The following is a 47,714-nucleotide window of genomic DNA, read 5'->3' as shown; positions in this document are numbered from 1 at the left end:
CGGGTCGCGCACCAGGAGCCGATCGCGGGGAACTCGGCACCGCCCCCCCCCCCGCGACGAAGCGTCGCGGGGCGGAGGCAGTTGCCGAGTTCCACTCCTCCCGCGGTCAGCGAGGCCACAGCGTGATGCGCTGGACGCTGTGATCCGAGAAGCCCTTCGAGTCGAGCAGGTCGTAGCGTGAAACGGCGACATTCGAGGTCGTGAAGAGCCAGTCGAGCCGCCAGACGCGCTTCCCGGACGGCCAGGATGCGGGGTAGAGCGACGGGAGTGCGTGCGACTGGTCGACCAGCCGGTCGGGGATCATCGACTTGATTCCCATCGCGGCGGATGTGTTCAGATCGCCGCCCAGAACAATGCGGTGGGGATTGTCCGCGACATCCTTACGAATGGCCTCATAACTGGCCCGACGCATTTCGAAGTTGAGCCGGTCGACCTCGAACATGCTTCCCTCGGGGCCGTTCTGAAGACGCATCAGCCGCTGAGGTGGCTGGAACAGATGGGAGTTGTAGAAGGACACGGTTTTTCCGTTCACTCGAATGTCCGTCACTTGTGTCTGCGACGAATAGAAGAGCGGACGGTCCCGCAGTGCGTCCGGAACGGGCTTGAGGTCGTCGGGCAGCCATGTGGTCGTGTCCAGCCAGCGGTGCCCGACGACCGGCAGTCGGGACAGGGTGACGTTGCGGCCCTCGATCACGACCTCGTAGCCGGGGAACTCCTTGCGCAGCCGGGCCGTCTGGTCGATGCCGCGAGCCTGGGCCCAGTGCGTCTTGGTCATGTCGACGTGCGCGTACTCCTGGAGCAGGTACACATCGGCATCGAGGCCGCGGAGGAACGCGTAGAAGCCGTCGGTGGTGTGCGGGCCTCCGGGCTGGAGGTCCTGGTCCCAGTACTGGGTGTTCCAGGTGACGAGCTTGATCGCGTCGGAGGGCGCCGACGGGGGCGTGTACCACAGGGTGCTGAAGTTCAGCCCGGAACAGCTCAGGCCGAGCACGAGCGCGAGCACCGGCGCGGCGGTGAGGCGCCACCGCACGGGCCGTGCCAGCTGCGCCACGGCGATCAGCGCCAGCGGGACGAGAGCGAAGGCCAGCGGCGGGATGACGTCGAAGGGGCCCCACCAGTAGAACCGGTTGCTGAGGATCCGGTGCAGCACGACGAAGGCCAGCCACGCGGTGCAGGCAAGGACGGCCAGGCGTACGCGCCAGGGCCGACGCCTGCGGCCCGCCTGCGCCGCCCCGTCCGACCGCGTCGCGTGCTCCGCCCGCTCTTCTTCGGTGATGGATGGTTCGACGCTCGCAGTCTCGCTCACGGACTCACACTTCTCCCCGGTCGCTGGTCGTATCAGCCTGCAGATCCTCGCACCGTGACCTTGCCCCGACCTTGGGGCGACCGCCAAGACCGGTGCAATCAACGGTCGGTAAGGTCCGACTCCTGGCCTGGCGAGAATGAGCCAGTGCGGTCCGGAACCTGTCGCGCCAGGTCAATGCCCCGGTAGATCGCACGTTGTTCCTCGACGGGCCCTGCGAGTGCGGTACGTGCTTGATGAAAGGGACGTGAAATGAACATTGTCGTCACTGGCGCGGCCGGAATGCTCGGCACTGCCCTCCTGGCCCGGCCCTGGCCCGGCATCGAATGGACGGGCGTCGATATCCGCCCCCTCGCACCCGGTGCCGGTGACCGTGCCGCATACGTCCGGGCCGATGTCCGCGACACGGCGGCGCTGATCAACGCCTTCCGCGGCGCCGACGTGGTCATCCACTCGGCCGCTGCCCTGCCGAGCCACCGCGCCGCCGACATCCGGTCGGTCGACGTGGACGGCACCGCTTCGGTCGTGGAGGCCGCCCGACACGTCGGCGTGCAGCGACTTGTGCACATCTCGTCGACCGCCGTCTACGGCCTGCCCCGCCACTGCCCGACCCCCGAGGACTACCCGTGTGAGCCGGTGGACGCGTATTCCTCCGCCAAACTCGCCGCCGAACTGGTCGTGCTGCGCGCGCGGGAGCAGGGCCTCTGCGCGCCGATCCTGCGGCCCAAGACGTTCCTCGGGCCGGAGCGGCTGGGACTCTTCGCGATGTTGTTCGAATGGGCCGATGAGGGGCGCAACTTCCCCCTGATGGGTGGTGGCCACGCCGCCGCCCAGATGCTGGACGTCGACGACCTCTGCGAGGCGATCCGGCGCGTATGCGAGGGACCGGACAGTGCTGTGAACGACACCTTCAACATCGGTGCCACCGAGTTCACTTCGCTCCGCGACGACTTCCAGGCGGTGCTCGACGCCGCAGGCCACGGGCGGCGGGTCGTCACGGTCCCGGTCGGGCCGGCAGTCGTGGTGCTGCGAGCCCTCGCGGCCCTGCGTCTCTCGCCGGTGTACGGGCGTCTGGTGCACAAGCTGACCCGTGACTCCTACGTGTCGACGGACAAGGCACGTGAGCAGCTGGGCTTCACCCCCCGCGTCAGCAACAGGCAGGCGCTGCTCAGGACGTACGAGTGGTGGCGGAGCGCGGGCCGCGCGCGGCGGAGCCCCAGCGGCAGGACGCACCGTGACCCGTGGCGGCAGGGGGCCCTGCAGCTCGCCAAAGCATTGTTCTGACCGACCGTCACACCAGGGGAGACGTTCATGGATCACTACGTAGGTCCGGACAGGCTTGCGCTCGACGTTGTGGAAGGACCCATCGCCGCCCGGCGGGTGAGGACCTCTGGGGCCTATGTGGCGCTCTTACGGCCCCGTCACTGGATCAAGTGCTCCCTGGTGCTGGTGGCACCGATAACAGCCCCGCCGGAGGTGATCCCGCACCTCGGCGGGATCGTCCTGACCCTGCTGGCCTTCCTTTCCGCCTCCTCCACCGTGTACGTCCTGAACGACCTCCGCGACTGTGCGGCCGACCGGCTGCATCCGGTCAAGAGGCTGAGGCCGCTCGCGAGTGGCGACGTGAGTTTCCGGGGTGCCGTGGCCGTGCTGGTCGCGCTGCTGCTCGTCACGGTCGGACTGCTCGTCGCGGTACCGCCCCTGGCGGCGCTGATACTCGGGGGCTATGTCCTCATGAACATCTGGTACACCCTGGCCCTCAAGCACCAGCCGCTCGTCGACGTCTCCGTGGTCGCCGCCGGTTTCGTCCTGAGGGTCCTCGCCGGAGCGGTTGCCGCCGGTCTGGACGTCCAGCCGCTTCTGCTCATCTGCGTCTACTGCGCGTCCGTGGCCCTGTCGTTGGGCAAACGCCGACACGAACTGGCCGGCCTGGCGTTGGCCGGGGAGAGGCACAGACCGGCGCTGTCGGCGTACTCGGTGCCGTTCCTGGACCACGTGGTCGTCCTGAACCTCGTCGCGGCCCTGATGTGTTACTTGGCCACGATGTGGCAGCTGAAGCCGCCGTACGGGAAGGTGGGAGCCGCGCTCACCTTCCCGTTCGCGGCGTTCCACGTCACCCGCTACCTGCAGATGCTCATCGTGGAGCGCTCCGGCGGGGACCCGGTCGACGACCTCATGCGCGACCGGCAGATGCGGCTCAACCTCGGCCTGTGGACCGCGGTCCTGGCCTCGACCTTCCTGGCGAGCTTCCTGTGACCTATGACGTCTGCATCGCGGTCAACTACTACGCGCCCTACGTGAGCGGTCTGACCGAGACCGCCCGGATCGTCGCCGAGGGGCTCGCAGCCCGCGGCTGGAAGGTCGCCGTCGTCGCCACCCGCCACGATCCGCAGCTGCCGCTGCGCGAGAGCCTGAACGGCGTGGACGTCCATCGGTGCCCGGTCATCGCCTCGATCGGCCGAGGCCTGGTCAGCCCCTCGTTCGCCCGTACGGTACGGCGGCTGAGCAGGCGGTCGCGCGTGCTGCACCTGCACCTGCCGATGCTCGAGGCCGGGCTCATCACGGGGCCGCGGCTGAAGATCCCCGTCGTCTCGACCTATCACATCGACCTCTGGCTCCCGCCCGGCGCGGTGGCCCGGGCCGCGACAGCGGCGGTCAGTGTCTCGTCGGCCGTCACGGTGCGCCGGTCGGCGGCGGTCGTGGTCAACAGCGACGACCAGGCCGAGCACTCCCGGATGTGGCCGAGGCTCCGCAACGCACGACGATTCGCGATTGCGGCCCCCTGCCTGGACCGGAGAGGCGGGTCGGCCGTGTACCGGCAGACGCCCGGGCCGCACATCGGCTTCCTCGGGCGCATCGTGCCCGACAAGGGACTGCCCTACCTCCTTTCCGCGTTCAGCGGGATCGATGACCCCGACGCCCGGCTGCTCGTGGGCGGCGACTACGTGAACGTGGCGGGAGGCAGCGTCATCGAAGAGATCCGGGAGGCCGCCCGGAAGGACCCGCGCATCAGCATCCTGGGCCTGCTGCGGGGACAGGAGATCGCTGACTTCTACGCGTCGATCGACGTCTTCGCGCTGCCTTCGATCGCGGAGTCGTTCGGGATCGCCCAGGCCGAGGCGATGATGTGCGGCGTGCCCTCGGTCACGACCGATCTGCCGGGCGGGCGCTACCCCGTGGTGGCCACCGGCATGGGGGCTGTCGTCCCGCCGCGGGATCCCGTGGCGCTGCGCGAGGCCCTCCTGGAGACACTCGGCTGGGATGCGGCCGTGCGCAAGGACGGGGCCGAACGCGCCAGGAACCTGTTCGGCCTCGAAAGCTGCCTCGACCGGTACGCCGCCGTTCTGAAGGAAGTGCAGGCATGAGCGCATCATCCGCACAGGGCTCCCGGATCACGAAGGCGGTCATCCCGGCGGCCGGTCTCGGCACCCGCTTCCTGCCCGCCACCAAGGCCACCCCCAAGGAGATGCTGCCGGTCGTCGACAAGCCGGCGATCCAGTACGTCATAGAGGAGGCCGTCACCGCCGGCCTCTCGGACATCCTCATGATCACCGGACGGAACAAGCGTCCACTCGAAGACCACTTCGACCGCAACTACGAGCTGGAGGAGACCCTGCGCCGCAAGGGCGACGACGCCAGGCTCGACCAGGTGCAGGCCTCGAGCGAGCTGGCCAACATCCACTACGTCCGGCAGGGCGACCCGAAGGGACTGGGCCACGCGGTGCTGTGCGCCGAGGAGCACGTGGGGGAGCAGCCCTTCGCGGTGCTCCTGGGCGACGACATGACGGACCCGCGCGACCCGTTGCTCACCCGCATGATCGAGGTGCAGCAGCGTCACGGCGGCAGTGTCGTCGCGCTGATGGAGGTCGCCCGTTCCCAGCTCCACCTCTACGGCTGCGTCGCTGCCGCCCCGAACGGGGACGCCGATGTCGTCGCCGTCAGCGGCCTGGTGGAGAAACCGAGGCCGGCGGACGCCCCCAGCAACCTCGCGATCATCGGCCGCTACGTGCTGGACCCGCGGATCTTCGAGGTGCTGCGCAAGACCGGTCCGGGCCGCGGCGGCGAGATCCAGCTCACCGACGCCCTGCAGGCACTGGCCGCCGACCCGTCCCTGGGCGGTCCCGTACACGGTGTCGTCTTCCGCGGCCGCCGCTACGACACCGGGGACCGCGCCGACTATCTGCGTGCCATCGTCCGCCTGGCGTGCGAGCGCGAAGATCTGGGACCGGACTTCAGGACCTGGCTGCGCAGCTACGTTCAGCAGGAGATGCCCCAAGGGGTGTGACGGCGCGAGCGGAAGGTGCCCGGCCGACCTGCCCGGGGGGCGCGGTGACGACGTCGTTGTCGTTCCGCTGTCCCGGGCCGCCGTCGTGACCATCCGGTCCCGGCGAGGCCCTGCTCCCGCTGTTCAGCACTCCTGGGCGAACAACCGCAGGAGATCGTTCATCTGGTAGCGCCCCGGTGAGACGGACTCCAGGAGCTGGGCGTCGACGAGCCGCTCCAGGCACAGTTCCGCGCGCGCATTGGACTGGGAGAGCAGCCGCGCGGCGTCCGAGAGGCTGACCACGGGCTGGCTGCACCCGCTGAGCAGCTTGAAGGCCTCCGCGGCCGCCCGCATGGCCGGATCGGCATTGCCGGAGAGCCGCCGGTAGGAGCCGGACAAGCTGGCTCGTACCCCGATGCCTTCGATCTCGAGGTTGTCGAGCCGCCGGGCCTCGTCGGCGAGGCGGGCGTGCAGCTCGGCCAGGGGCCAGCTCGGCCGGGACACGAGGCGGGCCGCCGCGGTGGTCACGGCGAGCGGCAGGCACTGGCACAGCTTCACGATCGCTTCGGCCGCTGCGGGTTCGGCGGCCACCCGGTCCGCACCCGTCAGCCGGCCGAGAAGAGCGACGGCCTCGTGCACCGGCAGCGGCCGGACAGGCAGCTGGCCGGCTCCGCCCAAGGCGGACAGCGGCTGCCTGCTCGTCACGATCACGCCGAAGCCGCCCCCGTTCAGCAGCAACGGCTTTATCTGGTCCGAGTCGGAGGCGTTGTCGAGCACGAGGAGCATCCTCCGGCCCGCCACCAGGGAACGCAGGAGAGCGGCGGCCTCATCGGCCTGCACGGCCGGCGGCGGCGGTTCCGTACCGAGCGTGCGGAACAGGCGGGCCAAGGCCTCCGACGGGCTGAGCGGTGGCGCCCCCGTGTCGCTCCCGCTGAGCTCCACGTACATCTGGCCCTCGGGATAGCGGTGGGCGAGCTGATGCGCGGCGTGGACGGCGAGGGCCGACTTGCCGACACCGGCGGCTCCGTGGATGCTCACCAGCGGTGTCGCAGCCTGCGGCCGTGGTGTGGCGAGCGCGTCCTGGATCCAGGTCAGTTCCTCGGTCCGGCCCACGAAGTGGGCGACGTCCATGGGGAGTTGGCGGGGGAGCGGCGCGGAGCCGATGGTGGTGCCCTGGTGGGGGGTCTGGAGCTCGCCGCGTAAGACGGCCATGTGCAGGTCACGCAGCTGCGGGCCGGGCTCGTGCCCCAGTTGCTCGGCGATCTGCTCACGCACGGCGGCGTAGTGCTGCAGAGCCTCCGAGGTACGGCCGAGCGCGCACAGCGCGCGCATGTACAGGTCCTCCAGCGGCTCGGCGAGCGGATACGAATCCAGGACCTTGGCCAGCCGGTCGGCGACCGCCTGGGCGTTACCCAACCGCAGCTCATCAGCGGCCCAGGCACTCGCGATGCCTATGAACTGCGATTCCGCGTTCCGGCGTATCGTGCTGGCCCAGTACCCCATCAGATTCACCAGCGGCCGACCGCGCCAGAGGCCCATCGCCTCGCGCAGCGCGAGTACGCGCTGTTCCCCGTGTGCGGCGCGAGCGTCCTCCGCGAGGGAGCCGATGTGGTGCAGGTCGACGTCCCGGTGGTCGATCTGCAGAACGTATCCCTGCGCCCCCTTGACGAGGGGCACCGGCTTCGCGGCGGACTCCTCGGCCCGTGCGGCCCTGGTCAGGAAATGCCGCAGCCGGGCTATATGGGCATACAGGGCGCTGCGTGGCGCGTCGGGTGTGTCCTGCCCCCAGACTCGTTCGATCAGGGCGTCGATGGGAACCGGGCTGCCGGCATCCACCGCCAACGCCGCCAGCACCAGGCGTCTTTGGCGCGGCCCCACATCCAGGGACCGACCGGCCACTTCCACATCCATCGGACCCAGCAGTTTGATTCTCATTGTCCCCCGTCTTTCGGCGAGATCGCGCTGGGAGCGCTCCCAAGGCGATGCGTACGCCATGCCAGAAATGGTACGAAAGGTCAGAGTCATGTGGCCGCTAGGCCATTACGGTATCGCCGCCGGAAACGCGGGTCGACGAGGTAGCGCAGCGCCCCGGTCAGGCCGCCCGCCGAAACAGCGAGTCCGTAGAGGTAGTTCAGTGCCGTCGTCACCAGGACCATGCGCCAGCCGGCGGCGCGCCGGACGTAGCCGAGCAGCGGGAGGTTCGCCCAGAGGAACCAGGCAAGACCTGCCGCAGGAAGCACCGCGAGCGCGGGTGCGAGGAGCGGCAGGGGCGCTGTCGCCGCGGTGAGGGTGATCGCGAAGATCTCCGGCGGCCGGTGCAGCGCCTCCCGCTCGGGCTTGAGGTCACGCTGCAGGAAGATCAGGGGCACCAGCGACACGGCCCGGCCGAAGCGCTTGCGCAGCACCGACGACATCCGGTCCTCGTCGTCGTGGTAGCCGACGACGTCGAGCGCACGGACCACCGGGAAGCGCCCGGAGATCCGCAGGCCGTACTCGTGGTCCTCGTTGGCCCACTGCCCGGTGAGCCGCTCGTCGAAGCCGCCGAGCTCGTCGACGACCCAGCGGCGGATCGCCCCGACCGCGAAGTGCCCGGTGAGCACGGGGCGGGGCTGGATCTGCCGGAAGTGGCCGTGCAGCACCTGGACCTGTTCCACGACGCTGTCGTCCACGAGCGGCCGGTCGCCGTAGATGCCCCAGGCCGCGGCGCACTCAGGGCTCTCCTCGAGGGTCCGGACGGCGTTCGCCACGGCGCTGGGAGCGAGCGCGACATCGGAGTCGAGGAAGAACAGGACATCGCCGTGGCCGGCGGCGATGCCGCGGTTCCGCGCGATTCCCGCCCCGGAGTTCTCCGTGAGTCGGACAACGGTGCACTCGTACGCGTCGGCGATCGACGCCGTCTCGTCGGAACTGGAGTCGTCCACGACGATCAGTTCAATGGGTGAGTACGTCTGTGCCAGCACTGACTCCAGGCACAGCGCGACGGTCTTCGTGCTGTTGTAGCAGGGCACGATCACTGACACGAGTACGTGTCCGGATCCAGTCACGTCAGCTCCACGGAAATGAGGTCAATGCCCCTGACTTCAGGGCAATGTGATGGAATGGGGATCAGTACAACACCGTCTGACGAGTAAGCCACAGTGCTGTCGTACCTGCGACTCGTTTTCATCGCCGGGCTCTCCTCCTTGTCGTTCATCCGTGAGCCGGACATTCATCAAGGTAGTCGGTCGCTCAGCCGCGCTGACGTGAGTTCTTGAAAACGTTCGAGGCGGCCGCCGGGCGTTGCCCCGCTATGTGGACACCTGCGAACTATGCAACCGAGTTCAGACTCACCGATTTTTGGCCGATCGTATACTCGACAGGGCTGCTGCGGCCGTGCGGAATGGCGGCCTCAATTGTTGTGCCGGGCAGGCCGGGAGAACGCCGCCGCACGCCCATCGGAATTCGCCGGACACCTTTGGGCGCAACTCGGCCACGAGCAAACACCGGGCGGTGACGCCGTATCCGTGCCGGTGCTCCGTCCGGTGGACACGTTCGTCCTCGCGCCGGATGCGGAAGGCCGCCGCTGTCGTCGCGGGGGCGTGTCGCACGCCCGAGGGGCGGCCTCTTGGAGACCGCCCCTGACGACACCGGTACCGGCTGCACCCGTCATCGAACCCGGAGCGGTACGCATGCCGCCGCGCCCGGAAACGCCAAGATCCCCGACAGGGCCGAGCTCAGGAAGGGCTCCCCCCGGCGGCGAAAGCGTCCACCCCGGTCAGCTCGGCCGACAAGGCCCAGAGCCGGGCGGCCTGTTCCCGGTCCGCGGGCTCGTCGAACCGGCGGTCCACCGCACCGTGGTGACAGTAGGAGCCGCCCGCGCCGGCGAGCTCGGGCGAGGTCGCCGCCCACACCTGGGTGGCGGCACCCTGTTCGGGCGACCGGAACTCGGGCAGCAGCGGAGTCCCGGCGTCGTCGATCCAGCCCGCGGCAATCATCTCCTCGGTGGTGAGGTGCCGTTGCAGCGGCGTGAGGATGTAGCCGGGGTTCACGGAGTACGCCTGCACGCCCGCCGAACGGCCCAGGAGGTCGAGCTGGGCCGCGAACAGCGCATTGGCGAGCTTCGACTGCGCGTAGGCCGCCCACTTGTCGTAGCCCTGCCCGAAGTGCACGTCGTCCCACTGGATGGTTCCCGTCGGGCTCACGCCCGACGAGACGGCAACCACGCGCCCACCCCGGACGATTGCCGGAAGGAGCCGGTTGACGAGCGCGTAGTGGCCCAGGTGGTTGACCGCGAAGTGCGCCTCCCAGCCCGGCCCGACACGGGTCTCCGGAAGAGCCATGACACCGGCACCGTTGATCACGATGTCAATGTTCCGGCCCGAAACGAGGAAGCGGTCCGCGAAGTCGGCCACGCTCTTCAGGTCGGCGAGATCCAGTTCGTCGACTTCGACGTCGAGGCCGTCGAGTGCTTTCTGCGCGACTTCCGGGCGGCGGGCCGGAACAATGACATGGGCGCCGGCATTCACCAGTGCCCGCGTCGTTGCCAGACCCAGACCGGAGTAACCTCCGGTAACTATGGCCAGCTTCCCGTGCAGGTCGATATCGACCAGTGCGTCCGCGGCGGAACTGTCGATGGTAAGTGTCATGCGTGCCTCAGCTTTGCGGGATGGTCAGGCAGGGGTATTCACGCCGTAGAGCCGACGTACCGAACGGGGAAACAGCAGACCTTGCAGGATTCCGATCCCTGCGGCGAGTGCGGACGTCAGCGTCACCAAGAGGTGGAGCACCGTGAATTGGAAGCCGAACAGGACTCCATGGTGCCGATACGCGTACGCGTATGTCCGCCAGTCGAGCAATATGCCCACGGAAAGAGTGGCTGCCGTCGCGAGCAGGGCCAGCGGGCCGAACAGCGGAACGCCGAGGAGGCTGAGGGCCGCAGTCAGGACGAAACCGCTGCCGAGCGCGCGGTAGCTCGTGCCGGCACCGCCGGGCAGGGACCGCAGGCGTACCCAGTTGGGGGCGCCGATCCGCGTGCGCTGGAACACCTTCGTCAGCATGACGCGCAGTGTGCCGTCGTGGTCGTGGCGGCCACGGACGGACGAGGTCGCCCACACGGAATAGCGCTCGTTGAGGCGGAAGCCGTAGTCCTGCTCCTCGGTCCAGCGCAACTGGTCGTTGAACGGGCCGATTTCACGGAAGACGGCAGTCCGGATCGCGAAGAGGGCCGAGTGCAGGCCCGGGATCAGACCGTCCACCTCGTTGAACCAGACGTACTGCTGGATCGCCCGGTACTTCTTGACAACGCTGTCCGGAAACAGGGACTCGGCCTGGTACATACCGCAGACCGCACCGAGGTTGTCATCCGCGAGGAGGACCTCCACCGCTTTGGCCACCGCGTCCGGTGCCAGGGCGACGTCGGAGTCGACGAAGAAGAGCACCTCGCCGCGGGCGGATTCCGCCCCGAGGTTGCGAACCGTGGAGACACCGCGGTTGACCGGACTCTCCAGCACCGTAACGCCCAGCCGGCGTGCGATGGCGACGGAGTCGTCGGTGCTGCAGTCGTCCGCCACGATGACCTCGATCGCGGGGTACGTCTGGCCCTGCGCCGCCTCGATGCACGCCGCGAGCGTCCGGGCGTAGTTGTAATTCGGGATTATCACCGAAACGAGCGGTGCCTCAGTCATTGCTCCTCCGAATTCGTCTTCTCAGTCGTCAACAACTGGCGATGCAACGGTGGCGACCCTAGCTGTCCGGAGCTTGGCCGGATCTTGGCCCGGCTTCGCGCTGCCCGAACCGGCGAAGCGGGGGAGCCCGCGCGCCGCCGGAGCACCTCGGTCACCGCCAACCCCAGTGCGCCCGTGATGAGTTCGCTCACGGCCACGACCAGTCGGCTGATGACCGCCACCACGCCCGCCGCCGGCAGCGGAAGGACCGCGCCGAGTGCGCTCAGCAGGATCACCTCGCGGACGCCCAGACCATCGGGCGTGAAGACCGCGAAGACACCGGCGGCCGCACCGAGGGCGAACGCACCGACGCACAAGGGCAGTGAGCGGGCGGGTGGGGCCCCCAGCGCGATCGCCAGGCACCACAGCTGAATTCCGCCGAACAGCCAGGAAAACATCTGGATCACCACGTTGCGGCGGATGACCCGTCCCGGCAGTGTGATCGCAGGTGGGGGGCGCCGGCGCAGCCTGGCCACCAAGGTGGCGGCCTCGTTGACGAGTTGAGGCCGTAGCAGGATCACCACCAGGGGCACTGCCGACGCGGCCGCCAGCCAGGCCTCCGATCCGCCGAGCACCTGGGGCCCTGCCACCAGCCCGGCCGAGGCCGCGGTCAGGAGTCCGATCACCAGCGTCAGCAGCCACGCCGTGGCCGTCCGGGCAGCCGGTATTCCCATCGCCCGGCCCATCTTCACGCTGAGCACGAACCCGAAGACCTTGCCGGGCATGTACTTGGCGAATTGGCCGACGAAGAAGATGCGGGCCGCACCCACCGCTGTGAGCCCACTGCCCTCGGCCGCGGGCGCGACATCCGCGTTGACGGCCGACAGCATCGACCACCAGGCAAGCAGGGCCGCCAGCACCGCGACAGCGTTCGCGAGCATCGCCAGCCCGACCAGAAGCGCGAAGGATCCCGGCGGCCGGCTGCGCATCTCCGTGGCGAGGACGGACCAGTCCTGGCCACGTACGAACATCGTCACCGCTACGGCCATGCCCACGAGCAGCACGGCCGTGAACGCTCGCTGGAGGAGTCTGGCCGGACGGGAGCTGCGAACCCCGAGTTCCTGGGTGTCCGCCATGTCTCACCGACCCGCATAGTTCGGCTGGATCATGGAACCGACCGTAAGGGAACGGTTCTTGGCAAGTCCTTGGCCCGTCCCTGACGAGTGCTTCCTGGTCCGCGCTGCCGCCGGGCATCCGACTTCCCCCGCTTCGGTCCCGCTTCGACGTCGGTCGGTTCGTCAGTGTGATGACTGTTCTGCCATGTGATTCAAGAAGTGAACGAGCCGGGATGTCAAGACCCTGGTATGGACCAGTAATGAACCAGCAGGTGAAGGGAGTTGACGCCGCGTCCGGCATCGAACGGCCTGAATTCACCTTTCGTACGCGCACTCTTGACGCGCTCAGGGAACAGGCCTAACTTCACGGCCTAAAGTAAGCCCCCCACCGCGCAGGAGACACGTATGAGAACTCGGTCCAGACCTCGAGCCACCCCGCTGCTGGCCCTGGGCGGCCTCCTCGCCACGCTGGTCACCACCGCCGTCTCGGCGCCCACCGCGCAGGCCGCCGCCCTGCCCGACGGATGGGCCACCGTCACCGCGAAGCACAGCGGGAAGTGCGCGGACGCCGCCGCGGCGGGCACCGCCGACGGCACCGCGGTGCAGCAGTACGCGTGCAACGGCAGCACCGCACAGCAGTGGCAGTTCCAGGCGACGAGCGACGGCTACGTCCGCGTGAACAACCGCAACGACGCGTCCAAGAGCTGGGACGTCACCGATGTGTCCACGGCGGACGCGGCGCCGGTGCAGCTGTGGTCGTACTCGGGTGGCGCCAACCAGCAGTGGCTGCCCGTCGAGGAGGCGGGCGGTACCTACCACTTCGTGAACCGCAACAGCGGCAAGTGCCTCGATGTCCCCTCGGCCTCGACCGCCGACAGCATCCGCCTGCAGCAGTACACCTGCAACGGTTCGGCCGCCCAGTCCTTCGGCGTCGACTCCACCGACGTACCGCCGCCCGCAGGCACCCCCGACCTCGGCCCGAACGTCACGGTCTTCGACCCGTCGATGACCAAGTCGGTCGTCCAGGCCAAGCTCAACCAGGTCTTCAGCCAGCAGGAGGAGAACCAGTTCGGCCCGCAGCGCCAGGCCCTGCTGTTCAAGCCGGGCAGCTACGACGTGGACGCCAACGTCGGCTTCTACACCCAGGTCGCGGGCCTGGGCCTGTCGCCCGACGACGTCACGATCAACGGCGCCGTGCACGCCGAGGCCGACTGGTTCCAGGGCAACGCCACCCAGAACTTCTGGCGGTCCGCCGAGAACCTCTCCGTCAACCCGACCGGCGGCACCGACCGGTGGGCCGTCTCCCAGGCCGCTCCGTACCGCCGCATGCATGTGCGCGGCAACCTGCAGCTCGACGACGGCGGCTGGTCCAGCGGCGGCTTCATGGCCGACTCGAAGGTCGACGGCCAGGTGCGGTCCGGCTCCCAGCAGCAGTGGCTCTCACGCAACAGCCAGTGGGGAAGCTGGACAGGATCCAACTGGAACATGGTCTTCGTCGGCGATGTCAACGCCCCGGCGAACTCCTTCCCCAACCCGCCGTACACCACGGTCGCGCAGAGCCCTGTGACCCGTGAGAAGCCCTTCCTGTACGTGGACGGGGCCGGCGCCTACAAGGTGTTCGTGCCCGCTCTCCGTACCAACTCCCAGGGCACGACCTGGGCATCGGGCACCCCCGCCGGGCAGTCGCTCCCGCTGGACCAGTTCTTCGTGGTCAAGCCCGGCGCCACCGCGTCCGCCATCAACGCCGCACTCGCGGCCGGGAAGGACCTGCTGTTCACCCCGGGTGTCTACCACCTCAACCAGACCCTCAACGTGAACCGCGCGAACACCGTCGTCCTCGGACTCGGCCTCGCCACGGTGATCCCCGACAACGGAATCACCGCGATGAACGTCGCCGACGTCGACGGCGTCAAGATCGCCGGACTGCTGATCGACGCGGGAACCACCAACTCCCAGACGCTGATGCAGGTCGGCCAGCCCGGCGCCACCGCCCGGCACACCGGCAACCCCATCTCGCTCCACGACGTCTTCTTCCGCATCGGGGGCGCGGCGGTGGGCAAGGCGACCCAGAGCCTCGTCGTCAACAGCTCGGACGTCATCGGCGACCACATGTGGCTGTGGCGGGGCGACCACGGCAGCGGCATCGGCTGGAACAGCAACACGGCCGACACCGGGCTCGTCGTCAACGGCACCGACGTGACGATGTACGGCCTGTTCGTCGAGCACTACCAGAAGCACCAGGTCATCTGGAACGGCAACGGCGGGCGCACCTACTTCTTCCAGAACGAGATGCCGTACGACCCGCCCAACCAGGCCGCCTGGATGAACGGTTCAACCCGGGGCTACGACGCCTACAAGGTGTCGCCGTCCGTCACGACCCACCAGGCCTGGGGGCTGGGGAGCTACTGCTACTTCAACGTGAACCCCTCGGTGGTGGCCGAACGGGCCTTCGAGGCGCCCAACAACTCGGGCGTCCGCTTCCGCAACATGGTGACGGTCTCCCTCGGCGGCACGGGGACCATCAACCACGTCATCAACACCACGGGAGGACCGTCCAACTCCGGGAGCAACGTGGCCAACCTGGTCGCCTACCCGTAGGAACGGTGTTCCTCAGACGGGTGCTGGTGTCCTGCCCAGCAGGGCGCTGACGTCCACCGTGTCGTCCGCCGGCGGCGTGGCCGTGGGCACCGGCTTGTCGAAGCCGGAGAAGTCCACGGCCGCGTCCGCCCCGTTGCCCCGCAGGGTGATCCGCACCGGGTAGGGCTTGCCCTCGGAAGCCACGTACAACGTCAGCTCCTGGTCGTCCCCGGTCCTGGTGACGGGGACGGCCCGTACCCCGTCGACCGTCGTGCCGGTGCCCTTGGTGAGCGTCCCCCCGGGGGCGTCGGCGTTGTCGGAGAGCAGCTCGCGGAACGTGTCGAGATCGCACACCTGCACCAGGGGCCGCAGCCTGGAGTCCGAGGCCTCGCCCTTCATGTACCGTCCGGCCAGAATCGCTTCGAAGGTCGTGCCTCCGACCGGGACCTGGTTCTTCCAGAAGTTCGAATCCGGCTTCAGCCAGACCACGTCGCCACGCTTGACGATCTCGACCGAGCCCTCGTCCTTGCCCAGGTCGATACCGCCCACGCAGTTGCCGTTCCGGTCCAGCGTGAGGTCGACCGTCATGGGGGAGCGCCCCTCGCCCAGGTCGCCCTCCGAGTGCAGGTGCAGCGACCGGGCGTCGAGCAGTGCGTCGCGGGAGCGGTCGGCGATCTCCCGGGCGGGGAGCGACTCGATGTCGTCGTCCGCGTGGGCCACCGTGCCACTCGTCACGGTGAGTACGACCACCGCCGCGCAGGCGGCCGCACGGGCGGTGATGCGCTGTCCGGTCACGGCGCCTCCTCGGAAACAGCCCTGTCCGGGCCTCTTTCGAGCGTGCGTTCCCCCGAAGCGAGCGTACGCCCGAGACCCTTCGCCCGCGCGGCGGAAGGATGTACGGAGTGTGAGGTTCGGCGCTGTTTTCGGTTACGGAACGTGGGGGAGAGCTGCCGTGAAGAGCAAGGGATCAAAGGGGAGACATGAAGAAGCCGTCCAAGGGGAACACCGTCCGCGCCCTGCTGCGCGGTGCGGCCGTGACGGGCCTGACCGTGGCGCTGGCCGTGCCGGTGACCGCAGCGGTCGCCGTCGCGCCGGCCGCGGCGCCGCCCGGTCTGTCTTGCGACACCGGGAAGCACGCGATCGACGACTACACGGGGTACGCGCTCTGCCGGAACAACGGATCGGCGCCGCAGACCTTCTGGGTCCATCTGGTCTGCGGCTGGTCCCCGGATGTGGACGGTGAGCACGTCACGCTGAACCCGGGCCAGTCCGGACAGTCGACCGCCCACTGCGCCGGTCTCGGTTCGGGGATCGGCGAGATCCATGTGAGGCCCTAGGCCTTCGTGCTGTCCGCGCCGCGCGCGGCGCGGACAGTCCTTCCGCCAGGCATGCTTGAGCGGGCCCCGCCCCCTCGTTACTCTCCAGTAGGACCGCTCGGGCGGCCCCGGGGCGGACCTCGGGGACCGTGCTCCGGCGGCAGCGAGGAGGCGGCAGCGATGTCTTCGGCAGACCCCGCGGAGCGGACCGGACCGAGCAGGCCCGACGAACCGGCCGAACCGTCCGGACTCGTCGGCAGCGCACAGGAACTCGCCGAGGGCCGGACGACCTCCCAGGAGCTCGTCGCCGCCGCGCTCGCGCGCATCGAGGCGAGCCGCGACACCCTCAACGCCTTCCGCAACCTGCGGACCGACGCCGCACTCGCCGAGGCCGCCGAGGCCGACCGGCGGCTCGCGGCCGGTGAACGGCTTCCCCTGCTCGGGGTGCCGGTCGCCGTCAAGGACGACACCGATGTCGCCGGTATGCCCACCCACTTCGGCTGCGCGGGCGACCTGCCGCCCGTCACCGCCGACAGCGAGGCGGTCCGCCGGCTGCGCGCGGCCGGAGCCGTCATCGTGGGCAAGACCAACTCCTGCGAGCTCGGCCAGTGGGCCTTCACCGAGGGGCCCGCCTTCGGCGTCACCCGCAACCCGTGGAACACCGCCCACACGCCCGGTGGTTCGTCCGGCGGCTCCGCGGCAGCCGTCGCCGCGGGGCTCGTCCCGGCGGCACTCGGTTCGGACGGCGCAGGCTCCATCCGCATCCCCGCCGCCTGGACCCACCTCGTCGGCATCAAGCCGCAGCGCGGCCGCATCTCCGTCCACCCCAACAGCGACGCCTTCCAGGGCCTCACCGTCAACGGCCCCCTCGCGCGCACGGTCGCCGACGCGGCCCTGCTCCTGGACGCCGCCGCGGGTCCGCACCCCAATGACCCGCACCGGCCGCCCGCCGTCAGCGCGTCCGCAGCCGCCCGCCGCGACCCCGGCACGCTGCGGATCGGCCTCGCCCTGCAGCCCCCGCTCACCCTCACCCGCAACGCACCCCACCCCGAGGTGGTGCGCGCCGTCACCGCACTCGCCGAGGTACTCGCCCGCCTGGGCCACCACGTCGAGGAGGCCCGCCCCCGCTACGGACTCATCGGCCTCTCCTTCGTCCCCCGCGCCACCGCCGGAATCGCCGAACTCGCGGCCCTGCACCCCGACCCCGCGCTCCTGGACCCGCGCACCCGCAGCGCCCTGCGCACCGGCACCCGCCTCGGCGGCCGGGTCGTCCGGGCGGCCCGGGCCCGCGAGGTGCGCCAGCACCGCAGGATCGGAGCCTTCTTCGACACGGGCACGAACAGCGGATACGACGTCCTGCTCACCCCGACCACCGCCGCCCCGCCGCCCCGTGTCGGCACCTTCGACCACCTGAGCGCGTGGCGCACCGACCTGGCGATGACCGCGGCATGCCCCTACGCCTGGCCCTGGAACGTCCTCGGCTGGCCCGGCGTCAACGTCCCGGCGGGCTTCACCCGCGACGGCCTGCCCCTCGGCGCCCAGCTGCTCGGCCCCTCCCGCAGCGAGGAACGGCTCGTCTCGCTCGCCGCCCAGCTGGAAGCCGATCAGCGCTGGTACGAGCACCGGCCGCCCAGGGACGAGCTCGTCAGGCCGCGTTCCTGATCACCGGCCCGGTGCCAGGATCACCGGGACCGTGCCTCGCTGCGGCGACGCTCATGCCCGCTCCCCGGCCGCCGTCCGCAGGGTGGCCCCCACCCGCTCGACGGCGCACATGGCGCCGAAGGCCACCAGATGGACCAGACAGTGATCGGTGAACGGAGGCACACGCCAGGCCGCCACGTCCTCGTCGGTGATCCGGTACGGGGCGCGCGCCGCGAGCAGGGCGAGCCGGGCGCCCGGCCGCGCCGCCCGGTCGGGCAGGGCTGCGGTCAGGGGCAGGGGCGTGACACCGTCCCAGCCGGCCACCGACTCCCGTACGAACGCGGCGTCCTCGTCGCTCAACAGGCCCGCACCCAGCTGCGCGGCCGTGCGCAGCGCGCCGTACGCCGTGCCCACCGGGGTGGCCCCGGCCCACTGCGGCGCTGCGCCGGCCGTGTCGAGCAGCGCGAGACTGTCCCCCGGCCGCAGCTCGCGGCGCACCGTGCGGGCCAGCGAACGGCCCGCCGTGCTCCGCACCAGCCGGTACTTCTCGGCGCCGCCCGGCAGCATCACCTCGGACAGCAACGAGGACACGACGCGGTTGATGAAGTGGAAGGCGAGCGCCGTCCCCACGTACTCGGGTGCCTCCCGCGCCGGGAAGGGCTGCGGCGCACTCATGTCCTTGCCCCAGGCCAGCAGTCGGCGATGTCCCGGCTCGTCCGGCTCATCACCCCGCAGGATCGTCTCGGCCAGCCGGTGATCACCGGTGGCGTGCAGCAGCACGGCGTGCGCGTGCACACAGAACGGGCAGCGGTTGGCGAGCGAGACCCCCGCCGCCACCACCTCCTTCCCGGTACGCGACGCCTGCCCGGCCAGCAGGGACTCCCGCATCAGGGCCCAGGTGGCGGTGAGCAGCGGAGGGGAGGCGGACAGGACGACGAAGGTCGTGGCGTCCTTGATGCCGAAGTCGGTGGCGAGCTGGGCGTAGACGTCGGCCACCACCCCGGTGGCCGACTTCGGAGGTACGGGCGAGGTGTATCGGAAAGGTCCGGTCATGGCGACGATGCTCGTCCCCGCCACCCGCTCCCGTCGTCGTACGGCGGAAGGCAGTCCGGGCTGCGCCGGCCCGACGGGCGGGCGGCCGCACTACTCCCCGGGGAGCAGCCCGGACCCCCTCCCGGAGGACGACGCGCCCCCAGCCGTACGGGAGTTAGGGTGCGGCTCATGCAGGTGCAGGGGGACATCGACCGGCGGGCACTCCTGCTGGACACGGCAGGTGCCGCGGCGATCGGCGCGGCCGTGACCGCCGCTGCCCGGGCGGCGTCCTCGCCGGACGTCCTCGACCTGCTGCTCGTCGCGGCCGGCTCCCTCGCCCTCGCCGCACACCGGCAGGCACCCCGCACGGTGCTCGCCGTGACCACCCTGAGCATGTTCGCGTACGTCGTCCACGCCCACCCGGGCAGCTGGGTGGCTCTGCCCGTCGTGGTCGCCGTCCACGCCGCGGCGCGCAGCGGACACCGGGCGCAGGCGGCCGGGGCCGGGGCCCTGTTCCTCCTCGGCTACTTCGTGGTGCTGCTCGTCGCCGTACCGGGGGTCCAGGACACCGTCGAGCGGACGCTGCTCCTGCTCGGCTGGTTCCTCTGCGCAGGGGTCACCGGCCTCATCGACAAGAACTGGCAGGCCTACCTGCGCCAGACCGAACAGCGCGCACTCGACGCCGAACGGACCCGCGAGGAGACCGCGTTGCGTCGCGCCGGGGAGGAAAGGCTGCGTATCGCCAGGGAGTTGCACGACTCCCTGACCCACTCCATCTCGATCGTCAAGCTCCAGGCGGGCGTCGCCGTCCACCTCGCCCGCAAACGCGGCACCGAGGTGGAGCCCGCCCTGCTCGCCATCCAGGAGGCGAGCGGCGAGGCGATGCGTGAGCTCCGCTCGACGCTGGAGGTGCTGCGCACGGACGTGCTGGACCCCGGCACGGGGCTGGACCGCATCGACGAGCTGGCCGAACGGGCACGGGCCGCGGGCATCGCGCTCGTGGTCACCGTCGACGGTGCCGAACGGCCTCTTCCGGCCGATGTCGGCGGAGCGGCGTACCGCATCGTGCAGGAGGCCCTGACCAATGTGGCCCGGCACGCGGACCGCGCCGAGACCACCGTCCGCCTCCTCTATACGGACTCGGCGCTCGAGCTCCGCGTCGACGACCGGGGACCGTGTCTGCCCGGCGACCGCATCACCCCGGGCACCGGGCTGACCGGCATGCGGGAGCGCGTCGCCGCGCTCGGCGGCACCCTCGAAGCCGCGCCCGGTGCGCACGGAGGCTTCTCGGTACGTGCCGAGCTGCCCCTGGAGCCAGGGATGCCGGCGAAGTCCGAGGTGTGCGGGGGGTCCAGGGGGTCCGCAGGATGATCCGCGTGCTGATCGTCGACGACCAGGCCCTCATGCGCGCGGGATTCCGGGCCCTGCTGGAGGCCGAGGAGGGCATCGAGGTCGTCGGGGAGGCCGCCGACGGACGCCGGGGCGTGGAGCTGGTCCGCCGGTACACCCCGGATGTGGCGCTCATCGACGTACAGATGCCCGTGATGACCGGCATCGAGGCGACCCGCGAGATCGCCGCAGACCCCCTGCTGGCCGATGTGCACGTCGTCATCCTGACGAACTACGGCCTCGACGAGTACGTCTTCGACGCCCTGCGCGCCGGCGCCGCCGGATTCCTGCTCAAGGACACCGAACCGGCCGAGCTCCTGCGGGCCATCGAGGTCGCGGCCCGCGGCGACGCCCTGCTGTCGCCCGCCATCACCCGCCGGCTCATCGGCGCGTTCGTCTCCCGGCCCCCGGACCGTGCCACCGCACCGGGCCTCGAGGCCCTCACCCGCCGCGAGCGCGAGGTCACCGCCCTGGCCGCCCGGGGGCTGACCAACGAGGAGATCGCCGCCCACATGGTGATCAGCCCGTTCACGGCCAAGACCCACATCAGCCGCGCCATGATCAAACTGGGCGCCCGCGACCGGGCGCAGCTGGTCGTCTTCGCGTACGAGTCCGGGCTGGTCGAGGCACGCAGGCTGCCGGGGGTGCAGGGGTCCGCCCCGTCCGGGGCCGGACGCGACTGACCGGTTCCGGCCGAAAACGGGGGCGGGCCCCTGTGGAGAGGGGGGCGGGCACGAGATATCTTGATGTCAAGCAATGTTGCAGACGTGGAGCGGAGCACCCGGTGACTGACTCGACCATCATCTATACGCACACCGACGAGGCCCCTGCCCTGGCGACCTACTCGTTCCTGCCCGTCGTCGAGGCCTACGCCTCGACCGCAGGGGTCACGGTGGAGAGCCGCGACATCTCCCTGGCGGGCCGGATCATCGCCAGCTTCCCGGAGCACCTCGAGGCCGGTCAGCGTATCGATGACGCACTCGCCGAGCTCGGCGAGCTGGCCAAGGCTCCCGGCGCCAACATCATCAAGCTGCCGAACGTCTCGGCGTCGATTCCGCAGCTGAAGGCCGCGATCGCGGAGCTGCAGGGGCAGGGCTACGCACTGCCGGACTACCCGGACGACGCGAAGACCGACGCGGACAAGGACGTCCGCGCGCGCTACGACAAGATCAAGGGCAGCGCGGTCAACCCCGTCCTGCGTGAGGGCAACTCCGACCGCCGGGCCCCCGCCTCGGTCAAGAACTACGCGAAGGCGCACCCGCACCGCATGGGCGCCTGGACGGCCGACTCGAAGACGAACGTCGCCACCATGGGCGTCGACGACTTCCGGTCCACCGAGAAGTCCGCCGTCATCGCCGAGCCCGGCACCCTGCGCATCGAGCTCGTGGGCGACGACGGCACCACCACCGTCCTGCGCGATTCGGTACCCGTCCTGGCGGGCGAGGTCGTCGACGCCGCCGTGATGCGGGTGGCCGCGCTGCGCGAGTTCTTCACCGCGCAGATCGCCAAGGCGAAGGCCGAGGGCGTGCTGTTCTCCGTGCACCTCAAGGCCACGATGATGAAGGTCTCCGACCCGATCATCTTCGGCCACGTGGTGCGCGCGTTCTTCCCGAAGACGTTCGCCGAGTTCGGTGAGTCGCTCGCCGCGGCCGGCCTGACCCCGAACGACGGTCTCGGCGGCATCCTCAAGGGCCTGGAGGCCCTGCCCGAGGGCGCGAAGATCAAGGCGTCCTTCGAGGCCGAGCTCGCCGAGGGCCCCGCCCTGGCGATGGTCGACTCCGACAAGGGCATCACCAACCTGCACGTCCCCAGCGACGTGATCGTCGACGCCTCCATGCCGGCCATGATCCGCACCTCCGGTCACATGTGGGGTCCGGACGGCCAGGAGGCCGACACCCTCGCCGTCCTGCCGGACAGCAGCTACGCGGGCGTCTACCAGGTCGTCATCGACGACTGCCGCGCGAACGGCGCCTACGACCCGGCCACGATGGGCTCGGTGTCCAACGTCGGCCTCATGGCGCAGAAGGCCGAGGAGTACGGCAGCCACGACAAGACCTTCGAGATCCCCACCACGGGTACGGTGCGGGTCCTGGACGCCGCCGGCAACGCGGTGCTCGAGCAGGCCGTCGGCGCCGGTGACATCTTCCGGATGTGCCAGGCCAAGGACCTGCCGATCCAGGACTGGGTCAAGCTCGCCGTCACCCGCGCCCGCGCGACCGGCAACCCGGCCGTGTTCTGGCTCGACGAGGACCGCGCGCACGACGCCAAGCTCATCGAGAAGGTCCGCACGTACCTCGCCGACCACGACACCGACGGTCTCCAGATCGAGATCATGTCGCCGGTGAAGGCCACCGCGTTCTCCCTGGAGCGCATCCGCCGCGGCGAGGACACCGTTTCGGTCACCGGCAACGTACTGCGTGACTACCTGACCGACCTCTTCCCGATCCTCGAGCTGGGCACCAGCGCGAAGATGCTCTCCGTCGTTCCGCTCATGAACGGCGGCGGACTGTTCGAGACGGGCGCCGGCGGCTCCGCGCCGAAGCACGTCCAGCAGCTCGTCAAGGAGAACTACCTGCGCTGGGACAGCCTGGGTGAGTTCCTCGCCCTCGCGGTCAGCTTCGAGCACCTCGCGCAGACCACGGACAACGCCCGCGCCCAGGTCCTCGCGGACACGCTGGACCGTGCGACGGCCACGTTCCTCAACGAGGACAAGTCGCCCAGCCGCAGGCTCGGCGGCATCGACAACCGCGGCAGCCACTTCTACCTGGCGCTCTACTGGGCGCAGGAGCTGGCGCAGCAGACCGCGGACGCCAAGCTCGCCGAGGCGTTCTCGACGCTGGCCAAGACCCTGGCCGAGCAGGAGCAGACGATCGTCGACGAGCTGATCGCCGTGCAGGGCTCGCCGGTCGACATCGGCGGCTACTACCAGCCCGACCCGGCGAAGGCGGCGGCCGTCATGCGTCCGTCGGCCACCTTCAACCAGGCCATCGCGACGCTGGGCTAGTTCCGGCACCGCTCCCCGGGAAGCCCCCTGGAAGCGCAAGCACCGCCCCGGCAGGCACCCGCCTGCCGGGGCGGTTTGCGTTGTGGCCGGGAGGTCTCGGGGCGCCCGGGCCGGCTCTCCACTCGGACGTGCCGGCCTTGAACCTCAACACCAAGGAAAGTGCAGGGTGTTGGGAATCGGACCCTCGTGAGGCGGGTCGCGGTCCGGAGGAGTCGGCCGGTGAGGGCGAAGTTCATGTCCTGGAACGATGACCACTCTTATGAACATCCGCGGTGTCTTTTCCGCGGCGATCGGTCCGTCCGGAGCGTGTCGGCCGGGAAGACCTGCGGCTGGAGTGCCGGGCGGCGGGAACAGCCGCTCCGGAGCGGCGGACGGGTGGGGCGGCGTGGCGGCCCGAAGCGTGGCGGCCCGCATTCCGTATGTGACAAGAACCTTGTCAGCCCGGCGGGAGCAGACCTATCCTCGCGGACAGAAAGCGCTTTCCTCGTTCGCGAGCCTCGTTCCGGTTGATGCGGTTTCCACGGCATCGACCGCGACTTTCGCATGGGCCGGTACCGGCGCGGCGGAACCGTCGGCCCGGCCGTGTCGAGGAGGGCACCCGCAAACGGACCGACGAGGGACTGCCCGGCGGCAGGACGCAGGCTCGAAAGTTCATGGATATGACTACCGTACGAGTACCAACACCCAGAGTTCGAAGACGAATCGGGAGATGGACATGAGACGACCAGTCGCACTGCGACTTTCTGCGGCGCTCGCCACGACGGCCCTGGCGGCCGCGGCAGGTGTGGTTGTGTCGATGCCCTCGGCATCGGCAGCAGTGACCGGCAGTGCCACCGGCTACGCGAGCCAGAACGGTGGGACCACCGGCGGTGCGGGCGGGCAGACCGTGCGTGCCACCACGGGCACCGCGATCCATCAGGCCCTGTGCGGCCGGGCCAGCGCCAGCACCCCGATCACCATCGAGGTCGAGGGCACGATCAACCACGGCAACACCGCCAAGGTGTCGGGCGACAGCTGCAACACCGCCGATGGCGTCATCGAGCTCAAGCAGATCAGCAACGTCTCGATCGTCGGCGTGGGCAGCGGGGCCGTCTTCGACCAGCTGGGCATCCACATTCGTGAGTCCAGCAACATCATCATCCAGAACGTGACCGTCAAGAACGTCAAGAAGTCGGGCTCGCCCACGTCCAACGGCGGCGACGCCATCGGCATGGAGAGCGACGTCCGCAACGTCTGGGTCGACCACACCACCCTGGAGGCGTCGGGCGGTGAGTCGGAGGGCTACGACGGCCTCTTCGACATGAAGGACAACACCCAGTACGTGACGCTGTCCTACAGCACCCTGCGCAACTCCGGCCGCGGAGGCCTCATCGGGTCCAGCGAGACCGAGCTCTCCAACGGCTTCGTGACCTACCACCACAACCTGTACGAGAACATCGACTCCCGTGCGCCCCTGCTGCGCGGCGGCATCGCCCACATGTACAACAACTACTACCTGAAGCTCAACGAGTCCGGGATCAACTCCCGGGCCGGGGCCCGCGCCAAGGTGGACAACAACTACTTCAAGGACTCCAAGGACGTCCTGGGCACCTTCTACACCGACGCGGCCGGCTACTGGCAGGTCGCGGGCAACATCTTCGACAACGTGACCTGGTCCGCCCCCGGTACCGACACCAACCCCGCCGGGCCCAACGTGCAGTCCACGACCACGGTCAGCATCCCCTACTCCTTCAGCCTCGACGCGGCCAACTGCGTGCCGGACATCGTGGGCCAGACGGCAGGTGCCAACAAGGGCCTGAAGGTGTCGAACGGGAGCTGCACGCCGACGAACCCGTCGCCGAACCCGACCACCCCCACGCCCGACCCGACGACCCCGACGCCGGACCCCACCACTCCCACGCCGGACCCGACCCAGCCCAGCGGGACCAACCTCAGCCTCGGCGCCGGTGCCGACGGCTCCAGCAAGGCCAGCGGGACGAGCTTCGGCAACGTGCGTGACGGCAACCTGAGCACCTTCTGGTCGCCGGCCGGCTCGACCGGTTCCGTCTCGGTCAAGTGGTCCTCCGCCACCACCGTGGCCCGCATCAACATCCGGGAGGCATCCGGTTCCGCGGGCAGCATCGGATCCTGGAGGGTCCTCAACGGCGACACCGGTGCCGTCCTGAAGTCCGGCACCGGCGCGGGCGCCATCACGGTTCCCAGCACCTCGCTCAGCAAGATCACCTTCGAGATCACCGGCTCGACCGGAACGCCGAAGGTGGCCGAGTTCGAGACCTACGCGAGCTAGTGGACGCGGTCCCGTCGTCCGGGACCGGCACCATCTGGATCCACCGGGCTCGAAGCGGCTCGGACGGCGGCGACACCATGGCCGCCGTCTGCCGCTGATCACCCGGAACGGGGGCCGTCGCATGCGACGGCTCCCGAATTCGTTGTGCGGGAACGGAGTATGACGCCAAGTCAGCTGCTGTCGGGCCGGTCATCGATCCGCCCCGCAGCTCGCGGCGGAACAGGCTGCCGCCTGCGGTGAGGTGATGGTTCGTTTCCGGCCACCCGGTCGCGCGGGGGCCGGTTTTCGCCCTGAGGTTAGGTTAGGCTAACCTCTGTCGGGTGATCGTGACTGCACCCGACAGAGAAGAATCGCCACCGCCTCGCGGCGTCGTGGCAGACCCCGGCGTTCCCGCCGCGGGTACCGCTGCCCCGTCCGGCCTCGCCGCCACGGGAGTCACGGTCGCCTATGACGGCGTCGACGTCGTACACGAGGCGGACCTCCGTCTTCCACGAGGGCAGGTCACCGCGCTGATCGGCCCGAACGGGAGTGGGAAGTCCACCCTGTTGCGTGCCGTCGCGCGCCTGCACCGGGCCCGCAGCGGGAGCGTGACCGTCGGTGCCGACGGTGACCCGATCGACGCCCTCGCCCTCTCGCGCACCGATTTCGCCCGGCGTGTCACGTTGCTCGCGCAGAGCCGAACGACCCCGGCCGGCCTCAGCGTCCGCGAAGTGGTGGGCTTCGGACGGCATCCGTACCGCAGCCGGATGCGGGGGAGCGACCCGGACGGGGCGCGGCTCGTCGAGCACGCCCTCGCCGTCACGAACGTCATCGATCTCGCCGACCGCGGCGTCGAGAGCCTCTCCGGCGGCCAGCTGCAACGCGTCTGGTTCGCCTGCTGTTTGGCGCAGGACACCGACGTGCTGCTGCTCGACGAACCGACGACCTATCTCGACCTGCGCTACCAGGTGGAGATCCTGGACCTCATCCGGAGCCTCGCCGACACGCACGGCGTGACCATCGGGGTCGTCCTGCACGACCTGGACCAGGCAGCCGCGGTGGCGGACCAGGTCGTCCTGCTGTCCTCCGGACGCGTCGCCGCCGCCGGAACCCCCGCCCAGGTCTACGAACCCGGGCTCCTGACCGACACCTACGGCATCCGTATCGAGGTCGAACCCGACCCTTCGACGGGCATCCCCCGCACCCGCGCGGTGGGAAGACACCACCTTCGGCTCGAAAGGCCCTGAACTCTCCATGACGACCAAGCACTGGGCATGGCCTGTGATCGCCGGCACCGCGGCGCTGACCCTTGTCGGCTGCGGCACCACCGAGGCGCCCAAGGAGGCGTCCGCCTCCGACTCCACGCTGACCGTCACCGACTCACGCGGCACGAAGGTGAAACTGGACGGGCCCGCCAAGCGTGTCGTCGGCACCGAGTGGAACGTCGTCGAATCGCTCATCACGCTGGGCATCGACCCGGTCGGCGTCGCCGATGTGAAGGGCTACCGGGCCTACGACACCGCGGCGCCGCTGACCGGCAGCGTCAAGGACATAGGCACCCGCGGCGAACCCAGCGTCGACACCGTCGCCGCTCTGAAGCCCGACCTCATCGTCGCCACGACCGACCTGCCGGACGCCGCCGTCAAGCAGCTCTCCAAGGTGGCTCCGCTGATCGTGGTGAAGGCGGCGGACGCCAGCCGGCAGATCGACCGGATGACCGACAACGTCAACCTCATCGCCAAGGCCACCGGGACCGAGGGCAAGGCGAAGACGGAGATCGCCGCGTTCCGCAAGAAGCTCGCCGACGGCAGGAAGGAGCTCGCCACCGCCGGCCTCGGCGGCGAGAAGGTCGCCTTCGCCGACGGCTGGAAGGAAGGGAGCCAGGTCTCGGTGCGCCCGTACGTGAAGGGGGCGCTGCTCACCGACATCAACACCGAACTCGGCCTGGTCAGCCCCTGGTCCATGAAGGGCGACGAGGGCTACGGTCTGGCCGCCACGGACGTCGAGGGCCTCACGAAGATCGGCGACGCCCGGTTCGTCTACATCACCAACAGCGCGGACACCGCCGACCCGTTCGCCGACGGGCTCAAGGACAACGCCGTGTGGAAGTCGCTGCCCTTCGTGAAGAACGGCGACGTCCACCGACTGCCCGACGGCATCTGGATGTTCGGTGGCACGGCGTCGATGACGCAGTACGTCGACGCTCTTGTGGACGCACTGACCAAGTGAACGTGAGCACCCTTACGACGAAGGCCGAGCCTGCGTCGTCGACCGCCCCGACGGAGGACGCGCCGTCCGTCGGGGCCGGGCGGCCCGCACGCCGTGGGCCCCTCCTCCTCCTCGCTCTCGGGGCGCTGTCGGCCGTGCTCGCCCTGGCGGTCGTGCACATCGGCCAAGGCACGGCACCCGTCGGACTGCGCACCCTCTGGGGCGCTCTCGCCACCCTGTGGACGGACACCGGCGGGACCCACCAGGCGGATGCCGTTCTGGTGGCCTCCCGGCTGCCGCGACTCGCCGCAGGGCTGGTCGTCGGCTGCGCCCTCGGCGCGGCCGGAGCCGTACTGCAGTCGGTGTCCCGCAACGTACTGGCCTCGCCCGACACGCTCGCCGTGAACGCCGGCGCCTACTTCGCGGTCGTCGCCGTCGCCGCGTTCGGCATCAGCCTGCCGCCCGTCCCGGCCGGCGGCACGGCCCTGATCGGCGGACTCCTCGCTGCCGGGATCGTGCTGGGGCTCGCCCGCGCCGGAGCGGGAACCACCCGGCTCGTACTCGCCGGATCTGCACTCACCCTCGGGCTCAGCGGCCTGAGCCACATGCTCCTCCTCCTGCGCGCCCAGCAGACCACCGGTCTCTACGCCTGGGGCAACGGCTCCCTCGCGCAGATCGGCATGCAGACGATCGACCGGCTCGCCCCGGTCGCGCTCCTGGCGCTGATCGGGCTGGTCGTCCTCGGCAGGCGGCTCGACATCCTCGCACTCGGGGACGACGGTGCCGTCGTGGTCGGCGTCAGCCCGCGTCTCACGCGGGCAACGGCCGTCGTCCTCGCGGTGGTTCTCTCCGCCGTCTCCGTCACCGTCGCCGGACCCATCGGCTTCGTCGGACTCTGCGCTCCCGCGATCGTCCGGCTGATCGGCGCCAAGGTGCCCGCGCTCGTCCGGCACCGCGCCTTCATTCCGGCGTCGGCGGTGGCGGGCGTCCTCGTCGTGCTCGGCGCCGATGTACTGCTGCGCGCCCTCTTCGGTGCCCAGGCGGGCGCGTCCGTGCCGACCGGCATCGTGACGAGCTTCTTCGGCGCCGCCGTACTCGTCCTCCTCGCCCACCGGTCCCGCGCAGGCGGATCCACCGGCCCCGAGGCGGCCTTCGCCCGGCTGCGCAGCCGCCGCGCGTTCGTCGTCACCCTCACGGCGGTGACCACCGCGCTCGTCCTCGCGGTCGTGGCGGCGACTCTCCTCGGCGACGCCCCCCTGCTGCTCGGCGACGTGGGGAACTGGCTCACCGGACGTTCCGGCAGGCTCGTCACCTTCGTGCTCGACACCCGTGTGCCGCGGATCGCCGCGGCACTGCTCGCCGGTGCCGCGCTGGCGACCGCGGGAGCGGTGGTGCAGGCCGTCTCACGGAACCCGCTCGCCGAACCGGGCATCCTCGGGGTCGTCGGGGGAGCGGGAGTCGGTGCCGTCATCACCCTGACCGTCGTCCCGCTCGCGAGCTTCTGGCTCATCAGCGGATCGGCGCTCGCCGGGGCGGCAGCCGCGGCGGCGCTGGTCTTCGGGCTCGCCGCCCGGCGGGGACTCGAGCAGGACCGGCTGGTGCTGATCGGTATCGGTGTCTCCGCGGGTACGGCGGCGCTGGTCAGCCTGATGATCGTGCTGACCGATCCGTACAACGGGACCAAGGCGCTCGTCTGGCTCTCCGGCTCGACCTACGGGCGTACGTTCCCCGAGGTCCTCCCGGTCCTTGCGGCTCTCGCCGTGTCCCTGCCGGTCCTCGCCCTCAGGCGTCGCGAGCTCGACCTCATCGGCCTGGACGCGGACACACCGAGGCTGCTCGGGATCCGGCTCGGCAGGGCGCGGCTGGGCCTGCTCGGCATCGCCGTCGTCCTCACCGCGGCCGCGGTGGCCGCGGTCGGCGTGATCGGCTTCGTCGGACTGGTGGCACCGCACGCGGCGCGCGCCCTGGTGGGCCAGCGTCACGGGCGGGTGCTTCCGGTGGCCGCTCTGATGGGATCCCTGCTGGTGGTCGTCGCCGACACGATCGGCCGTACGGTCATCGCGCCCGCCCAGATCTCGGTGGGGGTCGTCACGGCGGTGATCGGAGCCCCGTACTTCGGCTGGCTGCTGTGGCGGTCCAAGGCCTCGCGATAGAAGAAGCGTGCGGACAGCGGGTCCCGTCGCTCCCTCGTGCCCCGGCTCCGGCCGGGCCTGGGAAGCCCCGGCGGCCCGCTCCCGCATGTGTGCGGTCACCACGTATCGATTGTCAGGTACCTGACTCTCCGTCGTCCGTCCCCCTGATCGGTCCGTCCGGACACGCCGGGTGACCGGCCCCCACCTGCACAGTTCAGGCAATCCGTGCATCCCTGGGCGACCTGCCCGCGCCGTTACCCGATCGTCAGAATTATCCGTCCGCTATGTGGGAGACCCCCTTGCACTGCGGACTGTATGCGAAATACGGTCTGCGATATTCCCTTGATCACTCCTGGCGGGAGGTAGGCCTTCGTGCGCCGAAAAACGGTTGCCATGGTGGCGGTTGCCCTGGTGTTCCTGACCTCGGGCTGCGCTTCGCTGCAGTCCTCGGCGACCGAGGTCGGCGGTGTACGGAAGACCGATGAACGGTCCGTGCGCGACGGCGGGACCATCACGGTGGCTCTCAACTCGGATCCCGACAAGCTCGACCCCACGCTCGCCCAGACGCTCGTGGGCCGCACCGTCTTCGCGGGCATGTGCGAGAAGCTCTACGACATCGACGAGGACGGCACCCTCGTGCCGCAGCTCGCCGCAGCCCTGCCCACCACCTCGGCCGACGGCCTCACGGTCACGGTTCAGGTGCGTTCCGGCCTCACCTTCAGCGACGGAACGGCGCTCGACGCCGACGCCGTGGCCACCTCACTGCTGCGCCACCGCGATCTCCCCGGCTCGGCGCGCGGTACGGAGCTCGCTCCGGCCCGCACCATCGAGGCCACCGGTCCGCACACCGTACGGATCGTGCTCGACCATCCCTACGTCCCGCTCACCGGCGTGCTCGCCGACCGCTCCGGGATGGTGATGTCGCCGACCGCGCTGAAGAAGTACGGGAAGAACTTCACCAACCACCCGTCCTGCGTGGGCCCCTTCCGCTTCGTCGAGCGGGTCGGCGGCGACCGGATCGTCCTGGAGAAGGACCCCCACTACTACGACGCCGCCAAGGTGCACCTCGACCGGGTCGTCTACAAACCCATCCCCGACGGCAACGTCAGGCTGGCCAATCTGCGCTCCGGCGACCTCCAGATCGGCGACCAGATGGCCCCGGTCGATGTGCGGAGCGCACTCACCGAGCCCAAGCTCCAGCTCTTCAACTCGCCCTCGCTCGGCTACCAGGGCATCGGCCTCAACGTCGGCAACGTCAAGGGCCTCGGCGAGAAGCCCGGGAAGATCGACACCCCCCTCGGCCGCGACGTCCGGGTCCGGGAGGCCTTCGAGCTCGCCATCGACCGCGAACTCATCAACAAGGTCGTCTTCCAGGGCATGTACGAACCGGCCTGCGGCCCCATCTCCCCGCAGTCCGCCATCGCCCCCGGCGTACCGCCCCAGGACTGCCCCAAGCGCGACGTCGCCAAGGCGAAGAAGCTGCTCGAGGAGGCGGGGGTGAAGACTCCCGTCAAGATCGAACTGAAGACCTCCACCACCCCCGAACAGGGGCGCGTCGGCCAGGTCCTCCAGGCCATGGTCAAGGAGGCGGGCTTCGAGCTCTCCCTGCGGCCCACCGAGTACGCCACGATGCTCGCCGAGACGGACGCCGGGAAGTACGACGTCTTCACCAGCGGCTGGTCCGGCCGGCTCGACCCGGACGGCAACGTCTCCAACTTCCTCAAGACGGCGGGCGCGATGAATGCCTACGGTCTGGGCGACCCGGAGATCGACAAGCTGATCGCCGAAGGCCGTTCCGTCGCGGACCCGGCCGAGCGCGCCGGCATCTACGACGAACTGACCCGCAAGGTCCAGGCCGCCCACGCGATGATCTACCTCTACCGGCAGAAGAACTACGTCGTCGCCAACAAGAACGTCGCGGGCATCCGCGTCTACGGCGACGGACTGGTGCGCGTCACGACTGCGGGGTACACACGATGACCAAGTACTTGCTGACGCGCCTGCGCCAGTCCCTCATCACCCTCTTCCTCGTCAGCATGGTCGTCTTCGCGGGGATCCGGGCGCTGCCCGGCGACCCGGCACTCGCCCTCGCCGGCGAGGAACGCAGCCCGGAGGCGCTCGCCGCGATCCGCGAGAGCTACGGACTGAACGACAACATCGTCGTCCAGTACGCCCGGTTCATCGGCCACGCGCTCACCGGAGACCTCGGGACCTCCTCCCGTACCGGACTCCCCGTGAGCGACGCCATCGCCCAAGCCCTGCCCGTCACCCTGGAACTCGCCGCGCTCTCCCTCCTCCTCGCGGTCGTCGTCGGCATCGGCGCCGGAGTGGTCGCCGCGGTTCGCCGCGGCAGGCCGGAGGAGTGGCTCGCCAACGCCATCGCGCTGATCGGCCTCTCCATCCCGACCTTCTGGCTCGGCATCGTGCTCGTCCTCGGACTCGCCATCGCCGTCCCCGTCTTCGCCGCCTCGGGCTACGTACCCTTCGGCACCGACCCGGTCGACAACCTGCGCCGCATGGTGCTCCCCGCGATCGTCCTCGGATCGGGGCTCGCCGCCGTCGTGATGCGGCAGACCCGGGCCGCGATGCTCGACTCGCTGTCCGCCGACTACGTCCGTACGGCACGCGCCAAGGGCCTCTCCCGGCGCGAGGTCATCGGCGGTCACGCCCTGCGAAACTCACTCGTCACCGTGGTCACCGTCCTCGGCCTGCAGCTCGGCCATCTGATCTCGGGGGCCGTCGTCACCGAGCAGATCTTCGTCCTGCCCGGTTTCGGGAAGCTCACCATCGACGCCGTCTTCACCCGTGACTACGCGACACTGCAGGCCGTGGTGCTGTGCACCTCGGCCGCGTACATCCTCATCAACCTGCTGGTCGACGTGATCTATTCGGTCATCGACCCGCGCATCCGGCTCGGAGGTGCCCGGTGACCACAGTTACCCCCTCGCTCCCCGCCACGCCGAAGGTCACCGGGCGGCGTGCCGGCGGCGGAAGGCTGCGGGCCCTGCGGAAGAACCGGCTCGCCCTCACCGGCGGGATCATCGCGGCCGTCTTCATCCTGGTCGCACTGTTCGCCCCGCTCATCGCCCCGTACGACCCCTCGCAGCCCGACTTCGGCAACGTACTCGCGGAACCCGGCGGGGCCCACTGGCTCGGCACCGACGACCTCGGCCGTGACCAGCTGTCCCGGATCGTGTTCGGCGCACGGGCCTCCATGCAGGTCGGTCTCGTCGCCGTCGTGCTGGCGTTCGTCATCGGTGTACCGCTCGGGCTCATCGGCGGCTACTACGGGAAGTTCGCCGACGGTGCGATCTCCCGCCTCACCGACACGATGCTGGCGTTCCCGTTCCTGGTGCTCGCCGTCGGACTCGCCGCCATCCTCGGCCCGTCACTGACCAACGCGACCATCGCGATCGGCATCTCGCAGATCCCCGCGGTCATCCGCATCACCCGCGCCGAGACGCTGCGGCTCAAGCACGTCGACTACGTCGCGGCGGCCATTGCCAACGGCGGCGGCGACGGCACCGTGCTCTTCCGGCACATCCTGCCCAACGCCACCTCCGCCCTGATCGTCCAGGCGACCGTCGGCATCCCCGCCGCGATCATCGGCGAGGCACTGCTCAGCTTCCTGGGCCTCGGTGTCCAGCCGCCCGACCCCTCGCTCGGCGTGATGCTGTCCGGCGCGCAGTCCTTCCTGGCCCCGGCCCCCTGGCTGGCGGTCTTCCCCGGCCTGGCGATCGTCGCGGCGACGCTTGCCTTCAATCTGCTCGGCGACGGGCTGCGTGACGTCCTCGACCCCCGCGGAGGAACCCGATGACCGGAACACCCGTGCGCGAACCCATCCTGAGCGTGCGCGACCTGTCGGTGTCCTTCCGTTCCGACTCCCGCACCGTGCACGCCGTCGACGGGGTCTCCTACGACCTGGCCCCCGGCGAAGTCCTCGCCGTGGTGGGGGAGTCGGGCTGCGGCAAGTCCGTGACCTCGATGGCCGTGATGGGGCTGCTGCCGCCCACCGCACACATCGGCGGCTCCATACGGCTCGCCGGCCGTGAGCTGGTCGGGGCATCCGAGAAGGAGCTCCAGAAGGTCCGCGGCAAGGACATCGCGATGATCTTCCAGGAGCCGATGACCTCGCTGAACCCGGTCCTCACCATCGGCCGGCAGATCGGCGAGGTGGTCCGCAGGCACCAGGGGCTGAGCAAGAAGGAGGCCAGGGCGCGTGCCGTGGAACTCCTCGAACTCGTCGGCATCCCCGCCCCGTTGCGCCGCATCGACGAATACCCGCACCAGCTCTCCGGCGGCATGCGCCAGCGCGTGATGATCGCGATCGCCGTGGCCTGCGACCCCGCGGTACTCATCGCGGACGAGCCGACGACAGCGCTGGACGTGACCGTGCAGGCCGGGATCCTCGAGGTCCTGCAGTCGCTGCGCGAACGGCTCGGCACCGCCATCGTCCTGGTCACGCACGACCTCGGTGTGGTCGCGGACGCCGCCGACCGGGTACTCGTGATGTACGCGGGACGCGGCGTCGAACAGGCCCCGGTACACGACCTGTTCGGCTCGGGACGCCACCCGTACACCCGGGGTCTGCTCGGCGCCGTACTGCGGCCCGGCGGCGAGGGCAAGCGGCGTCTGCCCGAGATCCCCGGTCTCGTCCCCAGCCTCGACACCCAGCCCGACGCCTGCACGTTCGCGCCGCGCTGCGCCCGTGCCGACGACACCTGTACCTCGTCCCGGCCCGGCCTCACGGCCATCGACCTGCAGGCGGGCGCCGACGCGGCGCACCGGGCGGCCTGCTGGCACCCGCACACCGCGGACCAGGTCGGAGAGGCCGGAGCGCCGGCCGCCGACGAGTCCGCGCGAACCACCCAGGAGGCCGGAAAGTGACCACAGCGCAGACCGTCCCCGCCCCGCGCGGGAGCGACGACGAGAACGCACCCGGGCCCCAGGGACCGGTGCTCGAGATCGACGCCATGGAACGGCACTTCGGTGCCTCCGGCGGCGGTACCGTCCGCGCCGTCGACGGCGTCTCGATCACCATCGGCCGCGGTGAGGTCGTCGGCCTCGTCGGCGAGTCGGGCAGCGGCAAGTCGACCGTGGGCCGCTGCGCCGTGCGCCTCGACGAACCCACCGGCGGCAGCGTCCGCATCAACGGCACCGACATCACCCACCTGTCGCGCCGGGCCCTGCGGCCGCTGCGCAAGGACTTTCACCTGGTCTTCCAGGACCCGTCGTCCTCGCTCGACCCCCGCATGACCATCGGCCAGATCATCGCCGAACCGCTGAGACTGAACCGGCAGGCCCGCGGGCCCGCCGTGCGCGCCCGGGTCGAGGAGCTCCTCGCCCAGGTCGGCCTGCGCCCCGAGCACGCCGACCGGCATCCGCACGAGCTCTCCGGCGGGCAGCGCCAGCGCATCTCGATCGCCCGCGCGCTCTCCTGCGACCCCGATCTGGTCGTCGCCGACGAGCCGACGTCGGCGCTGGACGTCTCCGTCCAGGCCTCCGTCCTCAACCTCCTCGCCGACCTCCAGCGCGACCGCGGTTTCGGCTGCCTCTTCATCACCCACGACCTGGCGGCCGTCGAGTTCCTCGCCGACCGGATCGCCGTGATGTACCTCGGCCAGATCGTCGAGCAGGCGCCGACCGCCGAACTGTTCGCCGCACCCAAGCACCCCTACACCCAGGCCCTGCTCTCCGCCGCTCCCGTCCCGGACCCGGTCGACCAGCGCTCCCGTCGGCGCATCGTGCTCCACGGCGAGCTGCCCAGCCCCCTGGACCCGCCGCCCGGCTGCCGCTTCCACACCCGTTGCCCGCTCGCCACCGACCGGTGCCGCACCGAGGTCCCCGTCCTGCGCGAGCTGCCCGGCGGGCGCCAGGTCTCCTGCCACCTCGTCGACGACGACGGGACGGCACCGGACGCGGCGGCCCCGGATGCCGTGGCCCCGGCCGCGGCATCCTGACCCGTCGTCCTTACGATCCGAACAGCGCACCCCACAGCACCACCGCACCAAGGAGCCCTATCCCGTGTTCACCACCAGGCCCACCCTCCAGGGCACCTTCGGCATGGTGTCCTCCACCCACTGGCTCGCCTCGCAGTCCGCGATGGCTGTCCTGGAGGACGGCGGCAACGCCTACGACGCGGCCGTCGCCGCCGGATTCGTCCTGCACGTCGTCGAACCGCACCTCAACGGGCCCGCCGGTGAGGTGCCGATGATCGTGGCGCCCAGGGACGGCGACGTACAGGTCCTGTGCGGCCAGGGTCCGGCGCCCGCGGGGGCGACCATCGGCCACTACCGCGGACTCGGCCTCGAGCTCGTCCCCGGCACCGGGCCCCTCGCGGCCGCCGTGCCCGGCGCCTTCGACGCCTGGATGGTGCTCCTGCGCGACCACGGCACCAAGACGCTCGCCGAGGTGCTGCGGTACGCGATCGGGTACGCCGAGGACGGCCACGCACCGGTCGAGCGGATCGGGCAGACCGTCGAAACGGTCCGCGAGCTGTTCGAGAACGAATGGAAGTCGTCCGCCGAGGTGTACCTGCCCGGCGGAGAGTCCCCCAAGCCCGGTGAGTTGTTCCGCAACCCCGCACTCGCGGCGACCTGGCGGCGTCTGCAGACCGAGGCCGAGGAGACCGGCGGCGACGACCGCGTCGCGCAGATCGAGGCCGCGCGGAAGGTCTGGAGCGAGGGCTTCATCGCCGAGGCGCTCGTCCGCCAGGCCGCCGTACCCACCCTGGACACCAGCGGCACCCACCACACCGGCACCCTCACCGCCGCCGACCTGGCCGGCTGGTCCGCGTCCTACGAGGCCCCGGCCACGTACGACTGGAACGGCTGGACCCTGGCCAAGGCGGGCGGCTGGAGCCAGGGCCCCGCCTTCCTCCAGCAGCTCGCCCTGCTGCCGGCCGAGCTGCCCGCCTACGGCTCCGCGGACTACGTCCACCTCCTCGTCGAGGGCTGCAAGCTCGCCATGGCCGACCGTGAGGCCTGGTACGGCGACGCAGCCGACGTACCCCTCGACGCACTGCTCTGCGAGCCGTACAACGCGGCCCGCCGCGCCCTCGTCACCGCCGAGGCCTCGCGCGAGCTGCGCCCCGGCAGCCCCGAGGGCCGTACCCCCGTCCTCAGCGCGCACGCACACGCCGTCGCCTCCGGCGAGTCCGGCTTCGACGCCATGGGCATACCGGCCGCGGGCGCGGGCGAGCCGACCGTCGCCAAGGACGGCGCCACCCGCGGCGACACCTGCCACCTCGACGTCGTCGACCGCTGGGGCAACATGGTCTCCGCCACCCCCAGCGGTGGCTGGCTCCAGTCCAACCCGGTCGTGCCCGAGCTCGGCTTCCCGCTCGGCACCCGCCTCCAGATGGCCTGGCTCGACGAGGGACTGCCCAACTCCCTCACCCCGGGCCGCCGCCCCCGGACCACCCTGACCCCGTCCCTCGCGCTCCGCGACGGAGTCCCGGTCATGGCGTTCGGCACGCCGGGCGGCGATCAGCAGGACCAGTGGCAGCTGCACTTCTTCCTCGCCGTCGCACTGCGCTCCGAGGTCCGCGGCGGCCTCGACCTGCAGGGCGCCATCGACGCCCCGAACTGGCACAACGACAGCTTCCCCGGCTCCTTCTTCCCGCGGGGCATGCGGCCCGGCAGCATGACCGTCGAGGAGGGGATGGACCCGGAGGTCATCGAGGAGCTGCGCCGCCGCGGGCACGACGTCACGGTCGGCGACGCCTGGTCCGAGGGGCGGATGTGCGCCGTCGCACGCGACCCGGAGACCGGAGTGCTGTCCGCCGCCGCCAATCCGCGCGGCATGCAGGGGTACGCGGTCGGCCGCTGACCGCCCACCTGCGATGTTCCTCGGCGACCGTGCTTAGCTGGAGGCATGATCGATGACTTCCTCGCTGCGGACGCAGGGAACCTGACCGAGGTCGAGGCGGCGGTCCGCGCAGCGGCCGCCGCCGAGATCATGCCGCGGTACCGGCAGCTCGCCACGCACGAGATCGTGGAGAAGAGCGGCCCGCACGACCTGGTCACCGCGGCCGACCGGCGTGCCGAGGAGCACCTCACCGCGTCGCTGACCCGGCTCCTGCCCGGCTCGGCCGTCGTCGGCGAGGAGGCCGTCCACGCCGACCCGTCGGTGTACGACGCGCTGGGCGAGGACGCACCCGTCTGGATCGTCGACCCGGTCGACGGCACCCGCCAGTTCGTCCACGGCGAACCCGGCTTCTGCACCCTGGTGGCCCTCGCCCACCGCGGCGAGGTGCTCGCGTCCTGGACGTACGCCCCCGCGCTGGGTGAGATGGCCGTCGCCGTACGAGGCCGTGGCGCCACGCTCAACGGCACGCCGCTGCACAGCGGTTCGCCCGTGCCGGGCGCCGTCCTCAGGGTGGCGATGTCCCACCCCGACTACACCTCCGACGCCCAGAAGCGTGCGCTGCTCGGCCTGCGTACCGAAGGCATCGAGGCACGACCCTGCGGATCGGCGGGCCTCGAGTACCTCGCCGTCGCCTGCGGTGGGCAGGACGCGGTCGCCTTCAACTGGGAACTGGCCTGGGACCACGCGGCGGGTCTGCTCCTGGTCGCCGAGGCGGGTGGCACCCAGTCCACGCTCGCCGGGGTCCCGTACCGCATCACCGGCGGCAACGCCCTCCCCTTCACGGCTGCCCGCGACGCGGCGACGGCCGAAGCGGTCCTCACCGCGCTGCGCACCGGCGTATCCGGTTCAGGCCCCGCCGGAGCCTGAGGCCGCGTCGCCGTCCAGCACACGCTGGACCTCCCGTACGACTCCGGCCGCCGTCTCCACCGCGTCCGCGTCCAGGCCGCGGAGCGCCCGGGAAACCCCGTCCGCGAAACCGGCCGGGGTGTCAGGGAGGGCGGCGGCCGCCGCGAGCGCGCCCTTCTCGTTGAGGCACCAGGTGCGGTGGTGGGCGTGCAGGGACTGGGCGAGGACGCCGAACGCCCTCGACAGGCACAGGGCCACATGGAGCGTGTCGCCGGACGGGGCGGACTTGCGGGCCGAGGCCACGGAGAAGCCGGCTTCCCAGGCGGCGTCGACGAGCGCCTTGCGCAAGGGCTCCGGGTAGGAGGCCACCGACTCCTGAAGAGCCGTCAACTCCCCGTACGGATCCTCGAGTACGCGCCCGAGTGCGACCTCACCCGCATAGCAGGGGGACCAGAAGCCCAGCGGGTGGCCGGGCTGGATTCCCACCTCGAAGCGCCCCTCACGGCAGTCGGACCAGACCGCTTCCACCCGGTCGAGATCGCGCAGGATCCAGTCGACGGCGACGCCGTCCACCGTCAGCCACGCACCGCCGTTGACCCACGGTCCCCAGCCGCCCGGCCCCGCAACCTCCACCGGGGAACCCTGCGCCTCGGACGCCAGTGCGGTCAGTTCTGCCAGGTCCGGGGTGCCGCGGTAGTAGACACCCAGGTCCCAGTCGGAATCCGGCCGGTGGGTGCCGCGGGCCCGGCTTCCGCCGAGGACGACGGCCCTGATACCGGGCAGAGCGGTAAGCCGGGAGGCCATCGTGGAGACGGCGGACGACGGTGCGGACGCGTTGTTCATCGGTCTGGAGGCTACCCGCGGGCCCGTTGTCGGCGCGCCCGAATATCCTGGGTGTCCTGGCCACCGGCTGACAGAGGAGTCCGAAGGTGCCATCGATGCTGGATGCCGTCGTCGTGGGGGCGGGCCCCAACGGGCTGACGGCCGCGGCAGAACTGGCCCGCCGCGGCTTCGCCGTCGAGGTCTTCGAAGCTGCGGAGACCGTCGGAGGCGGTGCCCGCACGGAGGCACTGACCCTTCCGGGTTTCCGACACGATCCGTGTTCCGCCGTGCACCCTCTGGGCATCGGCTCGCCCGCCTTCGACGCGATGCCGCTGGCCCGGCACGGCCTCGAATGGCTGCAGCCCCAGCTGGCGCTCGCCCACCCCTTCCCGGACGGATCCGCCGCCGTGCTCACACGGTCGGTGGGGGAGAGCGCCATGTCGCTCGGCCCCGAGGACGCGGGCGCGTACCGCAGGCTGGTCTCGCCCTACACCGGCCACTGGGACACGCTTGCCGCGGACTTCCTGCGCACCCCGTGGGACGGGCTGCCCCGCGACCCGTACCGCTGGGCGCGCTTCGGCCTCGACGCGGTCCAGCCCGCCACGCTCCTCTCCCGCCGCTTCCGGGGTGCCAAGGCCCGTGGACTCGTCGCCGGGCTCGCCGCCCACGCCATCGCACCCACCAGCGGCATCGCGACGAGCGGAATCGCGCTGATGTTCGCGCTCGCCGCGCACGAGAAGGGCTGGCCCGTGCCCCGCGGCGGCTCGCAGGCCATTTCCGACGCCCTCGCCTCGTACCTGCGTGAGCAGGGGGGCGCGATCCGTACGGGCATCGAGGTCAAGCGCCTGGACGAGCTCCCGCCCGCCCGTGCGTACATCTTCGACACCTCCCCCACCGCACTCGCCCGCATCGCCGGACTCGGCAGTGCCTACAGCGGCTACCGCTACGGCGCCTCCTGCTTCAAGATCGACTACGCCCTGTCGGGCCCCGTCCCGTGGACCGCGGAGGAGGCCAGGCGGGCCGGCACGGTCCATGTCGGCCCCACGGCCGGTGAGATCGACGCCGCCCTGCGCGCCGCCGTGTCGGGCCGCGACCCGAGCGTCCCCTTCCTGATCACCGCACAGCCGAGCCTCGTCGACCCGTCCCGCGCCCCCGAGGGCCGACACGTCTTCTGGGTGTACGGACACGTCCCCGCGGGCTGGGAGGGCGACGCGACGGAGGTCATCGAGCGGCAACTGGAGCGCTTCGCCCCCGGATTCCGCGATCTCGTCCTCGCCCGCGCGACCGCCGGACCTCCCCAACTCGCGGTGCGCAACGCCAATTACGTCGGCGGAGACATCGCCACCGGAGCGTTCGCGGGACTCCAGACGGTGATACGCCCCAAACTCGCCCGCGTCCCGTACGCCACCGCGCACCCAGCGGTCTTCCTCTGCTCATCGGCCACCCCGCCCGGCCCCGGAGTGCACGGAATGTCCGGCCATCACGCGGCGAAGGCTGTGTGGCGCCGTCTGCGGGCCACGTGAGCGTCCCGCACGGCACCGCCCGACAACGGCATGATGTCCGCATGAGCAGATCTGAGGCCGTCACCGTCACCCTGGCCCGCGGCGACATTACCCGGCAGAAGGCCGACGCCCTTGTCAACGCCGCGAATTCGAGTCTTCTCGGCGGGGGCGGTGTCGACGGTGCGATCCATCGCCGCGGCGGCCCGGAGATCCTGGCCGCCTGCCGTGAACTGCGCGCGTCGAAGTACGGCAAGGGGCTGCCGACCGGCGGGGCCGTGGCCACCACCGCAGGCCGCCTCGACGCCAAGTGGGTCATCCACACCGTCGGCCCGGTGTGGAGCGGCGCCGAGGACCGGTCGGAGCTGCTCGTTTCCTGCTACCGCGAATCCTTGCGCGTGGCAGCGGAGTTGGGTGCGCGCACGGTGGTGTTCCCGGCCGTGTCCACCGGCATCTTCGGCTGGCCCATGGACGACGGAGCCCGCATCGCCGTCCGTACGGTGCTGGCCGAGGCGGCACCGCCCGTCGAGGAGGTGCGCTTCGTGCTGTTCGACGCGCACGCGTACATCGAGTTCGAGGAGGCCCTGGCAGCGCAAGGCTGATGTCGGATTTCCGCCAGCCCTGCCGCCGTGCATGCCCGATGCTTGAAGCATGCACACCGACACCGAGCGCTGCGTGCGAGCCGTACAGTCGAAGGACGCCCGTTTCGACGGCTGGTTCTTCACCGCTGTCCTGACCACCCGGATCTACTGCCGGCCCAGCTGTCCCGTCGTGCCGCCCAAGGTCCGCAACATGACGTTCTACCCCAGCGCCGCCGCTTGCCAGCAGGCCGGATTCCGCGCCTGCAAGCGTTGCCGGCCCGACACCAGCCCCGGCTCACCGGAGTGGAACGCCCGCGCCGACTCCGTGGCCCGCGCCATGCGCCTCATCCAGGACGGAGTGGTCGACCGGGAGGGCGTACCGGGTCTCGCCGCGCGGCTCGGCTACTCGGCCCGGCAGATCGAGCGCCAGCTGCTCGCCGAGCTCGGCGCCGGCCCGCTCGCGCTGGCCCGTTCCCAGCGTGCCCAGACCGCGCGGGTGCTCATCGAGACGACCGGACTCCCCATGGCCGAGGTGGCGTTCGCGGCCGGATTCGCCTCCGTCCGCACCTTCAACGACACCGTCCGCGAGGTCTTCGCGCTCGCCCCCGGAGAGCTGCGCACCCGGGCGGCACGCGGGGCCGGGGCGGCCGAGGCCCCCGGAGTCATCGCCCTGCGGCTGCCGTACCGTGCCCCGCTCAACCCCAGCAACCTCTTCGGGCACCTCGCCGCGACGGCGGTCCCCGGGGTCGAGGAATGGCGTGACGGCGCCTACCGCCGCACGCTCACCCTCCCGCACGGACACGGCATCGTGGCGCTCGCCCCGCGGCCCGACCACATCGCCTGCCGGCTCTCCCTCACCGATCCGCGTGATCTCACCCAGGCCATCAGCCGGTGCCGCAAGCTGCTCGACCTGGACGCCGACCCCGTGGCCGTGGACGACCAGCTGCGCTCCGACCCGCTGCTCGCGCCGCTGGTCGACGCGGCGCCCGGCCGCCGTGTGCCGCGCACGGTCGACGCCGCCGAGTTCGCCGTACGCGCGGTGCTCGGCCAGCAGGTCTCCACGGCCGCCGCCCGCACCCACGCGGCCCGCCTGGTCACCGCCCACGGTGTGCCCGTCGAGGACCCCGAGGGCGGCCTCACCCACCTCTTCCCGACGCCGGAGGCCCTGGCAGGACTCGATCCCGAGTCCCTCGCGCTGCCGCGCAGCCGCCGCACCACGCTCACCACCCTGGTCGGGGCGCTGGCCGACGGTTCGCTCCACCTGGGGGAGGGCACCGACTGGGACGCGGCCAGGGCCGAGCTGACCGCCCTCGCGGGCTTCGGCCCCTGGACGGTCGAAGTGATCGCCATGCGCGCGCTCGGGGACCCGGACGCGTTCCTCCCCACCGACCTCGGCATCCGCCGGGCGGCCGAGCGGCTCGGCCTCCCCGCGACCCCCGCGGCGCTCACCGCACGCGCCGCGCACTGGCGCCCCTGGCGCGCGTACGCCGTCCAGTACCTGTGGACCGTCGACGACCACCCCATCAACCACCTGCCCGTCTGAGGGCGTAAGGACGAACCATGACCGCCACACCCACGGTGACCCGGCAGCACACGGTCATCGACAGCCCGTACGGGGCCCTCACCCTCGTCGCCACCGACGGCGTACTGGCCGGCCTGTACATGACCGGACAGCGCCACCGGCCGCCGGAGGAGACCTTCGGCGAACCGGACCCGCGGCCCTTCACCGAGACCGTCCGTCAGCTGGACGCGTACTTCGCCGGAGAGCTGAGGACGTTCGACCTGCCGCTGCACCTGGCCGGCACACCGTTCCAGCGCAGCGTCTGGGCAGGGCTCCAGGAGATTCCGTACGGCGAGACCTGTTCGTACGGCGAACTGGCCGAACACCTCGGCAAGCCCGGCGCCTCCCGTGCGGTGGGCCTCGCCAACGGCAAGAACCCGATCGGGATCATCGTTCCCTGCCACCGGGTCGTCGGAGCGTCGGGGAGCCTGACGGGGTACGGCGGCGGGCTGGAGCGCAAGCAGCGGCTGCTGGACTTCGAGCGGGGGACGGGGGACGAGGTACAGGCCCTGTTCTAGGGCCCGCCCGGCCCCTCGTGCGGATCAGCCCGTGAAGATCTCGACGACCGACCAGATCGCGAGGCCGAGCATGCACACACCGCCGATGCGCTGCACGGTCTTCAGCGGCACCCGCTTGGCGATGAAGCGCCCGGCCAGCAGGGCCAGCGCCGAGACGGACATGAGGGCGGCCGCAGCACCGATGGCCGTGGACCAGGCGCCGTTGCTCGCGGCGAGGTTCGCGGTGGTGATCTGCGTCAGGTCGCCCCACTCGCTGATGAAGACGGCCATGAAGGCGGTCGAGTAGACCGGCCAGAAGCCGGTCACCGTCTTGATCTCGTCCTCGCCGTCCTCGTCACCGCCGCCACTGCGCAGCAGCATGAACGCGCCGAAGGCGAAGAGGGAGGCCGAGACCAGCTTGACGATCCAGTCGGGCAGCAGACCGATCAGACCGCCCGCGCCGACCGCGATGGCGACATGCACGACGAAGGCGGACGACGTACCGAACCAGACGTACAGCGGCCGCATGCGCGTGCCCATGGCCAGCGAGGCGAACATCGTCTTGTCGGGGAGCTCCGCGAGGAAGATCAGCCCGAAGGCGGTGAGGATCGCCAGGAGGTCGAGATGCATTCCGGGTGGCTTTCTGTACGAGCCGGGCCCCGGGCCTTTCGCGAAGCGCCGCTCGGGCTTCATCGGAGGACCACTCGGCCCGGCATGACGGCAGCGCCCGCAGGGCGCGGGCGTGTCATACCTGACCGAAGGTCTCGCCCACCCGTAAGGATCTACGAGCCCGGCCACCGGGAACCCGAGGGCTCCAGTGTGTCGACGACCGGTTTGCGGGGCTACTCCCCTTCGCAGCCGTCAACATTACCCCACCCGGGGGGCCGGACCGCCGGGGGAGCTGCTCGGTACAGTCCTAAGGTGATCATCCGCGCCACCACCGGGAGTGCCTCCGCATGAGCCGCCGTACCCGCAGGCCCGCCGCCGGGCCGGGACCTTCCCGGCCCACTGTCAGCGTCTGCCGGGGCTGCTGCTGCGGTACCCCGAAGATCCCCGGCGTGGACCACGCCGGTCAGCTGGCACAGCTGCGGCAGTCCCTCGACGGAGTCGCCACCGTGCGTGCGGTGGAGTGTCTGGACGCCTGCGAGCAGGGCAACGTCATCGTGGTGCAGCCCTCCGCCGAGGGACGCGGCGCCGGGGGCCGGCCGGTCTGGCTCGGGCTGGTGAACGATCCGCACGCCGTCGCGGACATCGTGACCTGGGCGGGGGACGGCGGACCCGGTCTCGCCGATGCGCCCGAGATCCTGGACCTGTACGCGTTCAAGCCGTCGCGCCGGGTCCAGGGGGGCCTGAAGGAGTAGGCCCCGTCGGAGGGTGCCGCACGAAATCGATCACAGCGGGACGGCGGCGGCTACGGGCCCTGTCCGGCGGACAGCCGCTCCAGCAGTGCCGGCAGGGCCGTCCCGATGGGTTCGCGAATCGTCTCCTCCGCCAGCTCGTCGTACGGGGTCGGGTCGGCATTCACCACGATGAGCCGGGCGCCGTGCTCCACGGCGATGCCTGCCAGTGAGGCTGCCGGCTGGACCTGAAGGGTCGTGCCCACCGCGACGAACACCTGGCTCGCCTTCGTGATCGCCATCGCCTCGGCCAGGACCCGCGGATCCAGGCGCTCACCGAACATGACCGTCGCGGACTTCAGGATCCCGCCGCAGGCAGGACACGGCGGGTCCGCCTCACCGGCTTCGACCCGCGCCAGCGCCTGCTCCATGGGGGACCGTGCACGGCAGCGCGTACAGACGACCTCGCGTGCCGTGCCGTGGAGCTCGAGGACCTTGCGTGCGGACAGACCGGCCAGCTGGTGCAGTCCGTCCACATTCTGCGTGAGAACCCGCACCGGTGTACCCGACCGCTCCAGTGCCGCGACGGCACGGTGGGCCGCGTTCGGCTCGGCCCTCCAGGTCGCACTGGTGCGGCGCATCTGCCAGGAGCGGCGCCGGATCTCAGGATCGGACATGTAGAAGTCGTAGGTGACGAGCTTCTCCGCCTCCGGGTCCTTCCGCCAGAGCCCTTGCGGCCCACGGTAGTCGGGGATGCCGGAGTCCGTGGAGATGCCGGCGCCGCTGAGGATCGCGACGAGAGTCATGGAGCGAGCGTACGCACCGGCCCGTACCGCCCGCGATCAGATTTGGCCCGGCGCGAGAACGGGACCAGGGACCTCACCACACCGCACCTCACCGTCCTGCCGGTTCGCCGTCCTCCAGCTCCGCCGTGCCCGCCCCGGAGTCCCGCACCTCCAGAGCGGCCAGGACCCTGCGGCCGAGAGACCCGGGCAGATGACCGGCGAGGTCGGCGCGGTCCACCAGCTTCCAGGACAGCAGCTCCTCCTCCTGGATGCGGATCGCCGCGAACTGCTCCGCCGACAGGACGCCACCGTCGTACAGGTACGCGGCCATCGGCGGACGCGCCGGACCGCGCGTCCAGTCGACCGCGAGCAGCCGGCCCGGCTCCAGATCGAGGCCGATCTCCTCCGCCGTCTCCCGGCGCGCGGCCTGCCGCGGGCTCTCGCCCGCATCGGATTCGACCGTGCCGCCGGGCAGCGCCCAGCCTTCGCGATAGTTCGGCTCGACGAGCAGGATCCGCCCCTGCCCGTCGAGGAAGAGCGATGCCGCCGCGGCCAGTACCCGGGGCAGGCCCGCGATGTACGTGGCGTAGTCAGTGGAGGTCATGGCGGCAGCGTAAAGGCATGCCGGGCGGTCCTGGACAGCCATGGGCAGAGAGGGGGTGGTCCGGATAGGGTCGGGGCGGCGCGACTGCCTGTTCGAAAGCAAAGGATGCAAGGTGACGGACGGAGCAGTGATGGAGACCGCCCGCGTGCTCGTCGCGGCGGACAAGTTCAAAGGCTCGCTCACGGCCGTACAGGTCGCGGAGCGGGTGACGGCCGGACTGCGGCGCGTCGTACCCGGGGTGCAGGTCGAGACCCTGCCCGTCGCGGACGGCGGCGACGGCACGGTCGCGGCGGCGGTGGCCGCCGGATTCGAGCGCCGCGAGGCGCGGGTGACCGGGCCGCTGGGCACACCGGTCGACGCGGCGTACGCGGTGCGCGGCACCACGGCCGTGGTGGAGATGGCCGAGGCGTCGGGCCTTCAGCACCTCCCGGCGGGACAGTTCGCCCCGCTCACGGCCACCACGTACGGCTCCGGCGAGCTGCTGCGGGCGGCGCTCGACGCCGGCGCGCGGACGATCGTGTTCGGGGTCGGCGGCAGCGCCACCACGGACGGCGGCGCGGGCATGCTCGCCGCGCTCGGTGCCCGCTTCCTGGACACGGACGGCAAGCCCGTCGGCCCCGGTGGCGGAGGGCTCGCCGAACTGGCCGAGGCCGATCTGTCGGGGCTCGACCCCCGGCTGACGGACATCGATCTGATCCTGGCCAGCGACGTGGACAACCCGCTGACCGGACCGAAGGGCGCCCCCGAGGTGTACGGGCGGCAGAAGGGCGCCACCGAGGACGACATCGCGGTCCTGGACGCGGCGCTCGCCCACTACGCCTCCGTCCTGGGACCCGAGCACGCGGCGCTCCCCGGGGCGGGTGCCGCCGGAGGCATCGGCTACGGCGCACTGGTCGCGCTGGGGGCACGCTTCCGGCCCGGCATCGAGGTCATGCTCGACGTCCTGGGCTTCGCCCCGGCGCTCGCCCGCGCCACGCTCGTCATCACCGGCGAGGGATCGCTCGACGAGCAGACCCTCCACGGCAAGGCCCCGGCGGGCGTCGCCGCGGCGGCCCGTGCCGCGGGCGTGGAGGTCGTCGCCGTCTGCGGACGGCTCGCCCTGCCGCCCGAGGCGCTGGAAGGGGCCGGGATCCGGCGGGCCTACCCCCTGACGGAACTCGAACCCGACCCGGCGGTCTCCATGGCCCAGGCAGGACCCTTGCTCGAACGCGTGGCCGAGGCGATCGCCCGCGACTTCCTGTCGTGACGCACAACGTCCTGTCGTGACGCGCAGAGGTGAGGGGGCGGGCCCACGGGCCCGCCCCCTCACCACCGCCCCGCCCCCCAGAGCCGGAAGGCCGCCAGGGCCACCAAGAACACGAACACCTCGCGCGGCCGGGACAGCGAACACGACCTCACCAGTTACAACCGCCCCAACCCCATCA

Annotated in this window: 39 protein-coding genes; 27 read left to right on the top strand and 12 right to left on the bottom strand. The window is 70.9% G+C overall.

All coding sequences use genetic code 11. The features are described 5' to 3' along the window. Positions 1 to 106: 106 nt before the first annotated feature. A complete protein-coding gene (locus ACFQ6X_RS33010; protein WP_383187080.1) occupies positions 107 to 1,306 on the bottom strand; it encodes an endonuclease/exonuclease/phosphatase family protein in 1,200 nt (399 codons plus the stop codon). A 249-nt stretch (positions 1,307 to 1,555) separates the two neighbouring features. On the opposite strand from ACFQ6X_RS33010, the gene ACFQ6X_RS33005 reads away from it, so the two are divergent. The 4 genes from ACFQ6X_RS33005 to galU are packed head-to-tail and all read left to right on the top strand — an operon-like array spanning position 1,556 to position 5,588. Next, complete coding sequence (locus ACFQ6X_RS33005; protein WP_383187077.1) at positions 1,556 to 2,587, top strand: NAD-dependent epimerase/dehydratase family protein; 1,032 nt, start codon at positions 1,556 to 1,558, stop codon at positions 2,585 to 2,587. A 27-nt stretch (positions 2,588 to 2,614) separates the two neighbouring features. Next, a complete protein-coding gene (locus tag ACFQ6X_RS33000; RefSeq protein WP_383187074.1) occupies positions 2,615 to 3,559 on the top strand; it encodes a UbiA prenyltransferase family protein in 945 nt (314 codons plus the stop codon). Beyond that, entirely contained in the window at positions 3,556 to 4,668 is a 1,113-nt protein-coding gene (locus ACFQ6X_RS32995; protein ID WP_383187073.1) for a glycosyltransferase family 4 protein, read from the top strand. The genes ACFQ6X_RS33000 and ACFQ6X_RS32995 overlap by 4 nt, the downstream gene beginning before the upstream one ends. Continuing rightward, complete coding sequence (gene galU / locus ACFQ6X_RS32990) at positions 4,665 to 5,588, top strand: UTP--glucose-1-phosphate uridylyltransferase GalU (protein WP_383187070.1); 924 nt, start codon at positions 4,665 to 4,667, stop codon at positions 5,586 to 5,588. The genes ACFQ6X_RS32995 and galU overlap by 4 nt, the downstream gene beginning before the upstream one ends. Positions 5,589 to 5,711: 123 nt before the next feature. Here galU and ACFQ6X_RS32985 read toward each other — a convergent pair whose 3' ends face one another. The 5 genes from ACFQ6X_RS32985 to ACFQ6X_RS32965 all read right to left on the bottom strand — a co-directional run bounded on the left by ACFQ6X_RS32985 (position 5,712) and on the right by ACFQ6X_RS32965 (position 12,345). Further along, on the bottom strand, positions 5,712 to 7,562 hold the full coding sequence (locus ACFQ6X_RS32985; RefSeq protein WP_383187068.1) for a BTAD domain-containing putative transcriptional regulator: 1,851 nt from the start codon (positions 7,560 to 7,562) through the stop codon (positions 5,712 to 5,714). 26 nt (positions 7,563 to 7,588) lie between these two features. Then, positions 7,589 to 8,611 (bottom strand): glycosyltransferase family 2 protein, encoded by a 1,023-nt coding sequence (locus tag ACFQ6X_RS32980; protein ID WP_383187065.1) that lies wholly within the window; start codon positions 8,609 to 8,611, stop codon positions 7,589 to 7,591. 669 nt (positions 8,612 to 9,280) lie between these two features. After that, entirely contained in the window at positions 9,281 to 10,192 is a 912-nt protein-coding gene (locus ACFQ6X_RS32975) for an oxidoreductase (protein WP_383187063.1), read from the bottom strand. Between the two features lie 24 nt (positions 10,193 to 10,216). Further along, positions 10,217 to 11,230 (bottom strand): glycosyltransferase family 2 protein, encoded by a 1,014-nt coding sequence (locus ACFQ6X_RS32970; protein ID WP_383187060.1) that lies wholly within the window; start codon positions 11,228 to 11,230, stop codon positions 10,217 to 10,219. Next, a complete protein-coding gene (locus ACFQ6X_RS32965) occupies positions 11,227 to 12,345 on the bottom strand; it encodes a hypothetical protein (protein ID WP_383187058.1) in 1,119 nt (372 codons plus the stop codon). The genes ACFQ6X_RS32970 and ACFQ6X_RS32965 overlap by 4 nt, the downstream gene beginning before the upstream one ends. Before the next feature lie 384 nt (positions 12,346 to 12,729). Between ACFQ6X_RS32965 and ACFQ6X_RS32960 the strand changes: the two genes are divergently transcribed. Further along, on the top strand, positions 12,730 to 14,922 hold the full coding sequence (locus tag ACFQ6X_RS32960) for an RICIN domain-containing protein (RefSeq protein WP_383187056.1): 2,193 nt from the start codon (positions 12,730 to 12,732) through the stop codon (positions 14,920 to 14,922). A gap of 12 nt (positions 14,923 to 14,934) precedes the next feature. On the opposite strand, the gene ACFQ6X_RS32955 is transcribed toward ACFQ6X_RS32960, so the two are convergent. Further along, on the bottom strand, positions 14,935 to 15,696 hold the full coding sequence (locus tag ACFQ6X_RS32955; protein WP_383187053.1) for a hypothetical protein: 762 nt from the start codon (positions 15,694 to 15,696) through the stop codon (positions 14,935 to 14,937). Between the two features lie 185 nt (positions 15,697 to 15,881). On the opposite strand from ACFQ6X_RS32955, the gene ACFQ6X_RS32950 reads away from it, so the two are divergent. Both ACFQ6X_RS32950 and ACFQ6X_RS32945 read left to right on the top strand, forming a co-directional pair. Continuing rightward, on the top strand, positions 15,882 to 16,238 hold the full coding sequence (locus ACFQ6X_RS32950; RefSeq protein ID WP_383187050.1) for a hypothetical protein: 357 nt from the start codon (positions 15,882 to 15,884) through the stop codon (positions 16,236 to 16,238). Positions 16,239 to 16,397: 159 nt separating this feature from the next. After that, positions 16,398 to 17,879, top strand: a complete 1,482-nt coding sequence (locus ACFQ6X_RS32945) for an amidase (protein ID WP_383187048.1) — start codon at positions 16,398 to 16,400, stop codon at positions 17,877 to 17,879. 51 nt (positions 17,880 to 17,930) lie between these two features. On the opposite strand, the gene ACFQ6X_RS32940 is transcribed toward ACFQ6X_RS32945, so the two are convergent. Next, the gene (locus tag ACFQ6X_RS32940; RefSeq protein ID WP_383187046.1) at positions 17,931 to 18,911 is read right to left on the bottom strand and encodes a carboxymuconolactone decarboxylase family protein; all 981 of its coding nucleotides are present in this window, start codon (positions 18,909 to 18,911) and stop codon (positions 17,931 to 17,933) included. A 168-nt stretch (positions 18,912 to 19,079) separates the two neighbouring features. On the opposite strand from ACFQ6X_RS32940, the gene ACFQ6X_RS32935 reads away from it, so the two are divergent. From ACFQ6X_RS32935 to ACFQ6X_RS32870, 14 genes are all read left to right on the top strand, one after another. Further along, the gene (locus tag ACFQ6X_RS32935) at positions 19,080 to 20,261 is read left to right on the top strand and encodes a sensor histidine kinase (RefSeq protein WP_383187043.1); all 1,182 of its coding nucleotides are present in this window, start codon (positions 19,080 to 19,082) and stop codon (positions 20,259 to 20,261) included. Continuing rightward, positions 20,258 to 20,962 (top strand): response regulator, encoded by a 705-nt coding sequence (locus tag ACFQ6X_RS32930; RefSeq protein ID WP_383187040.1) that lies wholly within the window; start codon positions 20,258 to 20,260, stop codon positions 20,960 to 20,962. The genes ACFQ6X_RS32935 and ACFQ6X_RS32930 overlap by 4 nt, the downstream gene beginning before the upstream one ends. Before the next feature lie 101 nt (positions 20,963 to 21,063). Next, positions 21,064 to 23,283, top strand: a complete 2,220-nt coding sequence (locus ACFQ6X_RS32925) for an NADP-dependent isocitrate dehydrogenase (RefSeq protein WP_383187037.1) — start codon at positions 21,064 to 21,066, stop codon at positions 23,281 to 23,283. A 715-nt stretch (positions 23,284 to 23,998) separates the two neighbouring features. Then, positions 23,999 to 25,570, top strand: a complete 1,572-nt coding sequence (locus ACFQ6X_RS32920; RefSeq protein ID WP_383187036.1) for a polysaccharide lyase family 1 protein — start codon at positions 23,999 to 24,001, stop codon at positions 25,568 to 25,570. Between the two features lie 371 nt (positions 25,571 to 25,941). Further along, on the top strand, positions 25,942 to 26,796 hold the full coding sequence (locus tag ACFQ6X_RS32915; protein WP_383187033.1) for an ABC transporter ATP-binding protein: 855 nt from the start codon (positions 25,942 to 25,944) through the stop codon (positions 26,794 to 26,796). A gap of 7 nt (positions 26,797 to 26,803) precedes the next feature. Then, entirely contained in the window at positions 26,804 to 27,778 is a 975-nt protein-coding gene (locus tag ACFQ6X_RS32910) for an ABC transporter substrate-binding protein (protein WP_383187031.1), read from the top strand. Positions 27,779 to 27,780: 2 nt separating this feature from the next. Further along, the gene (locus tag ACFQ6X_RS32905) at positions 27,781 to 29,910 is read left to right on the top strand and encodes an iron ABC transporter permease (protein ID WP_383187029.1); all 2,130 of its coding nucleotides are present in this window, start codon (positions 27,781 to 27,783) and stop codon (positions 29,908 to 29,910) included. A 351-nt stretch (positions 29,911 to 30,261) separates the two neighbouring features. After that, positions 30,262 to 31,869, top strand: coding sequence for an ABC transporter substrate-binding protein (locus tag ACFQ6X_RS32900; protein ID WP_383187027.1), 1,608 nt, complete (start codon positions 30,262 to 30,264; stop codon positions 31,867 to 31,869). After that, positions 31,866 to 32,819 (top strand): ABC transporter permease, encoded by a 954-nt coding sequence (locus tag ACFQ6X_RS32895; RefSeq protein ID WP_329205880.1) that lies wholly within the window; start codon positions 31,866 to 31,868, stop codon positions 32,817 to 32,819. The genes ACFQ6X_RS32900 and ACFQ6X_RS32895 overlap by 4 nt, the downstream gene beginning before the upstream one ends. Then, on the top strand, positions 32,816 to 33,706 hold the full coding sequence (locus ACFQ6X_RS32890) for an ABC transporter permease (RefSeq protein ID WP_383187024.1): 891 nt from the start codon (positions 32,816 to 32,818) through the stop codon (positions 33,704 to 33,706). Before ACFQ6X_RS32895 ends, ACFQ6X_RS32890 begins: the two co-directional genes overlap by 4 nt. Beyond that, positions 33,703 to 34,776 (top strand): ABC transporter ATP-binding protein, encoded by a 1,074-nt coding sequence (locus ACFQ6X_RS32885; protein WP_383187022.1) that lies wholly within the window; start codon positions 33,703 to 33,705, stop codon positions 34,774 to 34,776. Before ACFQ6X_RS32890 ends, ACFQ6X_RS32885 begins: the two co-directional genes overlap by 4 nt. Before the next feature lie 86 nt (positions 34,777 to 34,862). Continuing rightward, a complete protein-coding gene (locus tag ACFQ6X_RS32880; protein ID WP_383187085.1) occupies positions 34,863 to 35,849 on the top strand; it encodes an ABC transporter ATP-binding protein in 987 nt (328 codons plus the stop codon). 64 nt (positions 35,850 to 35,913) lie between these two features. Continuing rightward, positions 35,914 to 37,719 (top strand): gamma-glutamyltransferase family protein, encoded by a 1,806-nt coding sequence (locus tag ACFQ6X_RS32875; RefSeq protein WP_383187020.1) that lies wholly within the window; start codon positions 35,914 to 35,916, stop codon positions 37,717 to 37,719. A 45-nt stretch (positions 37,720 to 37,764) separates the two neighbouring features. Beyond that, entirely contained in the window at positions 37,765 to 38,625 is an 861-nt protein-coding gene (locus ACFQ6X_RS32870) for an inositol monophosphatase family protein (RefSeq protein WP_383187017.1), read from the top strand. Here ACFQ6X_RS32870 and ACFQ6X_RS32865 read toward each other — a convergent pair. Further along, positions 38,605 to 39,447 carry a nucleotidyltransferase domain-containing protein gene (locus ACFQ6X_RS32865; protein ID WP_383187014.1) on the bottom strand — a complete coding sequence of 281 codons (843 nt, stop codon included), beginning with the start codon at positions 39,445 to 39,447 and terminating at the stop codon, positions 38,605 to 38,607. The two genes, ACFQ6X_RS32870 and ACFQ6X_RS32865, sit on opposite strands and share 21 nt — an antisense overlap. Before the next feature lie 86 nt (positions 39,448 to 39,533). Here ACFQ6X_RS32865 and ACFQ6X_RS32860 point away from each other — a divergent pair, with 86 nt between their 5' ends. From ACFQ6X_RS32860 to ACFQ6X_RS32845, 4 genes are read left to right on the top strand one after another with little or no spacing between them, the layout of a single operon-like run. Further along, positions 39,534 to 40,949, top strand: coding sequence for a phytoene desaturase family protein (locus ACFQ6X_RS32860; RefSeq protein ID WP_383187012.1), 1,416 nt, complete (start codon positions 39,534 to 39,536; stop codon positions 40,947 to 40,949). Between the two features lie 41 nt (positions 40,950 to 40,990). Next, a complete protein-coding gene (locus ACFQ6X_RS32855; RefSeq protein WP_383187010.1) occupies positions 40,991 to 41,527 on the top strand; it encodes an O-acetyl-ADP-ribose deacetylase in 537 nt (178 codons plus the stop codon). A 49-nt stretch (positions 41,528 to 41,576) separates the two neighbouring features. Further along, positions 41,577 to 43,049: an AlkA N-terminal domain-containing protein gene (locus ACFQ6X_RS32850; RefSeq protein ID WP_383187007.1), complete on the top strand. Its 1,473-nt coding sequence runs from the start codon at positions 41,577 to 41,579 to the stop codon at positions 43,047 to 43,049. 17 nt (positions 43,050 to 43,066) lie between these two features. Next, positions 43,067 to 43,585 carry a methylated-DNA--[protein]-cysteine S-methyltransferase gene (locus tag ACFQ6X_RS32845; RefSeq protein ID WP_383187005.1) on the top strand — a complete coding sequence of 173 codons (519 nt, stop codon included), beginning with the start codon at positions 43,067 to 43,069 and terminating at the stop codon, positions 43,583 to 43,585. 24 nt (positions 43,586 to 43,609) lie between these two features. On the opposite strand, the gene ACFQ6X_RS32840 is transcribed toward ACFQ6X_RS32845, so the two are convergent. Next, positions 43,610 to 44,194 (bottom strand): TMEM165/GDT1 family protein, encoded by a 585-nt coding sequence (locus ACFQ6X_RS32840; RefSeq protein ID WP_383187002.1) that lies wholly within the window; start codon positions 44,192 to 44,194, stop codon positions 43,610 to 43,612. A 326-nt stretch (positions 44,195 to 44,520) separates the two neighbouring features. Between ACFQ6X_RS32840 and ACFQ6X_RS32835 the strand changes: the two genes are divergently transcribed. Further along, on the top strand, positions 44,521 to 44,925 hold the full coding sequence (locus tag ACFQ6X_RS32835; protein WP_383187000.1) for a (2Fe-2S) ferredoxin domain-containing protein: 405 nt from the start codon (positions 44,521 to 44,523) through the stop codon (positions 44,923 to 44,925). A 50-nt stretch (positions 44,926 to 44,975) separates the two neighbouring features. Here ACFQ6X_RS32835 and ACFQ6X_RS32830 read toward each other — a convergent pair whose 3' ends face one another. Continuing rightward, complete coding sequence (locus ACFQ6X_RS32830) at positions 44,976 to 45,707, bottom strand: NAD-dependent deacetylase (RefSeq protein WP_383186997.1); 732 nt, start codon at positions 45,705 to 45,707, stop codon at positions 44,976 to 44,978. A gap of 88 nt (positions 45,708 to 45,795) precedes the next feature. Beyond that, positions 45,796 to 46,290 carry an NUDIX domain-containing protein gene (locus ACFQ6X_RS32825; RefSeq protein WP_383186995.1) on the bottom strand — a complete coding sequence of 165 codons (495 nt, stop codon included), beginning with the start codon at positions 46,288 to 46,290 and terminating at the stop codon, positions 45,796 to 45,798. A 130-nt stretch (positions 46,291 to 46,420) separates the two neighbouring features. On the opposite strand from ACFQ6X_RS32825, the gene ACFQ6X_RS32820 reads away from it, so the two are divergent. Then, positions 46,421 to 47,536 (top strand): glycerate kinase, encoded by a 1,116-nt coding sequence (locus ACFQ6X_RS32820; protein WP_383187083.1) that lies wholly within the window; start codon positions 46,421 to 46,423, stop codon positions 47,534 to 47,536. Positions 47,537 to 47,714: the final 178 nt, after the last annotated feature.

Origin of the sequence: Streptomyces sp. NPDC056452 (genome assembly GCF_042796085.1) — a bacterium.
In the GTDB taxonomy this organism is placed as follows: Bacteria; Actinomycetota; Actinomycetes; order Streptomycetales; family Streptomycetaceae; genus Streptomyces.
Note: the sequence above shows the minus strand (reverse complement) of the source record. Positions and strands in the feature narration are given on the sequence as shown.

Excerpts from the sequence above, each read along its gene's own strand:
- ACFQ6X_RS33005 (WP_383187077.1), top strand. The coding sequence starts at position 1,556 with ATGAACATTGTCGTCACTGGCGCGGCCGGAATGCTCGGCACTGCCCTC.
- ACFQ6X_RS33000 (WP_383187074.1), top strand. The coding sequence starts at position 2,615 with ATGGATCACTACGTAGGTCCGGACAGGCTTGCGCTCGACGTTGTGGAA.
- galU (WP_383187070.1), top strand. The coding sequence starts at position 4,665 with ATGAGCGCATCATCCGCACAGGGCTCCCGGATCACGAAGGCGGTCATC.
- ACFQ6X_RS32985 (WP_383187068.1), bottom strand. The coding sequence starts at position 7,562 with ATGGCGTACGCATCGCCTTGGGAGCGCTCCCAGCGCGATCTCGCCGAA.
- ACFQ6X_RS32975 (WP_383187063.1), bottom strand. The coding sequence starts at position 10,192 with ATGACACTTACCATCGACAGTTCCGCCGCGGACGCACTGGTCGATATC.
- ACFQ6X_RS32970 (WP_383187060.1), bottom strand. The coding sequence starts at position 11,230 with ATGACTGAGGCACCGCTCGTTTCGGTGATAATCCCGAATTACAACTAC.
- ACFQ6X_RS32965 (WP_383187058.1), bottom strand. The coding sequence starts at position 12,345 with ATGGCGGACACCCAGGAACTCGGGGTTCGCAGCTCCCGTCCGGCCAGA.
- ACFQ6X_RS32960 (WP_383187056.1), top strand. The coding sequence starts at position 12,730 with ATGAGAACTCGGTCCAGACCTCGAGCCACCCCGCTGCTGGCCCTGGGC.
- ACFQ6X_RS32950 (WP_383187050.1), top strand. The coding sequence starts at position 15,882 with ATGAAGAAGCCGTCCAAGGGGAACACCGTCCGCGCCCTGCTGCGCGGT.
- ACFQ6X_RS32945 (WP_383187048.1), top strand. The coding sequence starts at position 16,398 with ATGTCTTCGGCAGACCCCGCGGAGCGGACCGGACCGAGCAGGCCCGAC.
- ACFQ6X_RS32940 (WP_383187046.1), bottom strand. The coding sequence starts at position 18,911 with ATGACCGGACCTTTCCGATACACCTCGCCCGTACCTCCGAAGTCGGCC.
- ACFQ6X_RS32935 (WP_383187043.1), top strand. The coding sequence starts at position 19,080 with ATGCAGGTGCAGGGGGACATCGACCGGCGGGCACTCCTGCTGGACACG.
- ACFQ6X_RS32930 (WP_383187040.1), top strand. The coding sequence starts at position 20,258 with ATGATCCGCGTGCTGATCGTCGACGACCAGGCCCTCATGCGCGCGGGA.
- ACFQ6X_RS32920 (WP_383187036.1), top strand. The coding sequence starts at position 23,999 with ATGAGACGACCAGTCGCACTGCGACTTTCTGCGGCGCTCGCCACGACG.
- ACFQ6X_RS32910 (WP_383187031.1), top strand. The coding sequence starts at position 26,804 with ATGACGACCAAGCACTGGGCATGGCCTGTGATCGCCGGCACCGCGGCG.
- ACFQ6X_RS32895 (WP_329205880.1), top strand. The coding sequence starts at position 31,866 with ATGACCAAGTACTTGCTGACGCGCCTGCGCCAGTCCCTCATCACCCTC.
- ACFQ6X_RS32885 (WP_383187022.1), top strand. The coding sequence starts at position 33,703 with ATGACCGGAACACCCGTGCGCGAACCCATCCTGAGCGTGCGCGACCTG.
- ACFQ6X_RS32880 (WP_383187085.1), top strand. The coding sequence starts at position 34,863 with ATGGAACGGCACTTCGGTGCCTCCGGCGGCGGTACCGTCCGCGCCGTC.
- ACFQ6X_RS32870 (WP_383187017.1), top strand. The coding sequence starts at position 37,765 with ATGATCGATGACTTCCTCGCTGCGGACGCAGGGAACCTGACCGAGGTC.
- ACFQ6X_RS32865 (WP_383187014.1), bottom strand. The coding sequence starts at position 39,447 with ATGAACAACGCGTCCGCACCGTCGTCCGCCGTCTCCACGATGGCCTCC.
- ACFQ6X_RS32855 (WP_383187010.1), top strand. The coding sequence starts at position 40,991 with ATGAGCAGATCTGAGGCCGTCACCGTCACCCTGGCCCGCGGCGACATT.
- ACFQ6X_RS32850 (WP_383187007.1), top strand. The coding sequence starts at position 41,577 with ATGCACACCGACACCGAGCGCTGCGTGCGAGCCGTACAGTCGAAGGAC.
- ACFQ6X_RS32845 (WP_383187005.1), top strand. The coding sequence starts at position 43,067 with ATGACCGCCACACCCACGGTGACCCGGCAGCACACGGTCATCGACAGC.
- ACFQ6X_RS32840 (WP_383187002.1), bottom strand. The coding sequence starts at position 44,194 with ATGCATCTCGACCTCCTGGCGATCCTCACCGCCTTCGGGCTGATCTTC.
- ACFQ6X_RS32835 (WP_383187000.1), top strand. The coding sequence starts at position 44,521 with ATGAGCCGCCGTACCCGCAGGCCCGCCGCCGGGCCGGGACCTTCCCGG.
- ACFQ6X_RS32830 (WP_383186997.1), bottom strand. The coding sequence starts at position 45,707 with ATGACTCTCGTCGCGATCCTCAGCGGCGCCGGCATCTCCACGGACTCC.
- ACFQ6X_RS32825 (WP_383186995.1), bottom strand. The coding sequence starts at position 46,290 with ATGACCTCCACTGACTACGCCACGTACATCGCGGGCCTGCCCCGGGTA.
- ACFQ6X_RS32820 (WP_383187083.1), top strand. The coding sequence starts at position 46,421 with ATGGAGACCGCCCGCGTGCTCGTCGCGGCGGACAAGTTCAAAGGCTCG.